Genomic DNA, 56,063 nt, shown 5'->3' on the forward strand with positions numbered 1-56,063 from the left:
GGAGGACGATCCGTACCGCGGCCGACGCCGTGCCCGACACGGCGGCACCCGACGGGGACCTCGCCGATCTGGGGGCCCGTGAGATCCCGTCGCCCTCACCGGCGCGCCGGCCCGGCCCGGCCTGGGCGCTGGACTCCGACACCCTCGCCCTCGGCATCCACGTCGACTTCGACCATGTGGAACGCCGTCCGGACGTCCGCCCGGGCCCCGGCACCCCGCCCGCCGGTACGCCGGTGCCCGTACTGGGCCTGCCGGTCGAGGAGCGGGAGCCCGGCGGTGAGGCCTCGCTGGGCCCGGCCGAGGCCGAGCTGCTGCGTGAGGCGGAGGCGGCGGGGGTCGACGCGCCGTTCACGGAGGAGGAGCTGGAGGCGTCCGTCGGGAGAATCGACTCCGTGGCGGAGACCGACGCGTCCCTCGCGCAGGAGGCCGTACCGGACGAACCCGTGCCCGGCGAACCGCCGGGCCCCGTGCCGCTCCGGCAGCGGCTGCTGCCCACCCGCACCGGTGTCGTCCTCGGCTGTCTGCTGTTCGCCGCGCTGCTGCTGTACTGGGTGCCCGCGCTGCGGCTCGGCGAGGCCGACCTGGACCGGATGGGCGGGCTCGGGCTGATCTCGGTGCTGCCGCTGCCGACGCTGGCCGGCGCGGCCCTGCTGGTGATCGTCTTCGCCGCGCTGCTCTGGCTGCGCCGCGAGCACCGGGCGCTGCTGCTGCTCACGCTGCTCGCGACGGTCGTCTCGCTGCACGCGCTGCCGGCGGTGATCGAGACCGAGCCGCGGTTCCCGACGGCCTGGCAGCACCTGGGCTTCATCGACTACATCGACCGCACCGGGTCCGCCGTACCGGACCTGGACGCCCGCTGGAGCTGGCCGGGCTTCTTCGCGGTGGCCGCGTTCGTGGGCCGGGCCTGCGGGGTCAGCGACTTCACCGAGGTGATCCGCTGGTGGCCGACCGCCATCCAGCTCGCCTATCTGGCCCCGATGTTCCTGCTCACCCGGTCCCTGCGGGCGAGCTGGCGGGCGAAGTGGACCGGCGTCTGGCTGTTCGTGCTGTGCGGCTGGGTCGGCCAGGACTACTTCTCGCCGCAGGGCTTCACCTATCTGCTGTACCTGATGTTCGTGGCGATCCTGCTGGTCTGGTTCCGCCCGCCGCGGGTGATCTGGACGAAGTTCCGCCCCGGCGAGGCCGAGGTGGAACCCGCCGACCGCCGCCGGCGAGCGGTGCTCCTGCTGGTGCTGATCGGCCTGTACGCGGCGAGCGTGCCCGCGCACCAGCTCACCCCGTTCGTCATGCTCGGCGTGCTCACCGCCCTCGTCCTGCTCGGCCGGTCCGAACTGCGCGGGCTGCCGTTGCTGTTCGCGGTGCTGGTCGCGGTCTGGGTGGGATTCATGGCCGAGCCGTACTGGTCGGGGCACTTCAACGACCTGTTCGGCGGGGTCGGCGGCGTCGGCAGCAATGTCTCGACCTCCGTCTCCGGCCGTATCCAGGGCGGGAACTCCACCCACAAGCTGGTGCTGTACACCCGGGTGCTGCTGGCCGGCTCGGTCATGGCGTTCGCCTGCTGGGGCTGGTGGCGCCGGCGCTTCCACCGCTACCGCGAACGCTCGCTGCTGGTGCTGACCTTCGTGCCGTTCCTGGGCTTCGGCATGCAGTCGTACGGCGGTGAGATGGCGCTGCGCGTCTTCATGTTCGCGGTGCCCGGCGCGGCCCTGCTCGGCGCCCTCGCCCTCTTCCCGCGCACCGGCGTCACCGCGCAGGAACGCGAGAAGGACCGGGTGAGCCTCGCCCCGCTGGCCGCGCTGCTCGCCGGACTGCTGCTGATGGGCGGCTTCCTGGTGGCCCGCTGGGGCAACGAGCCGTTCGAGCGCACCCGGCCCGGCGAGGTCGCGGCCATGAACTGGGTGTACGCCCACGACAAGCCGACACTGCGGCTGCTGTGGCTGACCCAGGACACGGTCAACGACGTGACCCCGGCGATGCCCTGGGGGTCGAAGGACATGGAGCGGGTGAACTATGTGCCGACGCTCGCACCGACCGACCCGGTGCTGGTGTCCGGCCTGGTCAAGGCGCTCAAGGACGCCGGCCCGAACTCATATCTGATGATCAACAAGAGTCAGGTGACCTATCTGCAGCTGGACGCGGGCTACTCGGCGACCTGGGAGCCCCGGCTGATCGAGAACCTGGACGACCGGCAGGAGCTGACGAAGGTCCTGGTCAACCACGATGTCACCGTGTTCGCGCTGCGCAGGCAGCCGGCCGGCGCGGTGCCGAGACCGCACCCGGGGCCGATCGGGCCACAGGTGACCTGGACCCCGTGGTCGGTGGTCGGCGCGCTGGCCGCCGTCATCCTGATCCTGCTGCTGGCCGCCCGGGAGGTCGTACGGGTCGCGGTGCGGCCCGGCGTGCGCCAACTGCGGCTGCTCCAGGGCATGTTCTGGTTCGCGCTGCCCCTGCTGGCAGTGGTGCTGGCCTCGCTGGTGCAGCGGTTCCTGACCATGAAGTGAGGGTGGCTCGGCCGATCAGCGGTCGAGCCACTTCACCTCGTACGGCCCCATGTCGAACCGCTTGCCGTCGATCTGTGCGCTGATGGTCCGGTTCTGCGTGTTGACCACGAGGACGGTCCTGTCGCTCGCCAGGACGCGGACATTGGGCACGTCGTCGGCCGCCACGGACACGTTCTCGTACCGCGTCCCCGGCGGGAACGCCTTGGCGAACCGGGACACCAGGCCGTACATGGGCAGGGCCGTGCCGCCGCCCGCGCTGTCGGTGGGCGTCCACAGACAGCCGGCGCAGTCGGTGCCCGTCCTCTCCTCCGGGTTCCAGTAGAAGCCGGACTCCGCGCCGCCCTTGACCATGGCGATCATCCCGGTGGCCTGCACGGCGACGCGGTGCGGCTCGGTCCAGCCCTTGCGGTCGTCGTTGCCGTCGCCGGGCTCCACGTAGTACTCGGCCCACCACAGCGGCAGGCCGTGGGTCTGCCGCCGTACCCACGCGCTGACCGCCGTCAGCTTGTCGGTGACGGCGAACTCGTTCGGCAGCATGTCGTCGTCACGGGTGTAGCTGGAGCCGTCGACCACGGTGAAGTCGGCGCCTGCCTTGTGCGCGTTCCAGTAGGAGAAGGCGTCGAGCACCCGCTGGTCCATGGCGCCCCAGGGCCCCTTCAGCGCGGTGGAGGCGTCCTGGTCACGCGGGTCGACGCTGTCCATCACCAGGTAGGGCCCGCCGACCATGATGTCCTTGTCGACCTTCTTCAGCGCCTGGTACACGAGGTTGTACATCTTCGTGTAGCCCTCGTAGTCCCAGCGGGACTTGGCGTCGTTCCAGAAGCCCTTGAACTCGTTCCAGACGATGAAGTGCTTCACGTCCGGGTACCGCCGGGCCACGGTGGCGGCGAGGTCGGCGAAGTCCTGGTAGTGGGCGGGGGTGGGCGCCGTCTCCAGGGCGGCCTGGCTCCAGTTCGTGTTGTCGACGCCGGCCTTGCCGCCCTTCATCCAGTCCGGGGAGCAGCACAGCGTGATCACCGGGGTACCGCCGGAGGCGCGCATGAAGTCGACCCGGCGGTCGAGGGCACCGAAGTCGTAGTGCCCCTCGACCGGTTCGGGATTGTCCGCGCCCCAGCCCATGATGTGCTGGTTCTGCGCCAGCCCGGCGTCCTGCGCGAGCAGCTTCTGCACACGCGCGGTGGCCGCCGCGGCGCCCTCGTCGGCGCTGTACTGGGTGTGGGTGAAGCCCCAGCCGACGTACGGCTCCGGTTTCGCGCCGGGGCTGGCGGGGCTGCCGTGCACCTTGTCGCCGTCACGCGTGGTGCCGGCCGTACTGGGCGTGCCGGACAGCGTGCTGAACAGGGTCACCGCCAGGGCCAGAGCGGCGACGCCCACACCGAGCAGGGCGGTGAGCCGCCACCGCCGAGTATCCGAATCCCACCCATGACGTCCCATCAAGGACAACAGTAACGGCGGAGGCAGCGCCTCGGGCAGGTCTTGGGAACACCCGGAACAGTCTTGGAACACCCGGAACAAGGGGAGGAAATGCCGTGCGCGGAGGGCACCGGTGGCGGATCATGGCCGCATGTCTGCGAACCCACACGACGCTCTGCCGATCCGGCTCCACGTCGACGACTCCGACTCGCCTGCCGACGTCGTCGACGCGCTGTTCCTCGGCCGCTTCGCGACGGGCGAGCAGCCGTACTCGCACGCGGCGAACATCGACCGCGTCCGCTCCGGTGCGACCCTGCTGCCCGACGGCGCCCGCGTGCTCCGGATCGCCCGCGACGACGACCGCAGCGCCACCCTCGCCGAGGGCGAAGGCTGGACCCTGCTGGTCTCCCGCTGGAACCGCGGCGCGGACGTCACGGTGACCGCGACCAGCGCCGAACTGGCCAAGAACGTCCTCGACCTGGCCACGGACGGCGCCGCCGACGAGCCCGAACCGCAGCCCGAGAACGTGACGATGGGCTTCTGGTACGTCTCCCCCAGGCGCGGGCCGTACCGCACCACCCGGCAGATCTCCGCGGGCACCTGGGACGAGGTCCGGGCCAACTACACGGCACCCGTGGCGGAGGCCATGGACCGCCTGATGAAGACGACCCCGGAGGACATCGCGGGCCGGCTGCTCCTCCTGCACGGTCCGCCGGGCACCGGCAAGACCTCCGCCCTGCGCACGCTGGCCCGCTCCTGGCGCGACTGGTGCCAGGTGGACTGCGTCCTGGACCCCGAGCGCCTCTTCTCCGACGTCGGCTATCTGATGGACATCGCGATCGGCGAGGAGGACGGCGCCGGCAAGGGCCGCTGGCGGCTCCTGCTGCTGGAGGACTGCGACGAACTGATCCGCGGCGAGGCCAAGCACACGGCGGGGCAGGCCCTGTCCCGGCTGCTGAACCTCACCGACGGCCTGCTCGGCCAGGGGCGCAACGTCCTGGTCGGCGTCACCACCAACGAGGACCTGGAGCGCCTGCACCCGGCCGTGGTCCGCCCGGGTCGCTGCCTGGCCCGTATCGAGGTGGGCAAGCTGACCCACCGGGAGGCGGTGAGCTGGCTCGGCAGCGAGGCCACCGGCCGGGAGGACGCCATCGGCCGGGACGGGGCGACGCTGGCCGAGCTGTTCGCGCTGCGCCGGGGCACGGCACCGACCTCGGTGCCGGGGGCGCGGGACGGCGCGGACGCGGGCCTGTACCTGTAGTGCTTTGATGGTGTTGTGACCTTGTTCGTCGGCACCTCCGGGTGGCAGTACAAGGACTGGCGGGACCTCGTCTATCCGGCCGGGGTCCCGGCGCGGCTGTGGCTGGAGGAGTACACGCGCCTGTTCGCCACGGTGGAGATCAACAACGCGTTCTACCGCCTCCCCTCCCGCGAGAACTTCGAGGCGTGGCGGGACCGGGTCCCGGAGGACTTCACGGTCGCGGTCAAGGCCAGCCGCTATCTGACCCACATCAAGCGTCTGAAGGACCCCGAGGAACCGGTCCACCGCCTGATGAGTCATGCCTCGGGCCTCGGCGACCGCCTGGGCCCGGTCCTGCTCCAGCTCCCCCCGACCCTGCGCGCCGACCCCGCGCTCCTGGACGCCTGCCTGGCCTGCTTCCCGTCCGGTACGCGGGTCGCGGTCGAGCCGCGTCACGACTCCTGGTGGACACGGGAGGTGCGGGAGGTCCTGTCGGCCCGGGGTGCGGCCCTGTGCTGGGCGGACGTCCTGGCCCGCCCAGTCACCCCGCTGTGGCGCACCACCGACTGGGGCTACGTCCGCTTCCACCAGGGCCGCGCCCGGCCCTGGCCCCGCTACGGCAAACGGTCCCTGGAGACGTGGGTCGACCGCATCGCGACGACGTGGCGGAAGGGGGATGACGTGTACGCGTACTTCAACAACGACCCGGGCGGTGCGGCGGTGCAGGACGCGGTGGCGTTCGGGAGAACGGCGGCACGGGCGGGGCTGCCGGTGACCCGGATCCCGGAGCTCACCAAGCGCTGATCCTCATCCGCGGCTGCCCCACGCCCTACCCGCCGTAAGCGGCCCGCAGGGCATCCCGCACGGCGGCCAACGCCTCGGGCTCCCCCAGCCTCAACCGCCGCACCCGCTCCGCGTACGCCTGAGCGGCGAAGGAGGCCTCACGTTCCGCGGCCGAGCCGGCGGCAGCCACGAACGTTCCGTTGCGCCCCCGTGTCTCGATCACCCCGTCGCTCTCCAGCGCCCGGTACGCCTTCGCCACCGTGTTCACCGCGAGGCCCAGGGACTCGGCCAGCCCCCGCACGGTCGGCAGCCGGTATCCCACCGGCAGTGCCCCGGACCGCGCCTGTTCGGAAATCTGCGCCCGTACCTGCTCGTACGGAGGCGCGCTGTCATCGATGCGGATCTTCAGGCTCACGGGCCGATTGTCCCGTACCCGGCGGAAAATGAGAGGCATCCCCGGCACGCCTGCGCCTACCGTGCCTGCCCATGACAGTGATCGTGCGCGACCTGCGCCCCGATGACCGATCCGATGTCGAGGCCTTCGCCCGGGTACGCCAGCTCGCCCTGCCCTACATCCTGTGGAGCCCGGACGCGATCCTCCACCACCTCAGCCGCACACCGCCCGAGGCCCGGTTCAGATCCCTGGTCGCGGAGGAGGACGGCGAGGTGATCGGTACCGCTCAGGTGGCCCTCGCGCATGACAGCCCAGAGCCGGGTCAGGGGCTGCTCAACATCTATGTGCACCCGGACCGTACGCGGCGCGGCGCGGGCGGGCTGCTGGTCCGCGCGGCCGAGGAGCACCTGGCCGCGCACGGGGCGACGAAGCTGTTCGCCTGGCTCCTGGACGAGCCGGCCAACCGGGCCTTCGCCGAACGGCGCGGCTATGGGCCGGGGCGGTCCGCCCATTTCCTGCGCCTGGATCTGACCCGGGCGGCGCTGCCGCCGCTGCCGGCTCCCCCGCCCGGCGTCGAACTGCGCACGGCCGCCGACTTCATGGCCGACCCGCGCCCGTTGTTCGAGCTGGACGCGGAGACGACGGCGGACGAACCGAGCGATGTGGACGCCGAGTTCACCGACTACCAGGCCTGGATCGAGAGCACCTGGGAACACCCGCTGCTCAACCGTGAGCTGACCACCGTGGTGCTGGCCGACGGCCGTCCCGCCGCCTTCAGCGTGGCCCACACCGACGGCGCTTCCCGGTACGCCACGGCCATGACCGGTACCGCGCGGGCGTACCGCGGGCGGGGGCTGGCCAAGCTCGCCAAGGCCCACGCACTGCACCGCGCCCACGCCGCCGGCTGCACGCAGGCGCTCACGGGCAACGACACCGGCAACGGTCCCATGCTCGCGATCAACAAGTGGCTCGGCTACGAGATCTGCGCCACGGAGGTGCGCTATGTCCGCGAACTCGGCTGAAGCGACCGCCCGGCTGGACGTCGTCCTGGTCAAGGCGGGCCGCACGAAGATCCGTTACCCGGCCGAGCTGCTCGGCGACGACGGCACCCGCATCGCCGTACGCGCGCCCTGGGCGGGCTCCGGGGTCCGCGACTTCGGCTTCGTGCGCTTCGAGCCGGGCGACGTCTTCACCGAGTACTACTGGCGTGACCGCTGGTACTCGGTGAAGGAGGTGCGCGCCGCCGACGGCACCGTGAAGGGCTGGTACTGCGACATCACCCGGCCGGCGGTCCGCACCGGCGATGAACTGGTCGTGGAGGACCTGGACCTGGACCTGTGGCGCTCCGCCGACGGCAGGGACGTACGACGGCTGGACGAGGACGAGTTCGCGGAGAGCGGCCTGACGGAGACGGATCCCGAGGCCGCGTCCGCCGCCGTGACGGCACTCGCCGAACTGGAGACACTGGCCCGCACCGGCGGCTTCGAGAAGCTGCTGGCGTGACACCCCGGTCGGGGAGGCACCACCCGCCTCAGACCACCGCCACCACCGCGTACCGCTCGTCCTCCACCGCCCTCCCCCACAACAGCGCGTCGTCGGACAGCCGCTCCACGCGTACGTCCGCAGTCAGCGGTGCCAGGAGCGCGGTGAGGCGGGCGGCGGGGATGCCCACGGGGTGCAGGGTGCCCCAGACGCCCTCGACCAGCACGAATCGGCCATCGGGGCGCAGGAGGTCCCGCCAGTGCCGCAGGACCCGGGCGGGCTCCGGGAGGGTCCACAGGACATGCCGTACGAGGACGACGTCGAAGCGCTGCTCCCCGACCGGCGGCGCCGCGGCCTCGCCGCGCAGGATCACGGTGTCGCGCCCGGCGAGCTTGGCGCGGGCCCGCTCGACCATGGCCGGGGACGCGTCGACGCCCGTCACCCGGTGTCCCTGTTCGGCCGCGAGGAGCGACAGGCTGCCGGTGCCGCAGCCGAGATCGAGGACGTCGGCGGGGCGCTCGGGCAGCCAGGAGCGGAGCCGGTCCGCCCAGGCCGCGCGGATCCCGGGGTCGCGCAGGCCGTGGTCCGGCTCGTCGTCGAAGGCGCCGGCCTCGGCGTCCCAGTCCACTTCCGGGGTACCTGCCGCAACCGTGCCGTCATTCACGTTCGTCATGCCCCAAGAGTGACAGCCGCCACTGACAATCCGGCTCCGATGAGGAACTCTCGCCAAAAGCGTCTACCACCGTGACAACACGGAAACCCGGTAGGCACTGAAGGAGGCAGCCATGCGCCGCGTAACCGTGCAGAAGCCCCTGAAGAAGACGGACAGCCGCCGGGTTCGCGAAGAGGCGGCGGAACACCCCCCGAAACGCCCCGAGGTGCGCAAGGACATCGCCCGCACCTGGTGGCCCGACGGTTGAGCCCGCCGGGGCCGTCAGTCCAGTCGCTTGCGGTAGTGGATGCGGTCGTAGGGCCCGTCGACACGGCGTTCCACGACCTCGTATCCGTACTTCGGATAGATCTTCCGGTTCTCCCACATCAACGCGTTCGTGTAGAGCCTGATCTCGCCGAGGCCCAGCTCACGCGCGCGTGCGTCGACGAAACGCAGCAGCCGCCGTCCCACTCCGGTGCCGTGGGCACCGGGACGGACGGCGATGCTGTCCAGGAAGAGATGGTCGGCGAACGCCTCGATCACGACCAGTCCGTCGACGGGTGTTCCGGTGACGAACACCTTGCCGGCGGCCACGTTCGCGGCGTGATCCGCCTCCATGGGCTGCGGCACCACTCCGATGCGTTCGATGTAGTGGTGGTAGGCCGCGTCCGTCACGGCCTTGACGGCCGGCACGTCCCCTGCGACGGCCGGCCGCACATGCTCCGCGTTCTGTTCGATCACGGACGCACGCTATCCGCCCGAGCGCGGTCCGAGCAGCCCCTGTCGCAAGGGGGAACGGGCCGCGGCCGTCAGGAGCCGGCGGCGGACACGTGGTGGGCCAACTCGGTGGCCAGGCGCCGCATGACCGTGCGGTTGGCGCGCCGCATGGTGGTCCGTACGACGGGGGACAGCAGCCGGTCGGCCAGCGGGGCGCGCGCCCAGGTGTACGTGAACGAGACGCGGCTGCCACCGTCGGGCAGGGGGGCGATGACGTAGGTGCCGTGGGCCTGGCGGCGGCCGGCCGCGCTGACATTGCGTTCGACGATCCGCCGGGGCGCCTCGGCCTCGACGACCTCGATGGTGACGTCGGTCCGCACGCCGCCCAGCGCGGCGGTGACCGTGGCGCACGATCCGACGCCCCGGCGGGGGCCGCTGTAGCGCCAGTCGGACAGGTAGTGGTCGGTGAATCGCTCGTGGTGGGCCATGACATCGAGGAAGTCGTAGACCTCGTCGGGTGCCTGCGGTACGTCGATCGACACGGTGACCGGCTTCATGTACCACACGGTACATGCGCCCTGTACCAATTGGTACACTCGCGTCGTGGCGAATACGGGCGACTCGCGTCCCGAGGGCGGGGCCGGGCACGGCGCGGACCAGGACCGGCGCGCACAACTGGTGGACGCGGCTGTCGACCATGTCGCGGAGCACGGCATCGCAGATCTGAGCCTGCGCCGCCTCGGGGCCGCGATCGGCGTCAGTCACCGCATGCTGATCCACTACTTCGGCTCCAAGGAACAACTGCTGGTCGAGATCGTCCGGACGTCGGAGCGGCGCCAGCGCGAGCTGCTGTCCCGGCTCCACCTGGAGCCCGGGCTCTCGCCCGCCGAGGTCGCGCGGCTGCTGTGGCGGCGACTGACGGACCCTCGGCTGGCCGGTCAGGAACGGCTCTTCTTCGAGATCTGCGGGCACGCGCTGCGCGGCCGCCCCGAGGCAGTCCCCGTCCTCGAAGGGCTGGTGACGGACTGGCTGGAGCCACTCGTCGCCGCCGAGACCGCAGCGGGGACGGACACCGCCACGGCCCGAAACCGCGCCAGGCTGGGCCTCGCCACCGTCCGCGGACTGCTGCTGGACCTGCTCGCCACCGGTGACCGCGCCGGCGTCGACGCGGCGATGGAGGAGTTCCTTCGGCTGTACTACGGCCCGGAGTGACTGGGCGCCGTACGCCGTCGACCCGGGCAGAGCCGAGCAGACGATGTCGGTGTGAGAGCGTCAGGTGTCGATCCCCTGTGGATAGCTGAAGAAGTCGGTCGGATCGTACTTCCGCTTCACCCTGACAAGCCGGTCGTAGTTCGCACCGTAGTAAGCCCGCCGCCAGTCCTTCAGCGTCGGATCCGGAAAGTTCTGATACGAATGGTCAGGAGGCATGTTGCCGAAAATGTCGTGATAGAACTCACGGAGCCAGTGCAGATTCGCGGTCTCGACGTGGTGCGGATCGTAGTCCGCCCAGGAGGTCTCCGCAGCGAAGATGAACACGGCGTTTCGGTGCACGAACGCGGTCGCATCCGGCGGCACCCGGTTGATCTCGCCGCCGAGGGCGAACATCGCGAACCCGGCCCCGTCCTCGTTGCTACTGCCCGGCCAGTCCAGCAGTTTCTCGGCGGCGGCACCAATCTGCTTGTCAGTCAGGAGCGTCCGGGAAGTGAGAACCGCCGACTTGGCGGCGAACTGTTCCACCGGCGTGGTGGCGCTCAGCAGCACGCTCGCCTGACCGGGAGTGACCTCGCGGACGGACGCGCTGTTGCGGGCGCGCTCCTCGGCCGTGCCGATGGCGAGCAGCGGAGCCAGGATGGCGCGCAACTCCTCAAGGGGGCCGTAGTACTGGCCGATGGCGTTGACGTTGGCGTTGGCACGGATCTGGTCCCTGGCAAGCCCATGGGTCCCGATGCCGACGCGAAGGTGGAACCGCTTGTTGTCCAGGGCGTTCACGGCGATCCGCTGCGCGGTGGCGATCACCGGCACCACGGAGTCCACGCTCCAGCGCAACTGGTAGACGCCCACGTCGCCCTGGAACTGCTCGTACTGGAACGTAAAGGAGGTGTTGACGCCAAAGTTGTTCCCCGCTCCGCCGCGGCAGGCCCAGAACAGGTCGGAATGCGAGTCCCGACCGGCCTCCACCACGCGACCGTCGGCGAGTACCACGGTCGTCGAGACCAGCCGATCACAGGTCAGACCGAACATTTTGTCGCTGAAGCCGATACCGCCGCCGAGCACCAGTCCGGCCACCCCGACCGTGGGACAGCGGCCGGTCGGCACGAAGATCCCCTGGTTCTCCAGCAGCGGGTGCAGGTCGCCATTGGTGACCCCGGCTCCCACGGTGACCGTACCCGCGTCATGGGTGACCTTGATCGGCCCGTAGTTCCGGGTACGGGAGCGGGCGCCCGGCAGCGGGGTGACGGCGATGCCTTGCATCCGGGCCATGTTGAGCAGCAGGCCGGTGGTGCTGGAGTACCCGGCGTAGTTGTGACCCAGCCCGGAGCGGGGCACGGCGGGCAGCCCCACCGCGCGGGCCCAGCGGACCGCAGTGCGGACATCCCTGGTGGTGGCGCACGCGACAATGCCGGCGGGATGGATCCCGGCGTAGCGGTGGTTGAACGGGAGCGCAAGCGGCGAGTAGTTGGAATCCCTTGGCCGGTAGAGGGTGGAGCGCGATGACAACGCGTCGGCCAGCCGCTTCCAGTCCCGAGGGCCGACCCGCTCCACCACCTCGGTCGGTGACGCAGCAACGGGTGGTGCCTGCAAACCCACCAGCCCCGTCCCCAAAGCCCCCAGTGTGCCTGCCCGCACCGCACCCCGCCTGTTGATCACAGTGGCTACCCCTCACGAGAAACGCCCCAAAGACGCGATCGCCTCCCGGTGAAGTCAATCGACTGCCGACTGGCACAGCGGTGCAACAGGGCCCCGCCCACAGGCCCGTGACCCTAAAGAGTGCCCGGTATACCGCCGTACGGGCCGCATCGCATCGAGCGGGGAACCACGGTCAAAGCGACTGTGCGGCGGGTGCGGATACTGCAACCCCCTTCCTGAGCCCCCGGTTAGTCCCGTCTTAACGGCACCGTAAGATCCCAAAGGCCCCTCAGAGCCGCGTTTCCGCACTTCAGAGACGGGGCCTTTGGGGCTCTTCTAGCCTTCGGGAGCAACGGGGAGCCACAGCTGCGAAATCAGGGACCGTCTGGGCAGTCACCCTCGACCGCCTCGTCATTGAACCCTTCTCATCCTGTGGTTCAAGGCTGATGAGGATGGGCTGGTGGGGGCGTGACCCGGCAGGGCTCCTGGTCGTTCGGTTGGTGATCTCGCTCATCAACGCCCGGACATAGGAGCCCTGTTGGTCCCGTATCGGTGTGACGCTTGTCCGGAAAGCGTCATGCCCCTGTCGATCCCGTGAACGATAGGCGGATGGCGTCTCAGGCCAGAAAGTGAAAAGGACTCGTAGCGCGCCCTGGAGCGGGAGCATCGCAGGGTCGCTCACAGGTCACCACCAAGATCCACCGGGTGCTCCCTATGGAGTGCGGCCTTGGCACCGCGGCCGGAGCTGACCAGGGCTGCTGTGGAAGCGGCAACGGTGACGGTGAGTATGGGCATCGTGATCAGCTGGGCCGCGTCATCGGTACTCATGGTCAACGCCGCGACGCAGGCGATGCCTGTCGTGGTCACGGCGAACGCCACCGCAACCCCGGACAGGGCAAGCAGCCGCAAGACCTTGGCAGATGGTCGGCACCGGGTGACGGCGACGGCCGGTGCCACCGCCATGGTGATGAGGAACGCTGCCGGCCCAAGCACCGCCAAGGCTCCGACCCAATAGGAGATCGGGTCGATGGAGGCGTACGCCAGGAGGAACGGCGCGATCAGCCACGTGGGCAGCGTCGGGGCAAGAGCCACCAGCGGGCGCCACGCGGCCCGGTTGCCGGTTCTGGAGGTTTCCGCGAGGAGGGCGAGGGCGCCAGCCAGCAGGATGAGCCCAGCGCCGTACATGGCGTACTGAGCAACGTCGAGCAGTCGGCGCACCAGGTCCGAAGTCAGCCCGGGTTCCTCGGAGAGGATGAAGTCCAGCATCGGCAGGGCATACAGTGCGGCGCACCAGGTGACCCAGGTGGTGGCGACGCTTGCCTGCATGCGGCGCCGGCGCCGTTCGGCGGACTCTTCGGGCATCACCGGGTGAAGCCACGCCCGCAGCGCGCCGACAAGAAGGTCCGCGACGATGCTCGGGCCGGCGCCGGTGTCCTCGACCAGTGCTTCAAGCTCGCAACCGTAGCGCTCCCGGAACGAGGGAGGGTATGACCGCAAGGCCACCCGGGCCGCCATGTTGATCACGCGTTTGCCACCCCCAGTCGGGTCAACCCGGTGCGTGCGAAGCGAGCCATCGCCCGGAGCCTGTCGTTGAGCACGGTCTGGCCTTCCGCGGTGATGCGGTAGGGCCGCCGGCGCTCGTCCTCGTCCAGCGGCGCGACCAGGCCGTTTTCCTCCAGCCGCGCGATGGCGGCATACAACGTGCCCGGCCCCAGCCTGATGGACGTCTGCTCCTCGACATCCTTGGTGATCGCGTAGCCGTGCTTGGGGCCGTCGGCCAGGCTGGCCAGGATCAGCAACGCGGGTTCCGCCCATCCGACACGGTCCCGTTGACGCGGCATCAGGCACCTCCTTCATCCTCCCGACTATTACGTTATACGATACTGTGCTGTACGTAGTACTAGTCGAGTCCGGCAGGACCCGGGCACGATGACTCTCGCAGCGCCCCGCCCGTCGTGGAGGCCACGCTGACCAGCGGCAGATCCACCTGGCCCCCGGCGTGCCGCTTCAGTGAAACCCTTCTCATCCTGAGGTTCGGGGCTGTTGGAGAACGGCTGGTGGGGGTTCGTGACGTGGCAGGGCTCCTGGTCGTTCCGCTGGTGAACTCACTCATCAACGCCCGGACAGAGGAGCCGTGTTGGTTCCGTATCGAGCCATGCTTGACGTCCCACATGAGGTCGTCGAGTACGTCTCGTGGCTCATCTACGCCCGAAGGCGGGAACTGCGCTCGCGCTGACGGCGGCTGAGCTGCTTCCAGCAAGCCGTCCTCGTGCTGGTGCACCTGCGCAAGAACGAGACACTGCAGCAGGTGGGAGTCGGGTTCGGCGTCTCCACCGCCACCCCGGCCGGTATGTGACCGAGGCCGTCGACGTCCTGGCCGATCACGCTCCCACCCTGCTGGACGCGCTGCACCACCATGACCCGAGCGAGCTCCTCATCCTGGACGGCACCCTGATCAGGACTGACCGCGTGGCCGTCGACGAGCCCTACTACTCGCAAAAGCACCGTCATCACGGGATGAACGTGCAGGTCCTGGCCCGCCCGGACGGCACTGCGCTGTGGTTCTCACGCGCTCTGCCCGGGCGGACCCACGACCTCACGGCCGCTCGCGCTCACGGAGTGATCCAAGCGTGCCTGACCAGGCAGATCCTGGTGCTCGCCGACCGCGCGTACCGCGGGGACGGCGCAACGGTCCGCACCCCCTACTACGGCCGCGACCTACCCGAGAAGTACGCCCAGTTCAACCGGGACCACGCTCAGCTGCGGGCACCCTGCGAGCGAGCCTTCGCCCGTCTAAAGCAATGGTGGATCTTCTGCAAGGCCCGCTGCAGCCCGAACCGGATCAGCCGGACCGTCGCCGCCGTTCACGCCATCGAGACCGCCTGGCGATCAGGATGAGAAAGCTTCATTGTCCCCAAAGATGTCGTCCATGGCCTCTGCTCCCTCGGAGATGACCGGGCGCAGTTGCTTGCGATAGACCCTCTCGGTCGTTCCACTGCCGTTGTGCCCAACGAGACGCGAGATGACTTCGATCGGGATCCCGTGGTCCGACAGCACGGACACAAAGCTTGTCCGCAGCTCGCGCGGAGTCCACTCCTTCGGGTTCGCGAAGCCGGCCTCCTTGAGCAGGGTCCTGAAGTTCCGGCGCACGTTCAGAGCACTGCGGAGTTCACCCGTCTCCGTCGGGAAGACCAGTCGTTCATCGGTCCACTCCTTGCTGGCTGCGACGCACGCAGCCTGCTCACGGCGCTTGTGAGCCCTCATGACGACGACGGTCTGCTGCGGCATGGCCAGCGAGCGTCTGCTCTTCCGGGTCTTCGTTTCACCATGCCGGCGTACCGAACGCCACACGTCCACGCGCGGCCTTTCCTTTCCTGACCGTGACAGGTGAACGTGCGACCAGGTCAGGGGCCGTGCTTCCTCCGGCCGGACACCTACAAGTAGGGACAGAACTACGTAAGCGTGAATCCAGGTTCCTTCCTTCGCACGGAGAACAGCAGCAGCCTGCTGGCCTCTGGGGCCCGACCCCTCTGCGCCTTCGGCGCCGGGGCCGGGACCCTGGGGCGGCAGCAAGCAACGGCCCGTGAGTAGAGACCTGGCCATGAAGTGCTCTGGTCAGAACATGCCTCCGGTGGGGGATCGGCCGGCACCGGGATGGAGGGGGCGCCGTCGCCGACCGCAGGCCCGTAGTGGCGTGCGCGGGGAGCTCCCATCCCGTCCACCGCCGCCCCAGGCGAAGCCGAGCAGACGCGGCCCATGGCGTCCAGGTCGTTCGTACAGTGGCGCGCTCCACCTGGACGCCATGGACCACGCCCGTTCCACATGCGTGTGGGTCGACGGCGGACGGGATGGGAGCTGGGGAGAGTGGTGGGTTGAGGAAGTGGGCGGCTAAGCCACCCTCACGATCGGGCGTCCCAAGCTCAATCTTTTTACCCCCGTCCGAGGCTGTGTGCCCGATGCCATCGCCGTCGCCCGCGTGCTGCGGACCGTCATCCGACACGCCGTCCGCGGCGCTCGAAGACCCTTGAGACTGTCGCGGACCGAGGCTCTGATCAGCACTGTACGCACCTCCAATGGTTTGCTAATGAACATGCCAATAGCTAACCAAGTCCGCTACTACGGCATGTAGTGTCCCGTCTCAGCACGGACCTGACATGACATCAACGGGGGGGAACGGCCGTGGCGGACCTTCGCACGCCCACGCAGGGCGACTTCCACGCGTACGCGGATCTCGTGAAGACGCAGGGCGACCATCTGGGCACGCTCGTGGCGTGGAGCAGCAACGAATGCGCCAAGGCTGACGGCTTCGACGGACTGCTCACCCCGCTGCGCCCGCTCGTCCCTCATGTCTCGGCCTTCCTCCACGGCAAGTTCGCGCAGTGCCAGCGGGGCATGGGCCTGATCGACGGAAAGATCCGCCGCACGAGTGCCGTCTACACCGAGACCGATCACAACGTTGCGATGCGGCTGCGCAATATATACCCGCAGGCTTCCTCTCACTTCCCGGACCTCGGAGCGATGCCCGGTCTTCATCGCGTCGGCGACTTCAAGGATGAAGATGTCGAGCTGAAGGAATTGGACAGCGCCGAAGAGGACACGGCTAAGAACATCCACCTTCAGCTCTGGACACTGCGCAACGGCAGTGAACTCAGGGGTGCAGACAGGGTGTTCAAGTTCTGTACGGGACAGAGCCTCGTCGAGCTCCTGATCACCCCGCCGTCCGGCCAGTACGGCCGACTGCTCTACCTGCACAAGGCGTACGACGAGTTGGCTGAAGCCGCTTACACCGTCACCGGTACCTTGCGCAAGGGCTCCTGGACGCTCGGGACCGAGTGGACGGGCGAGGCCGCGACAGCCTTCGACTCGTACCTGTTCAAGTGGACGATGGGCATGGGTGGGGTCGGTGACGCCGCCAAGGAGGCAGCCAAGTTCTACAAGGTGGGTTATGACGCCATCATGCTGCTCGTTCGCCAGGCCCTCGGAGAAATCAATAGGCTGGTGAACGACGAGATCGCGAAACTTGCCACGGAGGGGGAGGAAATGGTCGCAGGCGATGCGACGATCGAGGCAGTCGGCCTCGGGCCGGAGGATCCGTTGGCGGACGCCGTCGCGGGCATCTTCACGGCGGATAAGCTGTACAATATGTACAAATGGGTCAAGAGAATCATCACGGCGATCACGGTGATTCAAGAGACTTTTGCCAAGATCTCCGACGCTGTCGAAGCGATCAACAAGGGCGTCCGACAGGCCGTCGACTTCATCAACGACCCACCCAGTGTCAGCAGCCTTATCGACCAGGTCGAGCAGCGCGGCTTCGCGTTCGAAAAGAGCGACGCCTGGAACGCTACCCTCGGCGCTGCCCGTATTGCCCTGCTCCCGGCAGCCTGAGTAATCGGAGTGTGACGCATGTCCTCCAACTACGACTATCGCCCACAGGATCCCGAGCGCGGCCTCGCCGCGGAAGAGCGGGCAGCGCTGGCCGGCCGGCTCGGTGACGAACTGCTGGCAGGCCGAAGCTCGCAACAGGCGGAGATCGCCGACAGGATCTATCGGGAGTTGAAGGCCGGCGCCGACGTCGATGACGTCAAGGACCTCATCGCGCAGCTGAGCCGGACCGCCACCGAGGACGCCCGCCGTCGAGGCGTGGGACGGGACGGAGGCGTCCGACGGTGATCCAGTCGCTCAGCTCATTCAACATCACCGCCCATTATGGTCGCGCGCATACCACGTACAACGTCCACGTCGACAGCCAGAAGGCGCCGACGGCCCGCGTGCACAAGGACACCGTGTTCAGCAGCCTGAGTGAATACCAGGTGTACACCGGTCCCGGGCTCGATCAACTCGTCGGCTATGTGAACAGCGTCGGTGCCAAGTCGATCGACCGCACACCGCTAGGCAAGGTCGAAATGCGGAAGCGGGTAGGACTTGAGGACCAGTTGACCGTCATTCAGAACGGGCTGGGCGAGTTGACCGCCGAGCCGGTTGGTGTCAGCACAAAGCTCCGCCGCGACTCCAGACTGGTAAATCTCGTCGCGACGCCGGCGAGCGAGTTCGCCTTCACCACCCGCCTCCACTTCCGGTCAGCGGAATCCGCCGGCTTCGAACTGACACGTCGGCGTGGAGTCCGGGCCCGATACGCCGTCACTGTCCACGACGACCGCGTCGACAGGCTGCTCATCCTCGCCTGCGTCGTGCACTACGCCAGATTCCATGCCGAGGACATCCGCCAGCCGCTCGCAGAGTTCACCTCCAACCCTTTCAAACTTGGATGACGACGGCCGGTCAGGCAGGCTCGGTCGTGCCCTCCTATGCATCCGTTCCCACGGTGAACAGGTACTCCACCCGTGCGCCTGTGCCTGCCCGCTCGAGCCAGTCGTGGAGTAGAGCATGAGGAAGTACGTCTGCGGCGCGGCGCTCGCACTCGCGGTGGTGCCGGCGCTGGCCGGGTGCGGCGCTCTCGACAAGGGCGCACCCACGCCGGTCGCGACAGGCCCGGTGACGATGCCCGATCTGGTCGGGAAGAACGCCGAGGACGCCAAGGACCAGCTGGAGAAGCTCGGTGTGCCAAGGAGCCGTATCGAGCTGCAGCCAGATGACGGACACCATGTGGTGGTGTTGGTGGCATCGAACTGGAACGTGAACGCCCAGTCGGTGAAGGCGGGTGCGCGGCTCGGAGTAAAGCAGGTGCTCGTGCTCGGCGTGGACAAGCTGACGTGGCGTGAGCGCCATCACGGCCACCTGCTCTAGTAGTGCTTGGGCCAGATCGGGCCCCGGTCGGTCCAGACGACGCCTTTGTTGCGGCACAGGCAGAAGGGGTGGCCGATCGGGTCGGTGTAGACCTGCCAGCCGTAGCCGTTAGGGCCGATGAAGTCCTGCCTTAGCGTCGCGCCGAGGTCGAGGACGCGGCGCTGCTCGGACTCGATCTCGTCCACTTCGAAGTCGAGGTGGAACTGCTTGGGGTGCTCGCTGTCGGGCCACTGCGGAGCGCGGTAGTCGTCCACCCGGATGAATGCCAGCTCGATCTCGCCGAACTGGATGCCAGCCCAGTCCTCAGAGCTGCCTTCCTTGATCGGACGGCCCGTCACCTCGGAGTAGAAGGCTGCCAGCTTCATCGTGTCCGGGCAGTCGATAATGAAATCGGTGAGTCGCAGCATCCCGCGATCCTCTCAGAGACTCTGTACTGGGGAGTGCTGTACCGCAGAGAAGTACAGCAACCGTGCCGACCGCAGGCAGTCGTCTCAAACCGCTGACGGCCGAGTGGCCAGGCCGGATGACCTCAGCGACTGCACCGCCCGTAGTTCGCATCGAGGGGGCCAGGCAACGGGAACCACTAGCGGCCCCGGGGTATCCCTGGGGCCGTCTGTGGGCCGTCCGAGGGCGGCCGACGACGACAGATGACGACAGCCGAGGGCAGCCCTTCCCCTGGTGAGCGATGGTGGGCTGGGTACCGGCGCAGGCGCCCATCAGCGAAGCAGTGTTGAGGTGGTCCGGTAGTGGCGGACCGGACAGATGCTCTGCCATGGGGGCTGAACTCTCCGACTCGGACAGCCTCTGCGAGCATGCTGGAATGAGCATCGAGAGCCCAGCGGACTCCAACCGTTGCCATGTGGCACTCCAGGCTGGCATTGCCAGTTCCGGCAGGCCAGTGTTCGAGACGCTTCCTGCCCGGGCGGTCGGTCCTGGTAGCTATGAACTGTTGGGTAGCCCTGGCATGGTCGAGGGCTGCGCGGCGGGGGACCTGCTGAAGATCAATGCTGATGGCCTGTTCCAGGTCGAGCGGCGAGGCCCGAACCTCTGCATCCAAGCATTCGGCGAGCCTTCCTTTGCTGCTGAGTCGCTGGAGTCCCTGATCGGGGCCTTCCTCTCCCTGGGCGGCCTGGTGGAGGCGCCTGCCGACCGGCGGTTCATCGTGGTGACGGTGCCGGCCGCTTCCGGATTCCCTGCGGTCGAGGCCGTGATGGCAACGTGGGCAGCAGGCGTGAGCGTGCTGGTCGAGTGGGGCTTCAGTAATGTGTTCGGACCGGACGGAGAGCCGCTGAACTGGTGGCAAGAGTCTGAGGCGTGACCAGCGTGCCCTATGCGTGCCCGTTCGGTCGGGAAGCAATGGCGAACAGCGGGGAATATCAGCGGGCACCCCACAAACGCGCAGGTCACCGTCTCGCCAGGTGAACTCCCACGCGCGTACGCGATCTTCCAAACTGGGGCTCTAGCGGTCGCCTGTCGGCATCCTCGCCGCGGTTCGGGTACGGCGAGCCCCACCGCCGCGCAAGCGGCCTGACGCGGCCGCCCCAGTCGCTGAGAGTACCGGCCGACACCCGCGCCCAGTCAGCACGTGCTTCAACTGTCGGGCGCCGCTCAACCATCGCCCTCTCGGGTGGATCAGCACGGTCAAGTGGGAGCAAGCGCCCCCCAGTGGGGACCTATGGCCTCTCGGGCGAGGCCTGCGGTCCGCCACAAGGAAGTCGACGGACCGGTGCCTGATGAGGGACGAGGATGAAAGTTTCAGTGAGCAAGGTTGCCGTGAGCAAGTTGCCGCTGGTCGGCGCAATGTTCTGGGCGACCAAGATCGTGGCCACAACGCTGGGCGAGTCGGCATCGAACTTCGTCACGATGGCGCCATTGAATCTCGGCTACGCCGTCGGCGCGATCATCTTTCTGGTGGCCTTCGTGCTCACCCTGGTGATGCAGCTCAAGGCCGACCGCTTCCGCCCGATAGTGTTCTGGTCGGTCATTCTGACCACCAGCATCGTGGGCACCTCGATGTCCGACTACATCAACCGCACCGTTGGGCTCGGTTACGCCGGCGGCTCGATTCTGCTGACCAGCCTGCTGGCGATCGTGCTGATCGGGTGGCGGATGACCGGACAGACCATGGATGTGGAGCGGATCGCCACAACGGGGGGCGAGGCCTTGTACTGGACCGCGACACTGGTGTCCAACACGCTGGGCACCTCGAGTGGTGACTTCCTTTCCGGCGGTCTAGGTCTCGGCTTCCGCGACAGCTCTCTGTTGCTGTGCGGGGCCATGCTCGTGATCCTTGCCGCGCACTATCTGACCCCGATCTCGGGCACGGTGCTGTTCTGGGCGGCCTACGTGTTGACCCGCCCTCTGGGTGCGGTGGCGGAGAACGCGGTGGAAAAGCCCGTCGCGCAGGGCGGACTCGGAGTAGGAACCACGATCACCTCATCCGCTCTGCTCGCCGTCCTGGCAATTCTGGTGGGCTGGCAGATGCTCACCGACCGCCAACAAACCCACACGGTGGATACCGTCCTCGCATCCGATAGCCACTATCGCCAGCCCGCTGGTCAATCAACAGAAACTTCTGCGGATGACTACGCGGGCAAACCTGCCGACACGCCACGCGCACCAGAAGGAAGGCGACCGGGCCGATCATTCTGAGCTGAGGGGGTTGAGGCTGTCAACGGGAGGACTCCAGTCGAGGCGTTGTTCCTCGCCATCGGGGCCACGGGGCCCAAAGCCCCATCCGAGCCGGCTGCGGAGGCTGTACGGCAGCGGAGTACAGCAACCACCGCAACCACAGGTGACCGCCAACGGCTGTCGATGACCGCACGAACTGTGCCCTGGACCGGAATGACCTTTCAGCCGAGAGTTCGCATCGAGGGGGCCAGGCAACGGGAACCACGAGCGGCCCCGGGGGTATCCCTGGGGCCGTCTGTGGGCCGTCCGAAGGCAGCCGACGACGACAGATGACGGCAGCCGATGCCAGCCCTTTCCCTGCTCAGCGATGGCGCTTCGGGTACCGGCGCAGGCGCCCATCAGCGAAGCAGTGTTGAGGAACTCCTCTGATCCACAGCCATGTACGGATCAGTCCAGCCCGCTGAGGCCAAAGGAACGTAGATCCAAGCGCATAGCTTTGAGCACGGGCTCGGCCACTTCAGTAATGGCCGGGAAACTTGCCGTGTGATCGTAACTGCCGTCGAAGGCCTGGAGGGCAAATCGGTTAAACAACTGTCGTTGGTGAAGTATTGCTTCAATTGTATGTAGTGGCGCAATCAGCTTAACTACCTCACACACCTTATCGTATTCGTTCTGGGCAGTCTCGTAGGAATCCTGCTTGATCTCGTAAGCCTCATCGAAACGGGGCCCATTTGAGTGCGCAGCGCGTCTGGCGTCCGCGAGCTCTCGCACCGCGTTCTCCACTCGATCCGCTGCCAGCTGATAACTCGTATAGATCTCCAGCAACTCGTCCCGACGCCGCGCCATTTCGATATGATCTCGCTCTTTGGCCGTCGCCCTCTCGGTCCATTGACGGTCCTCGCGGCTCTTAGTCGTATCGAACTTATGCTGCCACCGCACTTGAACAAGGGCGATCATGCCAGCGAGGCTGCCGCCGACCACCGCTCCAGCGACCGCAACCCAGCCACTATCAGCCAAGGTCTATCTCCCCCCGGTTATGCTCCTACCAACAAGACGCTGACCGGAATGCTTGCGTCAACGAGGCGTCTTCTTGGTCTCAACAGCTGAGTTCAGTCGATACCAGTGCACCAGAATGACCGTCTCTCGACGTTGCGGCTAGAGCTACGGATCAGAAGGGGTGAGGAGGGCAACCGTCTGGGAGGCTACGGTGCGACGTATGTCCTCCGACTCCCCACTCACGTGGCCTGAGTGCGCCCAGCTGATGCGGTTCGACGGGTTCATCCTGTCCAAGTGTGACGAGGGCGATAAGCGGGTCTGTCGCAAGTCTGGCGGTGCTCACGCCAGCACGTCTGGTGGCAGTGAGCCGACGGGCCGGACAGGGGCAACACTGAACGACCGTCCAGAGCTTTGATGCCCAGCGGGGTCACGACAGTCGTGGCGGATCCATCGAACTCCTAAGGCAGTGGTCAGCGGGCCGTGGACTATCTGTGGACACGCCCAGCAGAGCCGTGCAGTTAAGAAGCCATGACCAGCTGTTTTTCCTGGGACCGAAGCGCCCTCCGGAGCCATGTGCCCAGGCTCAGCAAGGCAACACGTGCACGCGCTGCCGGGAGCCAATCGGGGAGCCAACTGAGGCGTCCGGCTGCGAACGAACCTGAACGGGCGCGGACAGTCGCGCTGCTTGGGCGCAGGTGGGCCACCGGGTTCCTCCCCCTCTTCCTGAGCCCTCGGTTAGTCCGGCCTTAACGGCACCATAAGGATCTCCTCCATCCGCCTCCGGCAGGCGATTTCGCGGTTTCTCGGGGCTAGCTTCGGATCAACCCCCACGGGTTCCCATGGGTCCCTCCCTCCGGGTTCCGCCCCGCCGAAGAACCGTCCGCCGAGGAGTTCCGCATGCCCGCTCGTGCCCGCCGCGCGGCCGCCGTCGTGGCCGTGCTCGGTCTGCCGGCCCTCGCCCTGACCGCGCTCGCCGCCGCTCCGGCGTCCGCGCACGGTTCGATGGGGAATCCGGTCAGCCGTGTCTCGCAGTGCTATGCGGAGGGTCCCGAGAGCCCGAAGTCGGCCGCGTGCAGGGCGGCCGTGGCGGCCGGCGGCACACAGGCGCTGTACGACTGGAACGGCATCCGGATCGGCGACGCCGCCGGACAGCACCAGAGGCTGATCCCGGACGGCAGGCTGTGCAGCGCGAACAACGAGGAGTTCAAGGGGCTGGACCTGGCTCGCGCCGACTGGCCGGCGACGAGGGTGCACAGCGGGTCGTACACCTTCGAGTACCGGGTGACGGCGCCGCACAAGGGCACCTTCAAGGTCTATATCACCAGGCCCGGTTACGACCCCGCCAGGCCGCTGGCCTGGTCCGAGCTGGATCTGGAGCACCCGGTGGCGACGGTCACGGACCCGGTCGCATCGGGCGGCTTCTACACGTTCTCCGGCGCGCTTCCCGCGCGGTCCGGCCGGCAGCTGCTGTATGCGATCTGGCAGCGCTCGGACAGCCCGGAGGCCTTCTACTCCTGCTCGGACGTGGACTTCGGCGGCGCCGGCGCGAGGAGCACCGGCGGCGGCCCCGTTCCGACGGCCTCCGCGCCCTCCGACCGGCAGATCGCGGCCGGTGCCGACAAGTCGACGATGCGGCACCACGGTCGGGGCGGTGACGAGACGACCGCCCCCGCACAGCAGCCCTCCGGCGCGCCCAACGCGCCCAAGGCCGCCGGTACTTCGAGCGACCTCGCGGAGACCGGCGCCTCCTCCGGCACCGCTTATGTCGCCATTGGCGGCGCGGCGGCGCTGGCGCTCGGTTCGGCGGCGCTGTTGCTGTCGGTGCGGCGGCGCGCGGCGGGTGGCGCCCACCGCCGGTGAGTTCCGGGGCCTGTCCGGCGGCTCAGGCCGGACAGGCCCCGGCGGCACGTCAGCTGAAGGCCGACGCGCAGGTGGTGGCGGTGGCGTGGGCCGGGTCGAGCGCGTTGGCCACCTCGTGGAAGGCGATGCGGTCGAACAGGCCGATGGCGACGTGCTCGGAGAGGTCGAGCGGGCACAGGTTCTGGAGCAGGACGTTGTGGACGTCGGAGCCGCTCAGGTACTGGCTCTGCCAGGGGGTGGCCACCTCGTCGTACTTGGTGGCGATGACCGTGTAGTGCACTCCGGGGACGGTGTCGCCGTCCGCGTTGAGCTTGGTGAGGAAGTCGGAGCCGGGGACCTGGTCGGCGAGGCCGGGGGTGGTGGCCTTGATCAGGTCCGAGGCACCGGGGAAGTACGGCAGCAGGTTGGTGAGGCCGCTCAGGGTGGCGCCGTGGTTGTCGGGGGCGAGGCCGACGAGGGCGTTCACCTTGGCGGATCCGCCGAGGAACCTCAGGTAGTAGCGGGGCATCAGGCCGCCCTGGGAGTGCCCGACGAGGTCGGCCTTGGCGGCTCCGGTCGCGGCGAGCACCTTGTCCACGAAGGCCGACAGCTGTTCGGCCGACTTGTCGATGGGGCCGAGGCCGTAGAAGAGGGGGACGCCGGTCAGTTGGCCGTAGTCGAGGGAGTAGACGCAGTATCCGCGGTCCTTCAGGTAGGGCGCGAGGGAGAGCCAGTTGTCGACCGAGTTGCCCAGGGTGCCGTGCACCAGGACGACCGGGCGGGGATGGTCGGCGGAGGGCTTGCAGGAGAAGTCGTTCCAGCCGCTGGAGGGGGCGGTGTCGGCGGCAGCGGCGGTGGCGGCGGGAACGGTGGCGACGGCGGCGGTGAGGAGCAGCGCGGCGAGGGGTCTGAGCACTCGCTTCCAGGGCAGCATCGTGTGATCTCCTTGCGGCTCAAGGGAGGTGGGGGCCTTGCCCTGTGATCCGGATCACGAGGATGCTGTTCATTCGTCAAGTTACGGGCGAGTAGCACTCGTGTGAAGTTACGCGTCAGTAAAAACTTCCAGTGATAACCAGAGCGCCGCCGAACGCTGACGGATCATCACCAGGCAGGCCTCACCGGACCATAGGGAGCGATCCGCGCCAAACGCTCCCCCAACACGCGCACTTCACCCTCGCCCCGCAGTTCGGCCCATCCCCCCACGACCTCGGCCGCCGCCTCCGCCGCCCGGGTGCAGGCCCAGCCCCGCTCGGTCAGCACGACCAGCCGGGCCCGCGCGTCCTGCGGATGTGGCCGCCGCTCCGCGTATCCCTTCCGCACGAGTCCGCTGCGCAACTCGGACGGTCAGGGGTGTCCGGGGTTGGGGAGTGGCCCACGCCGGCCACTCCCCAACCCACCGCAACGGCGCTGTACCCGGACGCCGTGGTCCGGCGGTGCCCGACAACGCAGCACCCGGGCGGTGCCGACAACACGGGCACCGCTTCTCGGGTACTTGCGATCAGTGCCGCTTCCGGCGCGTGGGGGCGCTCCCCCCGCAGTCGAGAAGGCCCTCAACCCCGCGCAACCCAGCGGAGCGGCTCCGCAGCAAGGAGCTGTGCGCCTGGCGCGGGGAGATTCCGGCCGGCACCAAGGCGCCCGCGCACACCGTCAACCGTGAGGAGATCTTTCATCTGCTCGTGGGCGAACTGCTGATCACCCTCGACGGCCGCACCGACCGCATCGGCGCGGGCGACACGGTGATCATCAATCCCGGCGCCACCCTGGCCGTGGAGAACCCGACCGATCACACCGCGCTCTCCTGGGTCACCACCTCCGTCGGCCTGCAGGCGGAGCTGGCCGACGGCACCCGCATCACGCCGCCCTGGGCCAACTGACCGACGAGGAGCCGCCGCCACGCCCCAGCGCCCCCGGCATCACCGCCCTGGGCCCGAACTTGGCCCGTGCGCGGTCCGCGACCTCCTCGATCCGGCGGACCCGCTCGTCCACGGGGTCGAAGGTGAGCTGGTGGGAGGCCTGGTCGGCCGGAGCCAGGCCCTCCGCGCGCAGGGCGAGCGCGCGGACCCGGGCGCGCTGCAGGCCGAGCGCCTCGTACATGCCGTAGGCCGACCTGGTCAGGGCCGCCGAGTGCGCGGTCGGCTCCTTCAGGGTGCGGCTGCGGGTGGTCGAGGAGCGGTCGGCGTAGCGCACGGTGAGGGTCAGGGTGCGGCAGACCTTCCGCACCGCGCGCAGCCGGGCGCCCAGCTCCTCGGCGGCGGACAGCAGCGCCCTGCGGTGCCGGTCGGGATCCAGCTCGTCGAGGTCGAAGGCGCGTTCCGTGGCCAGCGACCGCGAGACGGCGTTCGGCACGACCCGGTCCCGGTCGATGCCGCTCGCCTTCTCGCGCAGCTCACGGCCGGCCTTCGCGCCGATCAGCCGCTGGAGCGTGGACAGCGGCGCACCGGCGACCAGGCCCAGGGTGTCCAGGCCGTACTCGCTCAGGGTGCGGGCGGTCGCCGCGCCGACGCCGGGCAGCGCGGACACGGGCCGCTCGGCGAGGAACTCCGCGATGCCGTCCGGGTCCTCGGGCACCACACACGTCACCCCGGGCCGGGCGTCGCGCAGCGCCACACGGGCCAGCACCGGCCCGGGACCGGCGCCGATCACACAGTCGACGCCGTGCAGCGCGAGGGCCCGCACCCGGATCACCGAGGCCAGCTCCACCGCGCTGCGCCCGAAGTACCGCTCGGCACCGCGCAGATCGGCCAGCGCCCCGTCCGGCGGCAGCGCCTCCACGACCGGGGTGAAGTCCTCCAGCAACCCGAGCAGCCCCGGCAGGGCCGCCTCGTGCATCGGCGGCAGCTGGAAACGTACGCAGAGAATGGTCATCCCGCACTCCCCGGACTCTGGTGCCACAACTTCCGTACGGCAGCAGGCCCTTGTGCGGCCTCCTGCCCCGCGGGCCGCAGATCGGCCCACGGATGCATCTGGTATCCGGTCGACAGCTGGATCCGCCGTCCACCGGTCGGATCGTCGCCCGCGCCCTCGGCCACGGGCTCCGCGAGCCGCGCCGCCACCTCGTCGAGACCGCCCTCGGCACGCAGCTCGACCAGCTCGGCGAGGTTCCAGGCGGCGGACCCCACCACACTCAGACTGCGCGGACCGCGCCGCTGCACCACTCCCCGCACCAGCAGCAGCCACGAGTGGAAGACGGTGTGGGCGCACGCGTCGTGCGAGTCGTCGAAGAACGCCAGGTCGACCAGCCCCGTGCCGTCGTCCAGCGTGGAGAAGATGACCCGCTTGCCGGAGCGGATCGGCGGGGTCTGGGTGGCCGCCTTGGCGCCCGCGACCAGCACGGTCTCACCGTGCCGCGCCTCGCGCAGCTGCCGCGCGGAGACCACGCCCAGCTCCTTCAGGAACTCCCGGTGGTCGTCCATCAGGTTGCGCGAGGCGTCCATGGACAGCACACCCAGCTCGGCGCTGAGCCGTTCCGCCGACGTCAGATCCGGCAGCCCCGCCGGCGCGGTCTTCCGCCCGCCCGCCAGCGGCAGCTGCCCACCCCCACCGCCCCGGGCACCCCGGTGCAGCTCGGTCAGATGCAGTTGCAGATCGCGCCGGTTGGCACCGAAGGCGTCCAACGCCCCCACCTGGGCGAGCCGCTGTGCCAGCGGCCGGCTCGGCCGCGCCCGCTCCCAGAAGTCCACCAGGGAGGAGTACGGCTGCCCGTCCGCGATCCTCTTCGCCTCGGCCTCGCTGATGCCGTGCACATCGGAGAGGGCGAGCCGCAGCCCCCACACCCCCGACTCGGACTCCAGTTCGATCCGATGGGCGACCCCGGACACATTGACGTCCAACGGCAGGATCGGCACCCCGCGCCGCCGCGCGTCCGCCAGCAGCAGCCGCTTCGGATACATCCCGGGGTCATGCGTGAGCAGCCCGGCGTAGAAGGCGGCCGGGTGATGGGCCTTCAGCCAGGCCGACTGGTAGGTCGGTACGGCGAAGGCGACGGCGTGCGCCTTGCAGAACCCGTACGACCCGAAGGCCTCCACGATCTCCCAGGTCCGCCGAATCGTTTCCTCCCCATACCCCCGAGCCGCCGCCTGCTGCGCGAACCACACCTTGATCCGCCCCTGCGACTCCGGGTCGGACAACCCCCGCCGCACCCGGTCGGCCTCACCACGCCCGCACCCGGTCATGATCGCGACGATGTCGATGACCTGCTCGTGGAAGACGACGACGCCGTACGTCCCCCGCAACGGCTCCTCCAGGTCCGGATGCGGATAGCGCACCGGCGCCCGCCCGTGCCGCGCCTCGATGAAGGGCCGCACCATGTCGGCGGCGACGGGCCCGGGCCGGAACAGCGAAATGTCGACAACCAGATCGTGAAAGGTACTCGGCTGCAGCCGCCCCACCAGATCCCGCTGCCCGGGCGACTCGATCTGGAAGCACCCCAGCGTCTCGGTGGACCGAATCAGCCGATAGGTCTCCGGATCCCCCGCCGGCACCGCGTCAAGGTCGATCCGCTCCCCCGTCACCCGCTCCACCTCGGCGACCGCGTGCGCCATGGCCGACTGCATCCGCACGCCCAGCACATCGAGCTTGAGCAGCCCGAGGTCCTCCACGTCCTCCTTGTCGAACTGCGACATCGGCAGCCCCTCACCGCTGGTCGGCACCACCGGCGTACGGGCGAGAAGCGAGGCGTCGGACAGCAGCACCCCGCACGGATGCATGGCGACCCCGCGCGGCAGGGCATCGAGCGCCTCGACGAGCTCCCACAGCCTGCCGTACCGCTCCCCTTCCCGCTGAAGCTCCCTCGCGAGCTGCTTCAGCTCGGGCAGCTCCTCCAGCGCGGCGCGCGCGTCCCGGGCCCGGATGTGCGGAAAGGACTTGGCCATCCGGTCGATCTCACCCGGATCCATGGACAGGGCGGCACCCACATCCCGGATGGCATGCCGCACCCGATAGGTCTCCGGCATGGACACGGTCGCCACCCGCTCGGTACCGAACCGGTCGATGATCGCCCGGTAGACCTCCAGCCGCCGGGCGGACTCCACATCGATGTCGATATCGGGCAGCACCACACGCTCCTTGGAGAGGAAGCGCTCCATCAGCAACCCGTGCTCGACCGGATCGGCGTGCGCGATACCCAGCAGATGATTGACGAGGGAGCCCGCCCCGGAACCACGAGCGGCCACCCGGATCCCCATCTCCCGTACATCGTCGACCACCTGAGCAACCGTCAGAAAATAAGAGGCAAAGCCATGGTGGGCGATGATGTCCAGCTCATGGTGCATGCGATCCCAGTACGCGCGCCGGCCGCCGTACCCGAGCCGCACCATCCCGGCCACCGCCCGCGAGGCAAGGGCCCGCTGGGCGGAGCGCCGCCCGGCACCCACCAGATGCGCCTCGGGAAAGTGAACGGTCCCGATACCGAGATCCCCCTCGGGGTCGACCCGGCACTCGGCGGCCGTGGCCAGGGTCTGCTCCAGCAGCCGATGGGCGGTGTCCCGCCGATACCCGGCGGCCTCCACCACGCGCTCGGCGACATGCAGCATGGTCTGCGCGTCCTTCAGCCAGGCCTCGCCGGAGTCCAGTTCCCCGCGCGGGTCGATCGGCACCAGCCGCCGCGCGGCATCCAGCACATCGGCAACGGGCCCCGCGCCGGGATCGGCATACCGGACGGCGTTGCTGAGCACCGGCCGGACCCCCTGCTCGGCGGCGAACCCGACGGTACGGGCGGCCAGCCGCAGCGAGCCGGGCCCCGTACCAGTACGCCCATGCCACACAGCCTCCAGCCGCAGCGCATCGCCGTAGACCTCACGCCACGCCCCGAGAAGCTCCGCGGCCCGGTCGGGACGCCCCGCGGCGAGGGCGCGCCCCACGTCCGACCCCGCACCGAGCAGCACGGTCAGGCCGTCGCCATGGTTGTCCGGCCAGGGCAGCAGAGGCAGACCCTCTCCCCCGTGCGCCGCCGTGACGATCCGGCACAGATCGGCCCATCCCCGGGCCCCGTCCCGGGCAAGAAAGGTCACCCGAGGAGCCGACTCGTCCACGAAGGCCCCACCCCGCACCGGCACCTTCCGCCGCGCACACCGCACGGCCTCGGCCTCGCCCACCGCCAGATCCACCCCGAAGACCGGCCGCACCCCCACCCCGGCGCAGGCCTTGGCGAAGCGCACCGTCCCCGCGACGGTGTCACGATCGGTGAGCGCGAGCACGTCCATCCCCCGCTCCGAGGCACGCTCGGCCAGCCGCTCCGGATGGGATGCCCCGTACCTCAGGGAGAACCCGGAGACGGTGTGCAGATGCGCGAAGCCCGGCACACGCACCTCCCGCACTCGTGAGCCCCGAACAGCTCTCGAACATCAGTTCCCAACTTCCACCCCCACCATACCCCCATTCTCGAACGTGTGTACGACGTTCATCAGACAGCCTCCCACCTGCACAAACGCCACAAAAGAACGGTGAGGACATGACACACCACCCGCAGCCCACCCACCCGGCGCGGCGGGCATGACAAAGCCACAGAGGAGAGCGCACGCAAGAGGCCCCCGCACACCACAGGGCATGCGGGGGCCGACGGGAGCGGAGCGTCAGGGCAGCGTGACCCCGTAGTAGCTCAACGCCTCGGTCACCGGCTGGAAGAACGTCGTACCACCGGAGGTGCAGTCACCACTGCCCCCGGACGTCAGCCCGTACGCCACGGTCCCCGCGTACAGCGGACCACCGCTGTCGCCGCCCTCGGCGCACACCGTGGTCTGGATCAGCCCGTAGACGATGTCACCGCCGCCGTAGTTGACGGTGGCGTTCAGCGCGGTGACCCGCCCGCTGTGCGTACCGGTGGTGGAACCCCGCCGGTACACGGTCGTGCCCACGGACGGCGTGGCCGCGCTCGTGATGGACTGGCTGCCCACCGAACTCGGGTGCGAGATCGAGGAGTTGGTGTACCGCACCAGCGCGAAGTCATTGCCCGGGAAGCTGTAGCCGACATTGGTGCCGAGCACCGTGGTGTGGCTGGAGTTGCTGTACCAGGTGGAGGCCACCTGGCCGCAGTGACCGGCGGTGAGGAAGTAGTAGGTGCTGCCGCTGTGCACGTTGAAGCCGAGCGAGCAGCGGTACTGACCGCCGTAGATGGCGTCGCCGCCGGTGATCAGCTTGTTGAACTTGCCGGGGGTGTGCTTGATGGTGAGCGCGCCCGCGTCGGCGCCGGCCTGCCGCTTGATCTTGGCGATCCCGGCCTGGGACACCGTGCTGTCGACGGTGACGACGACACGGTTGGTCTTGCTGTCCACCGCCCAGGCCGTACCGGGTATGTCGGCCTTGAGGACGGCGGAGTCGGCCTTGGTGAGCTGGGCGGCGCTGAACGTGTGGGCGTCACTCGCGTTTGCCGTGGGGGCGGCGAACGCGGCCGCGGCCAGGAAACCGGTGGCCACGGCGATCAGCCGGGTCCGTCTAGCGGTGCCGCTGCCGGAAGTGGTGCGCTTGATCCTCACTTTTCGTTCCCTCCCAGGGGAAGTCGGGGGCCCGCGTGGGGTCGGGGCCCGTGAGGCGCAGCCAGGAGGGGCGCCGGATTCCGCACACGCGTGCCCCCCTGACAAGCGCTGAGGGGGAGTATTCGGCCGAACGACCGGTCGCCACAAGAGTGCCTTTCGGCCGTTGGCTTTTAAACCATCTTTACGCGAACGTCCCCTGACACCGGCTCAGCGCACCCTCACCGCCCGCTCCCCCGCCTCGACCGCCGCGTCCAGCGTGTTGCCGGGCGGCGGGAACGGGCAGATGAAGTGGTCGGCCAAGGCGCACGGCGGGAGTTGGACCCGGTTGAAGTCGACGGTCGTACGCCCCTCGGCGTCGGGCGCGGCCGGGTAGAGGAAGCGGAACCGGAAACTGGTGTCGCCGCTGGTGGCGTCGGCGAACACCGCCCACAGCAGCCCGTCGCCCTGCTGGGCGACCCGCAGCGTCAGCTCCTGCCCGCCCAGGGTGAAGGCGAGCTCACCGGCGAGGGCGAGCCCCCGCTCGCGCCCGTCCGCGTTGCCGACCCGCACGGTGCGGGTGTCGTCGTACGGCGTGAACCGCCCCGGCACCGACCAGCGGCCGTCGTACGGGGTGGCCTCGATACCCTCGAAGGCGCGGCGGGCGGCGGAACCGGGGTCGTAGACCCGCACCCCCCACACACCCTCGCGCACCAGCACGACCAGCCGCTTCTCCCCCAGCGCGACGCGCGCCTCCGCCACCGGCCCGAGGTCGGCGGCGAGCCGTACCTCACCCGCGAACGGCCGCCCCTCCACGCTCAGTCCGTCGGCCTCCACGGCGGTGAGCACCACGCCCTCCCCATCGGCCACCCAGGTCCCGGGAATGTCCGGAAGTCGCCCGTCCGGATGGTCCTCGACCCAGTGCGTGGCGGTCAGCGCGAGCGGCCCGTAGGGCGCGGAGACCTTCTCGACCCGCTGCTCGTGCCACTGCTTCCACGCATCGGCTGCGTCCGTCGTCATGCCGTCGTTCCTTTCATCTGCGATCAGCCTTCCCGTGCCGGGTGTGCCGGCCCGAGATGGGAGCGAAGGGTGGCGCCCTGGTATTCCGTGCGGAACACACCGCGTTCCTGGAGCAGCGGCACCACCCGGTCCACGAACTCCTCCAGCCCGTCGGCCGCGAGCAGGAAACCGTCGGCCGTTCCCTCGCGGACATGGGTTTCGAGGTCGGCGGCGACCGCGTCCGGCGTGCCGACGAAGGACTGCCTGCCGCTCGCCTCGATCACGGTCTCCCGGCTGGAGAGCCCCTTCTCCTCGGCCAGCGCCCGCCATCTCCCGACGCGTGCCAGGGTTTCGCGGTCCCTGCTCCGAGGGGCGATCGCGGGCAGTGGGCCGTCGGGGTCGTGGCCGGAGAGGTCCACGCCCCAGAGCCGCTCCAGCGCGAACCGCGCGTACTGCGGGGTGACCCGTTGCCGTCTGATCCCGGCGGCTCGCTCCTGCGCCTCGGCGGCGGTGTCCCCGAGGACGACGGTGACGGCGGGCATGACCTTCACATCCCGCGGCGCACGGCCGTACGCCGCGAGCCGCCGCCGGACATCGGCGCGGCGGGCGCGGGCCGCCTCCGGGGAGCCGTGCCGGGTGAGGAGCACATCGGCCGTGGCCGCGGCCAGCTCCCGTGCCTCCGCGGACTCGTCGCCCTGGATCACCACGGGCCGCCCCTGCGGTGAACGCGGCAGGCCGAACTCGCCGGCGAGGTCGAAGTGCCGGCCCTGGTGCGTGAACGGCCGGGGCGTCCCCTCGGGTGTCCAGGAGTCCCACAGCAGCTGCGCCACGGTGACGAACTCGGCGGTTCTCGTGGCGCGGGGGGCACGCTCCGGGTGGACGCCGGGGCGGAAGTTCTCCGCGGCGTCCGGCGTGGCCGCCACCCGCCAGGCCGCCCGGCCCCCGCTCAGGTGGTCCAACGTGCCGATCCTGCGGGCGAGTTCGTACGGCTCGCCGAAGGCGGTGTCCACCGTGGCGGCGAGTCCGAGCCGTGCGGTGCCCGCGGCGAGAGCGTTCAGTACGGCGACCGGCTCCGGCCATCCCACCGGGTCCAGGTCGTGCGGCCGCCCCCGGTGCTCGGGCAGCCGCAGACCCTCGTCGAGCAGCAGGAAGTCGAACCGCCCGCGTTCGGCGGTGCGGGCGAGGCGTTCGTAGGAGGGGAACGCGATCCGCGAGCCGGTGCCGGGATCGGACCACACCGCGGTGTCCTCGGCCGCCGGGCACCGGACCGCCAGATGCAGCTGCGGTCGTACGGTCATGGCGTTCCCCCGATCATGACGTTCCCCGCCGGCCCGGCGTCTCTCCCGGTCACCGCGTACTGGTTGGCGGGCCGGGCCAGACCCAGGTGCTCGCGCAGGGTGCCGCCCGCGTAGAAGGTGCGGAACAGGCCGCGGTGCTGGAGCAGTGCCACCGTGCCGTTGACCAGCCGCTCCAGGTCGCGGCCAGGCTCGACGGGCACGAGGTGGAAGCCGTCGGTGACACCGTCGGCGTGCCAGCCGGCGACCAGTTCGGCCAGGTCGACCGGGCCGCCCCGGTACAGCGGCCCCCGCCCGGTCGGCCGCGGGCCCCCGCCCCCGTGTCCGCGCGCGGCCGCGTGCTCGCCGTCGCCGAGGTCGACCAGCAGGCTCACCAGGACCCGCAGGGTGCCCGGGTCCCGCCCGGACTCGGCGGCACGCGCGCGCAGTTCGTCGCGTACGGCGGTGGCCTGCGCCGGGGTCACGGCGCGGACCAGGGCCACGTCGGCGTACCGGGCGGCGACGGCACGGGCCCGGCGCCCGGTGGCGTCGACCAGGCGGACGGGGTGGCCCTGCGGTGGCCGGGGCACGGTCGAGGGGCCGCGGACCGAGAAGGCGGTGCCGGTGAAGTCGACGCGGTGCAGCTTGTCCCGGTCCAGGAAACGGCCGCTGTGCAGGTCCCGGATCTCCGCGCCGTCCTCCCAGCTGTCCCACAACCTCGCCGCCACGTCGGCGACTTCGCCCGCCTCGTCCCACAAGTCCGGGCCGGGCGCCGCGGGTCGGCGGCCGAAGAGCCGGGCCTCGTCCTCACCGGCGGACACGTCGATCCGCCAGCCGGCCCGCCCACGGCTGACCCAGTCCAGCGTCGCCACGGCCGCCTGCACCACGAAGGGCTCGGTGTGGGTGGTGGTGACGGTCGGGACCAGACCGATGCGCCGGGTCGCGGGCGCCGCCCGGGACAGCACGGCGAGCGCATCGGGCCCGGGCCGGGCGAAGGAGTCGTCCAGCGTCACGAAGTCCAGCCCCCCGCGCTCGGCCAGCCGGACCAGCTCGACGTACGGTTCGGCACGGAAACAGTCCGGCAGATCGACGGCGGCGGCGAGATGCAGCGGCCCACGGCCGTACGAGGCGCCCATGTCTCACAGCACCTTCGCCAGAAACGCCCGCGTCCGCTCGTGCCGCGGCCGGTCCAGCACCTCGCCCGGCGGCCCCTGCTCGACGATCCTGCCATCGGCCATGAACACCACCGTGTCGGCGACCTCACGGGCGAACGCGATCTCGTGCGTGACGACGATCATCGTCGTGCCCCGAGCCGCCAGGTCCCGGATGACATCGAGGACTTCGCCGACCAGCTCGGGATCGAGCGCCGAGGTCGGCTCGTCGAACAGCAGCAGCCCGGGCTCCAGCGCGAGTGCCCGCGCGATGGCGACGCGCTGCTGCTGCCCGCCGGACAGTTGCCGTGGGTACGCGTCGGCCCTGTCGCCGAGCCCGACCCGCTCCAGCAGCCGGCGCGCGTCCTCCACCGCCTCCTTGCGGGGCCGTTTCAGCGCGGACACCGGGGCCTCGACGACGTTGTCGAGGACCGTGAGGTGGGGAAAGAGGTGGAAGTTCTGGAAGACGAACCCGATCCGGGTGCGCTGTCGCAGCACCTCGCGCTCGGGCAGTTCGTACAGCTTGTCCCCGGCGCGCCGGTACCCCATCAGCGAGCCGTCGACACTGATCTCGCCCCGGTCCGCCTTCTCCAGATGGTTGATGGTGCGCAGCAGCGTGGACTTGCCGGAGCCGGAGGGGCCGAGCACGACCGTCACCTCACCGGCGCGCACCTGGAGATCGATGCCCTTGAGGACGTCGAGCGGGCCGAAGCTCTTGTGCACCGACCTGATGTCGACCATGACGCTCATCGCGCGGGTTCCCTTTCGAGTGAGGTGCTCAGGAAGGCCAGCGCCGCCCGGGCGGTGGCGTCGTTCTGCCGGAACGCGGCCCCGCCGGTGCGCGGCCGGGTGAAGGCGCCGGGGGTACGGGCATCGGTGTAGGGGCCGAGCGCGAAGCGCCGGGGATGCGGACGCCCGGCGCCGTCGAGGATCCGGCCGTCGCCGGGGTCGACCCGGAGCAGTCCGTCGGGGGTCTCGGCGGCGCCGTCGGCGTGCAGTGCGCGCAGCAGGCGGTCGCGGGCCCGGCCGACGGTGGGCTCGGGCAGCCGGGCCTCGACCAGCGCCCGGGCCTCGACGACGAAGCCCGGCACGGTGGGACTCGTGGCCCGGAACACCCCGTCCGCGGCGGTGACCGTCATGTCGGCGCCGACGAACCTGAGCAGGCCGGCCCGGGACAGCGCGAGCATCTGCCGCAGCCGGGGTCCGGGCGGCCCGGACGCCAGGTAGCTGAAGAATCCATGCCACCACGGGCCGATGTTCCCGAGGCGGACGAGCTGCCCGTAGACGGAGAGCAGCCCGAGGAAGACGCCGAGGTCCGCGCTGTAGGAGGGATCGTGCCGGCGTCTCAGGTCCGCCTCGACATACCCCCGCAGGCCCTCCTGGAAGTCCTCGTGCGAGGCATGGCGCACCCCGTCCAGCGGATGATCGAGCGCGGTGAGGTCGAGCCGGTCGGCCGGATCGGGCACGGCGGCGGCGACCAGCGCCTGCACCTCGGCGGCGTCGCTCGCGGCCGCGTACTTCTCCTCGAAGTCGGCCCAGGCCATCGCGGTACGCTCGGCGTGGGCGGTGAAGAGGCGGTGGTAGTGGGCGAAGCCCAGCTCCTTCTCCACCAGCGGCCACACATCGCGGCGGAAGTCGAGGCCGCCGGGACGGGCCCGCAGGGCCTCGACCTGGGCCGGGCCGAGGAAGCGGGGCAGCGGGGGCCGGTCGCCGGTCCAGTCGTAGCCGATCTTCGCGTGGTACGGCACTCCGCGCCGCGAGCCGACGTGGAGCACCGGCTCCTGCCCCGAGGGAACGTAGGTGTCGCCCTGGTACCGCCCGCCGCGCCCCTCGGTGAGCAGCACCATCAGGTCGACGAAGGCCAGCCCGAAGCCGCGCACGAGAACGGGTTCGCCGGGCCTCAGCGGGGACAGGTCGCTGTCGGCGGTGAAGTCGGGCGGCAGGTGCACCAGGTCGTGCTCGCGGGCGTAGGCGGCCAACTCCGCCTGGTCGCCGTCGAGTTGGGCGTCCAGATGGCCGATGGCGAGGATCACCAGGTCGGCGGGGAGGGGACGCGGGCGGCCCTCCAGCCACACCTGCTGACGGCCCTCGCACGGACCACTGATCCGCAGGGCGCGCCGGGGATGGTGGTGGACGGTGATGCCCTCGGGCAGCTCGGCCCGCGCGCGCTCGTACACCCAGCGCAGGTAGCGGCCCTGGAGCTGCCGGTCGGCGAAGGTGCCGCCGTCGAGGCCTGCCCACTCGTGCAGGGTGGGGCCCTCGCGCACCGGCCCTTCCATGGTCACCGTCTCGTCGGTGAACATGGTGACGTCCTCGGCGTGCGAGTTCATCCACAGCAGCGGGGACTGCTCCTGCCGCCAGATGCGGCCGCCGCCCGGCGGATGCGGGTCGACCAGATGGATGTCGAGGCCCCGGCCGGCGTACAGCTCGGGGGCGTTGGCGGCGATGCGCTCCAGCAGTCCGGTCCCCCGCGGCCCGGCTCCCACGATCACCAGCTGCGGCCTCATCGGGTGTGCTCCGTGCCACGCGCGTAGTGCTTCTCGATGTAGTGCTGTCCGAGGCCGAGAGCCGAGGTGACGACCGCGTACCAGAGGGTCGCGACCATCAGCAGCGGGATGACCTGGTAGGTCCGGTGGTAGATCAACTGGGCGGAGAACAGCAGGTCGTCGACGGCGATGACGCTGACGATCGAGGTGCCCTTGAGGGTGCCGACGAGCATGTTGCCGGCGGGCGGCACGATGGCGCGCATGGCCTGCGGCAGCACGATCCGCCACCAGCGCCGCGACCGGCTCAGGCCCAGCGCCTGGGCGGCCTCGATCTGCCCGCGGTCGACGGAGAGGATGCCGGCCCGGACGACCTCGGCGGCGAAGGCGGCCTCGTGCAGGGTGAGTCCGACGATCGCGACGGCGACCGGGGTGAGCAGGTTGACGGTCCTCACGCCGAACACCTGCGGGTACAGCGCCCCGATGTTGAACCACAGCAGCAGCTGCACCAGGATCGGGATCGAGCGGAACAGCCACACATAGCCCCAACCGACCGCGCGCAGCACGGGGTTGGCGGAGAGCCGGAAGGCGGCGAGCAGGGTGCCCAGGGCGAAGCCGAGAACCATCACGACCGCGGTCAGCCACAGCGTGAGCCAGAGCCCGCGCAGGATGGAGCCGGTGGTGAAGTAGTCGGCGACGACGTCCCACTGGAACGCCTTGTTGCGCAGGACGGAGTTGACGGCGAGGCCGAGCAGCACGAGGACGACGACGGCTGCCGCCCACTGGCCGTACCGGCGCCGCGGGACGATCCGCGGGGCGTTCGCGGGCTCGGGAATGCCCGAGGCGGCGGGGGATGTGGCGAGGGTGTCGGATGACATGCGAAGGCTCCGTGACGCGAAGAGACGTCAGAACACGGGTGGTGCCTTCACACGGACGCGCCGTGCGGCGCGGGTGCGGCCGAGCCCCTCAGCAGGGCCGCCCACCGAGAGTACGTGGGCATTTCCCTTCGCTGTCAAGGCTGTCCGAACTGTGAGCCGTACGTCTCAAGTGAGTTGACGCGGAACCGGATGCCTGTTCCACTTGGCCCATGCATCCACAGCAGTGGCTGGTCACCCGCTCCCACATCGACTTCGGTCGCGTGTGGTCCTCTTCCTGTTGAGCTGACCCCCTGCATGCGCCTGCCCTCCGGGCGGGCGCCCTCGCGTTCTCCCTCTTTCTCCTTTTCCTCGCCTTCACACGCGCACCCCTCCCCTCGCGCTCTGCACCCTTTCCGCTCCCAGGAGACCGCAACCGATGCGCACGCGTCATTTTGTACCTTCTATCTGCATTACGTCGGCCGCCCTGCTCCTCACCGCCTGCGGCTCGGGCGGGGCGGGCACAGCCCCGGTGGCGGCCAAGTCCGACGACGTACCCACCGCCGACGTCGTCTCCGCCGAGAAGAAGGACGAGGCGGCGGCCGGGCTGCTGCCCGCCGGCACCACCCGCCTCACCGTCGCCATCAGCGTCGGCGGCACCCCGCCCGGCACCACGTACCTCTCCGACGGCAAGACGCTGACCGGCCAGGACGTCGACTTCACCAAGGCGGTCGCCAAGGTGCTCGGCCTCAGGCTGAAGGTGGAGCAGGCGAGCTTCGAGGCGATCCTGCCCGCGCTGGACAGCGGCAAGTACGACTTCGGCGCCTCCAACTTCGGCGTCACCGACGAGCGCCGCAGAACCATCGACTTCGTCACCTACATCAACGACGGCCAGGGCTTCGCCACCCGCAAGGACAGCAAACTGACGCGGATCACCGACCTGAAGCAGCTCTGCGGGCTGAACGTGGCGACCGGCGCCGGCACGACCTTCGAGGCCACGTTGGAGGAGAACGAGCACGTGTGCACCGACGCGGGCAGGAAGCCGTACCAGGTGCAGACCTACTCCGAGCCGAGCGCGATCTGGTCCTCGGTCCAACAGGGCCGCAGCGACGTGGTGATGTCCACCATCAACGGCCTGCACTACGCCGTGGCCCACCAGCCGGGCCTGAAGTTCCTGAACGAGTACCACCGCCTGGACGTGGGCTTCGCCTTCAAGAAGGGCAGCAGGCTCACCCCCGCCTTCCGGGCGGCGGTGAACAGGCTGCTGGCCGACGGCACGTACGAGAAGATCCTCAGGAAGTGGGGCACGACGGGCTCGGCCATCGCCAGGTCGCGGATCAGCCCGCCGGAACTGAAGAACTGAGCGGGACGGTCACAGGGGCACCGTCACAGGCCGCAGTCACAGCACGAGCAGCACTCACAGCACTCGCAGCACTGGCAGGCCTCGCAGCACGACAGGTCGCAGTCGCAGTCGCAGTTGGCACAGCACCCCTCGCGCTTCTTGCGCGACCAGGGCCCCTCGAACTCGTCGGCGCAGCACACCTTGCAGGTGCAGCACAGGCCGAGGGCGGCCGCGCAGCCGGCCCAGAAGCCGCGCTTGTCCGGGTGCGGCGGCTGCCCGCCGAAGGGATTGCCGTACGGGTGGCCCGGCGTTTTCGGCGCGTGGTGGCCGGGCGGCGGTCCGAAGGAGGCCTCGGGCGCGTGTCCGCACGCGCGCGTGCCGAACGCGCGGTCCACCGAGCGCTCCAGTTCGTGCACGAGCAGCAGGTGGACCAGCCTGCCGTGGGCGAACTCGGCCTCCCGCAGGGCGAGCCGGATGCCGTGCACGGCGTCGTCGGCGAGCCGGCGGGCCTCGGCCCGGGAGGTGCCGGTGGCGGTGAGGGGGTTCCAGGCGCCCGACGCGGCGTCGGCCTCCTGGTCCTCCACGGCGTCCAGTAGATGCGCGAGCCGCCCGAAGAGCCGGCCGGCCTCCGCGAGCGGCTGTGCGTTGCCCGGCCGTCCGGCCAGCACCGCGGTGTGGGCGAAGGCGGCGGCGGTCGCGCTCTCGGTCGGCTCGGTGACCGTCAGGATCGGGGTGCCGTACCCGGCGAGGGTCTCCAGGCCGAGCTGCCGGCCCGCGGCCTCGACGAGGACGCCGGTGTCGAAGCCGACCGCGGCGCCGCTGTGGGCGCCGGCCCTGCCCCAGCCCGCGGCGACGCGGCGCGCGGCGGCGGCCACGGGCCGGCGGGCCAGCAGCCCGTCCCGGTCGGCGACATGGTCGCGCACCTTCACCGCGGCGAGCACCAGCGAGACGGCGGCGGCGAGCCGGGCGCCCTCGCCCTGGGCGACGGAGGCGGTGCGCATCCCGCGCAGCGCGCACGGCCCGGCCGTACGGCGGCCGTCGGCGGTCCGTCCGGTCTGAGCCTCCGTCAGGACCGATATGAGAAGGCCGTCATAGTTCGTCACGATACGCGCGAGCTGCCCGTGATCGCGGCGCAGGGCGAGGCAGAGCCCGCACAAGTGCGCCATCCACTCGGCCTTGAGGCTTTCGCCGAGTCGATGAGAGCACGGTCTGACGATTCCGAACACGACGATCCCCCGTGGTGTGGTACGACGTTGACGTTCACCCGTACGCACCGATCATCACCCATCCGCCGCCGACAATCATATTTCACTCTCAGTCAGCAGCCGTATGAGTCGCGACCCTTGGGGCACAAGGGCTCTCGACGGATCGGCTGTGCACCAGTACCGTCACAAACCCCCCGCGCGGCGTCTATCCACTTGGCGCGCCGTCCGCATCATGGATGACCATAGGGACGCGGAAAGCAGAAAAAGACCGCTGTGAGAGGAGGCGTCCATGGGATCGGTACGCAAGGCGAGTGCGTGGCTCGGCCTCGTCGACGACAACGATGACGAGCGTTACTACGACGACGAGTACTCCGAGGGCTCCGAATCCGGGGACGCCTGGGTCACCGACCCGCGGGTGAAGGTGGCCTCGGACACGGCCGAGGAGAAGGGCCGCCGGATCGGCACGGTCACCCCGGACAGCTTCCGGGACGCCCGCGCCATCGGCGAGCTGTTCCGGGACGGGGTCCCGGTCATCATGAACCTCACCAACATGGAGCCCGGCGACGCCAAGCGCGTGGTGGACTTCGCGGCGGGGCTCATCTTCGGTCTGCGCGGCTCGATCGACCGGGTGTCCAACCGGGTGTTCCTGCTCACCCCGGCCGACACCCAGATCATCAGCGGTGAGGCGTCCGCCCACCGCGAGGACGGCTTCTTCAACCAGAGCTGAGGCAGGGCCGCTCACCGGCCCTGCCCGCCCCGGTACTCACCGGAAGGCGTCGAGCCCGGTGAGCGCCTTGCCCAGCACGAGCTGGTGCATCTCGACGGTGCCCTCGTAGGTGAGCACCGACTCGAGGTTGGTCGCGTGCCGCATCACGGGGTATTCGAGCGAGATCCCGTTGGCACCGAGGATGGTCCGCGCCGTACGGCAGATCTCGATGGCCTCGCGGACGTTGTTGAGCTTGCCGAAGCTGACCTGCTCGGGACGCAGGCGGCCGGCGTCCATCCGCCGCCCCAGATGGTGGGCGAGCAGGATCCCCTTGTGCAGTTCCACCGCCATGTCGGCGAGCTTGGCCTGGGTGAGCTGGAAGCCGCCGATGGGCCGCCCGAACTGCTCCCGCGTCCTCGCGTAGTCGAGCGCCGCCTGGAAGCTGCTGCGCGCCGCGCCCATCGCCCCCCAGACGATGCCGTAGCGGGCGTGGGACAGACAACTGAGCGGTCCGCGCAGTCCGGCGCCCTCCGGGAGCACGGCGTCCGCGGGCAGTCGTACGTCGTCCATCACCAGTTCGCTGGTGACGGAGGCGCGCAGGGACCACTTGTGCTTGATCTCGGGCGCCGAGAAGCCGGGGGTGTCGGTGGGGACGACGAAGCCGCGAATGCCGTCCTCGGTCTGCGCCCAGACGACGGCCACGCCGGCGACCGACCCGTTGGTGATCCACATCTTGCGGCCGCTGAGCACCCAGTCGTCGCCGTCGCGCTTGGCGTGGGTGCGCATGGAGGCGGGGTCGGAGCCGTGGTCGGGCTCGGTCAGCCCGAAGCAGCCGATCACCTCGCCGGCCGCCATGCGGGGCAGCCACCGAAGCTTCTGCTCCTCGCTGCCGAACCGGTGGATCGCGTACATGGCGAGGGAGCCCTGCACGGAGACGAGGGACCGGATGCCCGAGTCCGCCGCCTCCAGCTCCAGGCAGGCCAGGCCGTACTGCACGGCCGTCGCCCCCGCACAGCCGTATCCGGTCAGGGACATGCCGAGGGCGCCGATGGAGCCGAGTTCGCGCGCGAGTTCACGGATGCCGGGCAACTCGCCCTTCTCGTACCACTCGGCGACGTACGGCAGCACCCGGTCCGCCGCCCAGGACCGCACGGTGTCCCGCACGGCCAGGTCCTCCGGTTCCAGCAGGTCGTCGATCCCGAGCGGGTCGGCGGGATCGAAAGGGGGCAACTTCGCGGACGCGGACATGGGACACCCTCCGGCACACAGAAAACTAGCACCGCTAATCACTTATGTGCCGCCGACGTTACGGTGCGGTGTCCTGCACGTCCAGTACGTCGGGCACGTCAGGCCGAGACGCGGGCCTCCACCACTTCCCGCTGCGCGGGCAGCTCCAGCGCCTCCACCGCCGCCTCGGGTTCCGCGCACTGCACGACCCGCGGCAGCCGCAGCGCCATCACCGCGCCCAGCAGCAACAGCCCCGCGCTCACCAGCAGCGTCACATGCAAGCCGTACACGAAGGAGTCCCGGGCGACCCGCCGCAGCGCGGCACCGGTGGATCCGCCCAGCCGTCCGGCGACGGCGTAAGCCTCGCCGAGCGAGTGACCGGCCGCGTCCGAGGCGTGCCGCGGAACGCCCGGCACCGCTCGCAGATGCGGGGCGTAGGCCGCGTTCATCACGCTGCCCAGCAGCGCGATGCCGATGCCGGCGCCCAGCTGGTACGAGGTCTCGCCGATCGCCGCCGCGCCGCCGGCCTGCTCCGCCGGAGCCTCGCTGAGCATCGACTCGTACGCCCCGAAGAGCGTGGTCTCCAGACCGAAGCCGAGAAGCACGAAACCGGAGAGCAGCAGCGGTGCGTTGTCGGTGCCGCCCATCGCGGTGAGCGTCAGGACCGCGGCGGCGGTGAGACAGAAGCCGAAGCAGACCATCCGGCGCGGCCCGAACCGGCGCAGCATCCGCGCGCCCGCCAGGCCCGCCGCCATCGCAGCGACGGTCAGGGGCAGCAGCCGCAGGCCGGTCTGCAGCGGGGAGAGCCCGAGCACCAGTTGCAGGTACTGGGCGGCGATCAGCTCCAGGCCGACGAGCGCGAGCATCGCCAGCACGATGCAGCCGACCGAGGTGCTGAACGCGGGCCGGCGGAACATGCGCAGATCCACCAGCGGATGCGCAAGCCTGCGTTGCCGCCGTACGAAGAAGAAGAGGAGGGCCGCGCCGGCCAGCAGCGGCAGCACGGTGAAGGGGCTCGCCGGTGCCTCGCCGCCGCCCAGCCGTTTCACGCCGAGGACCACACCGAACAGTCCTCCGGCCGCCATCAGGGCGCCGACGACGTCCCAGGGACCGCGCCGGTCACCGCGCGACTCGGGCAGCAGGATCCGGCCCACCGGGAGGCTGATCAGCATCAGCGGGATGTTGACGAGGAAGACCGCGCCCCACCAGTAGTGCTCCAGCAGGAAGCCGCCGAGCAGCGGGCCGACGGCCGCGCCGACGGCGGCCACCGCGCTCCAGACGCCGATGGCGAGCGCGCGTTCGCGCCGGTCGGGGAAGACCTGACGGAGGATCGACAGGGTCGCCGGCATGATCATGGCGCCGCCGACGCCGAGCAGCGCGCGGGCGAGGATGAGCGTCTCGGCGGTCTGCGCCAAGGCGGCCAGGGCGGAGGCGACGCCGAAGAGGCCGTAGCCGAGCAGCAGGACGCGTCTGCGGCCGACCCGGTCGCCGAGGGTGCCGAAGAGGATCAGCAGCGAGGCGCAGGCCAGCGGATAGACGTCGACGATCCAGAGCAGTTCTATGGCACTGGGCTTGAGGTCCTCGGTGACGGCGGGGACCGCCACGTGCAGCACGGTCGCGTCGAGGGCGACGAGCAGCAGGCTGGTGCAGAGGACGACGAGGACGACCCAGCGGTTCGCACCGGGCCCGGCCGTCCTACGGCGCGGCCGTACGGCAGCCGTGGTCGTCCCGGACATGTACGTACCTCCCAGATGTGCCGCGCGTGGGGCGGACCGACGGGGTGGGGACTCCCTGTCGTACGGCCGGAGAGGAGCGGGGTCTCCGGCCCGCGCACAACCCACGCGGGTGACTCGTCAGCGTACGCGAGTTCGCCACGGGGGCACGTGGCGGACCTCTCACACGCGGGACGGAACCCGTGTGGCGTACGCCACGTCGTTCCCCCTTGACCACGCCCCGGGAGCCGGTGTGGTTCCACCGCCCGTCGATAATCGAGTCCGTGACCGATCTTGACACGCGTGTGGCCCCACCCCACGCCCCACTTCTCCGCCGGGCGATCCCGGCCCTCCTGGGCTATGCGGCAGTCCGCGCCCTGGGGCTGGTCGTGCTGGCGTTGTGGAGCGCCGCGCGCGGCAAGAGCGCGTACACCCTGCTGACCGCGCGCTGGGACTCGCTCTGGTACACGCGGGTCGCCGAGCTGGGGTACGGCTACGAGGTGCGGCTGCCGAACGGCGATGTGCACTCCAATCTGGCGTTCTTTCCGCTGCTGCCGTGGCTGGAGCGGCTGGGGCACGCGGCCCTGCCGCTGTCGTACGCGGACGCCGGTTTCGTGGTCAGCGTGCTCGCCTCGCTCGCCGCGGCCTGCGGGATCTTCGCCGTCGCCGAGCGCGTGTACGGGCCCCGGGTGGGGATCTGCGCCGTGCTGCTGTGGGCGGTGCTACCGGTCGGGATCGTGCAGTCGATGGCGTACAGCGAGTCGCTGTTCACGGCGCTGGCGGCCTGGTCGCTGTACGCGTTGCTGACCGGCCGGTGGATCACCGCGGGCACGCTGGCGGCGCTGGCGGGGCTGACCCGGCCGGTGGGGGCGGCCGTGGTCGCGGCGGTGTGGGTGGCGGGCATGCTCTCGTTCGTGCGGGATCGGAGCACGATGCACACACACGGCGCACACAACGCCGAACGCGCCCCGGCGCCCACACCCAGCGCATCCGATAGCACGCGCGCCCCGGCGCACACGCCCGGCGCGGAGGCCGCTTCGTACAACCCTCATATCCCTGAGGCCCCGACAGACACCCATGCCCCCAGCGCCCCACCCGCCCCCGCATGGCGCCGGGCCCTCGGCATGGTGATCGCGCCGCTCGGGGCCGCCGGTTATGTGCTCTGGGTCGGACAGCGGACCGGTAGGGGATTGCTCGGGTACCTGGACGTCCAGGCCGGATGGCGCAATGGGTTCGACGGCGGCTATGCGTTCGCGCGCTTCGTGGCCGACAAGTTCACGTCATTTCCGTCCGCGTTCGCCGGCGCCGGTCTGATCATCGGGGTCGCCCTGCTGCTGTGGCTGTACGTGATCGGTCTCCGCCGGCGTCAGCCGCTCGAACTGCTGGTGTACACGGGTGTCGTCCTCGCCCTCGCCCTGTGCGCGTCGAGCTACTTCGGCTCCAAGCCGCGGCTGCTGATGCCGGCGTTCCCCGTGCTGCTGCCGCTCGCCTGCGCCCTCGCCCGGCTGCGCACGTCCCGATCCGTGCTGGTCACGGGCGGGTTGGCGGTCGCCACGGCGGTCTACGGGGCCTTCTGGCTGAACGGCTCCGGGCCCCCATGATCGACTTCAGCGGCCGATGACACCCCGGAAAATTCCGCGCCAGGACCGGGTTAACGCATTCATAAGCGCGATATAAACAACGCCCGGCATGATCAAAGGAATTGAAGGGAACGGCCTCACAGGATTGCGGAATGCCTGGAATTCGGGCCGCTCTTGAGAGGTTTCCCACATCACATCGTCATCACAAAGCCGCTGTTTCGACCGGGAACACAGCTCACTCGCTGTAACGTCGATTGGGTGCGTACCGAACGAAACCTCACCCGGCGTCTGGACCGGGTGTTCGCCAGACTCGACCGTGAGCCGGAACGACCGGCTCACATCGATGTGCCGAGGATGAGCCGGCACCGGGTCGTTCTGTTCACGGCGACCCTGGCTTTCTACCTGGCGATCGTGTGGGCCGTGGTGATCACGTCCTGGCTGGTCCGGCTCGACTGGCAGGTCATGTTCTTCCGGCCGTACCAGCAGTGGCCGCAGATCCACGCCTTCCTCGACTACTACGTGGTGCTCGGCCAGCGCGGCCCCACCGCGGTGATGGTCGCGGCCTGGCTCGGCTGGCGCTCGTGGCGGCAGCACACCCTGCGCCCGCTGCTCACCCTGGCCACCTCTCTGCTCCTGCTGAACATCACGGTCGGCGCCGCCAAGCTCGGCATGGGGCGCCTCGGTCCGCACTACGCGACCGTGATCGGCTCGAACGAGATGGGCCTGGGCGGCGATATATTCCCCAGCGGCCACACCGCCAACGCGGTCGTGACCTGGGGCATCCTGGCCTATCTGGCCTCCACCCCGAGAGCGCGCCGCTGGCTGTCGGCGCTGTCCGCGATCACGGCGCTGGGCGTCGGCCTCACCACCGTCTACCTCGGTACGCACTGGCTGAGCGACGTGCTGCTGGGCTGGGCCGCCGGCCTGCTGATCCTGCTCGCCCTGCCGTGGTTCGAGCCGCTGATCGCCAGGGCCGAGACCGCGCTGTTCGACCTGCGCGACCGCTGGCGCGCCCGCCGCAGCCGGCCCGTGCCCGAACCGGCCGTCCCGGTCACGCCGGTGGTGCTCAGGCCGGCTCGCGCCCCGGCCGGGCAGCCGGCCCCGGCGCGCGAGCCCGCCGCCTCGACCCGTGCCTCCAGAGGGCTGGCGCATCTGGCCCCGGGACCGCACACGACCCGCTCGGAACGCACCCCGGTCACCCCGGCGGGCAGCCGGCGCCCGCCACACGCCGACCACCGCGTGCCGCGCGGCACGACCCAGCCGGCCCGGCCGCTGACGGGCGGCTGACGCCGGGGCCCGGTACGCACAACGGCCCCGCGCATACGACGAAGGCCCCGCTTCCCGAAGGAGGGAAACGGGGCCTTCGCCCTGTACGCGTCCACAAGGCGCGGCCCTCAGCCTTTCCAGGCGCGAGCCACCACGCCCTCCCGCACCTCGAAGTTCAGCCGGCCCACCCGGTACTCCATGGTGATGATCGCGCCCGGCGGCAGCGACCGTACGGTCGACCACCCCCGCTCCCGAGCGAGCCGCTCGGCGTGCGCGGCGTCGAGGCCGACGTACCCGTCCGGACTGTCCTGGGGCTCCGCTGGCGGAGTGGGAATCGGTGCCATGCCGCCACGCTACCGTGCAGCGCAAGGTAAGAGTCGTATCCGGCTCCCGTCACACTTCTGTCACAGCTGCCCGACCGCGTTTCCCTCGAACTCCATCACACGTACGGGCGTTTCCACAGGGTGCACCGGGGTAATCGAACAGAATTCACGCGCCCCTGAGCAACCCGCCGAATTACCCGCCGGAAAGTTCCGCCGCCGGGATCCGGACGAGGCCCGGGGATGTGAATCCCCGCGCAATCCGGCAGCGCGGCCAGGTCATCTGACGCCGCATGGGAATTTTCACGGATTCAGCACATCAGCGCCCACGCCCCCTGTCGGAACGGGTGACCCCGCGAGCATCATGGCGCCGGTCCGCGGGTACGCGGGTCGGCAGGCCCGGGCGCGACGATGCGAAGGGGCGGGCGAGCGATGGGGACCGAGACCGTAGGGGCGGCGGCAGGGCCGGCGCACGGCAGGAACCGGGCCGGCCGGATGGTGGTCGACTGGCTCACCACCACCGACCACAAGAAGATCGGGCATCTGTACCTGATCACGGCGTTCGGCTTCTTCCTGGCCGGCGGGGCCATGGCGCTGCTCATGCGCGCGGAACTGGCCCGGCCGGGGCTGCAGATCATGAGCAACGAGGAGTACAACCAGCTGTTCACGCTGCACGGCACGATCATGCTGCTGCTCTTCGCGACCCCGAGCTTCGCGGGCTTCGCCAACGAGCTGATGCCGCTGCAGATAGGCGCGCCGGACGTGGCCTTCCCGCGCCTGAACATGCTGTCGTACTGGCTGTTCGCCTTCGGCGGGCTGATCGTGCTCGGCTCGCTGCTCACCCCGGACGGGCCCGCGGCCTTCGGCTGGTTCGCCTACGCGCCGCTCAACGACTCCCTGCACTCCCCCGGCGTCGGCCCGGACCTGTGGATCATGGGGCTGGCGCTGTCCGGCTTCGGGACGATCCTCGGCGCGGTCAACTTCATCACCACGATCGTCGGGATGCGCGCGCCGGGCATGACGATGTTCCGGATGCCGATCTTCACCTGGAACACGCTGTTCACGTCGATCCTGATCCTGCTGGCGTTCCCGGTGCTGGCGGCGGCACTGCTGGTGCTGGAGGCGGACCGGCGGTTCGGCTCCCAGGTGTTCGAGGCTGGCAACGGCGGGGCGCTGCTGTGGCAGCACCTGTTCTGGTTCTTCGGGCATCCCGAGGTGTACATCATCGCGCTGCCGTTCTTCGGGATCATCACCGAGATCATCCCGGTGTTCAGCCGGAAGCCGATCTTCGGCTATCTGACGCTGGTCGCCGCGACCATGGCGATCACCGGGCTGTCGATCGTGGTGTGGGCGCACCACATGTTCGCCACCGGCGCGGTGCTGCTGCCGTTCTTCTCCTTCATGTCGTTCCTGATCGCGGTGCCCACGGGCGTGAAGTTCTTCAACTGGACCGGCACGATGCTGGGCGGCTCGCTGTCCTTCGAGACGCCGATGCTGTGGGCGACGGGCTTCCTGGTGACGTTCCTGTTCGGCGGTCTGACCGGGGTGATCCTGGCGTCCCCGCCGCTGGACTTCCATGTCACGGACTCGTACTTCGTCGTGGCGCACTTCCACTACGTCGTGTTCGGCACGGTCGTCTTCGCGGTCTTCGGCGGCTTCTCCTTCTGGTGGCCGAAGTTCACCGGGAAGATGCTGGACGAGCGGCTGGGGAAGATCCAGTTCTGGACCTTGTTCACCGGCTTCCACACCACGTTCCTGGTGCAGCACTGGCTGGGCGCCGAGGGCATGCCCCGCCGGTACGCCGACTATCTGGCGGCCGACGGCTTCACCGCGCTCAACACGGTCTCGTCGATCGGCTCCTTCCTGCTGGGCCTGTCGACGCTGCCGTTCCTCTACAACGTCTGGAAGACCGCCAGGTACGGCGCGCAGGTCGAGACCGACGACCCCTGGGGCTACGGCCGCTCGCTGGAGTGGGCGACCTCCTGCCCGCCGCCCCGGCACAACTTCAACGCGCTGCCCCGGATCCGCTCGGAGTCCCCGGCGTTCGACCTGCATCACCCGGAGTACGCGGCGAAGGAGCGGGCGCCGGGCCCCGCGCCAGCGCCGCGTCGAGCCGGTCCCGGATCCTCCTGATCTCCTCGGTCAGCCCGGCGGGCTCGATCACCTCGAAGGGGAAGCCGGTCATCATGATGTGAATGACCATCACCTCCAGGTTCGCCGCTCCGCTGTGCAGGACGCAGGCGTCCTCCCCGTCCGCCTCCAGCGTCCCGGCGGACGGCGAGATGCGCTCGGCGGCCTCGTGCAGCGGCACCAGCAGCCGTACGGCGGAGTGCGTGGCGTACGCGCGCGTGGAGACGCCCTTCGAGACGTAGGCGGCCAGGTCCTCCGCGGGCGGCTCGCGAGGGGTGAAGCGGGGCCCGTGCGGGGGCTTGGGAGTGATGCGGTCGACGCGGAAGGTCCGCCAGTCCGCCCGGTCGACGTCCCAGGCGACCAGGTACCAGCGCCGCTCGGTGCACACCAGCCGGTGCGGCTCGACGGTACGGCGGCTGTCCGCGCCGTCGTGCGTGCGGTACTCGAAGCGCAGCCGCTCGGCGTCCCGGCACAGGTTGGCCAGTTCGGTGAGAAGCGCCGGGTCGACGTCCGCGGCCGGCGGGCCGCCGCGCAGCATCGGCACGGTGTAGGCGCCCAGGGCGCTCACCCGGCGGCGCAGCCGGCCCGGCAGCACCTGTTCGAGCTTGGCAAGGGCGCGTACGGAGGTCTCGCCGATCCCCTCGATGCCCTGCCCGGCGGCGGTGCGCAGGCCGACGGCCACGGCCACGGCCTCGTCGTCGTCCAGCAGCAGCGGCGGGAGTTCGGCGCCCGCGCCCAATTGGTAGCCGCCGCCGGTGCCGGGGCTGGCGTTGACCGGGTAGCCCAGCTCGCGCAGCCGGTCCACGTCCCGGCGGACCGTGCGCGTCGTGACGCCGAGCCGGCCGGCGAGTTCGGCGCCGGACCACTCGCGGTGGGCCTGGAGCAGCGAGAGCAGGCGCAGCAGACGTGCCGAGGTCTCCAGCATGGGGCCGAGTCTGTCAGGGAACGCGGACAGCCGCTGTCCTCGACGGACAGCGGCTGTTCTGCGCGGGTGCCCGGTGTTCAGAGCGCGAGGCGCTGGCCGGGCACGATCAGGTTCGGGTCGTCGCCGATGACCTTCTTGTTGGCGGCGTAGATCCGCTGCCAGGTGGTGCCGTGCCGCTCGGCGATGGCGCTCAGGGTGTCGCCCTCGTGGACGGTGTAGTCACCCGTGCCGCGGGACTCGCTGCGGTTGATGTGGCCGGCCGGGCGTTCCGGCGCCTTCGCCGGGGCGGACTTTGTCGTCACGCTGCCCTTGTCGACGCTCGTGCCGGTGGTCGCGGCCGCCGGGGCCGCGCCGAAGGCTCCGGCGCGGGCCGAGCAGACCGGCCAGGCGCCCCAGCCCTGGGCCTGCTGGACCTTGGTGGCGACGGCGATCTGGGCGCTCCTGGAGGCCTGGTCGGCCGTCGGGGCGTAGGCGGTGCCGCCGTACGCGCGCCAGGTGCCGGCGGAGAACTGGAGCCCGCCGTAGTAGCCGTTGCCGGTGTTGATGTGCCAGTTGCCGCCGCTCTCGCACTGGGCGATGCGGTCCCACACTCCGTTGTCCGCCGCGGCGGCGTTGCCGGTGGCGGCCAGCAGTCCCAGCGGGGCCAGCAGTGCGGCTCCGGCCAGCGCGGCCGTCGTACGGCCCTTGCGGGCGCCGTCGGGACGGGCGGTGTTGCGGGTGGTATCGGCACACTCGGACATGTAATTCCCTCTCCACGAACCCGGGCTCCCCCGGGCGGAGCACGCCTCGCCGCGCAGGACCGCGGTCGTGCGTGCCCGCCCCGTCCGTGTGACCGGTGCCGGCGGTGGTGCTGTGCCGGTGCCGGGCGTCGGACGTACCCGAGCGGTGCTCGTTGCACACGGCGGAGGAATGTAAGGAGGGCGAGCGGTCGGAATCAACCAACTCACTGTCATTCCAGGCCAGTTGCCCGTTACCGCGAGTATCGGCGATTTTCGGCCACCCACTACATCCGCTGATTTCCTGATTTTTCGACCAACGGCTGAAGCGATCTGTGACCCACTTCACCACTCCAAGTTCCTTGACGAAGCGCGGAGTTGACCATGAGTAGCGAATTCCGGACCGTTGGTGACCGTGTGCGCCGCTTGGTTCGAACCGGTTGCCCTCGGGGCGTGACTCCCACCACAGGACGTCCGTTGTCTTCTTCATGAGCCCGGAACCCCGGGACTCAGCGGCCGGGAGCCACCCGGCCGACCCAGCACCGCATCCCGAGGAGCCACCGTGCCGCGCATGCTCGACGTCAGTGACGCCGTACGCGCCGAGATCGGCGACGAAGAAGCCGACCGGCTGCTCGCCGGAGAGAACGCCCCGGGCAGTTACGACTGCACGTCCTGCCGCACCCCGGGCGACTCCGAGCAGGAGCGCACCAGCACCGTTCTGTTCGTCGGCGACGAGACCGCCGTCCTCGCCTTCGCCCACGCCAGCTGCCTGCCCTCGCAGGTCGTCCAGGTCACCGAGGAGCAGTTGCAGGGCGCCGTCCGGTCCATCGGCGGCGGCGCACCGGACTCCGGGGCCGCGGGCTCCGCCGCCGCGGGTGAGCCGCAGAAGGCCGTGCCCGAGCAGGCCGTGCTCGGCGTGACCAGCGGACTCGTCCTGATCGAGGGAGAGTTGCACCCCGCGCTCGTCGTCGAGCCGACCTCGCCGATCGTGCGCCCGGGCTCCACCGGGACGGGTGACGACTTCCTGCCGCTGCTCATCGAACAGGGGTTCATGCCGCTGACCGAGCTGGCGTCCGTGCCGCCGGTGCTGCACGGCTGGTCGGTGCTGCTCGCCGTGGGCCAGCTGCACGCGGTGCTGCAGCCCTCGGCGAGCGGCGGGCAGCCGGTGGCCTGGTGGCAGGCGCATCAGCCGCTGCAGGTGACGGACAGCTGGCGGGCCGCCGCGAACAAGCACCAGCAGGTGCTGATGTTCGCTGCACCGGTGGGTTCCATCGGCCGGCAGCCGCGGGAGGACCTGCTGCGGGAGTCTCTCGACAAGGCGGCGGCGAGTGGGAAGCTGGTCGCGGCGGCGCTTCCTCTTGCGGGTACGTGATCTTTCGCCCGCATATGGGCACAGCCCGGCGCCCCTGATTCCGTGACCGCATCCCTTTGGGGCCCCGGTCGTTTGGACATACGTGCACGCATACGACGCTCCCCCTCCCCGCCGGTCCGCCTTCGTCTCTGTTCCCTCTGCGCGGTTGGCGCAGGACGGGGGCGGTGGGGGCTCGGCCACGCCGATCTACGACTCGCTCTACGCGGAGTGGGTCAAGACCTTCCGTACGCTGCCGGGTGACCGCAGCGGGGAGGAGGGGCTGACGTTCAGCCCCTTCGGGCAGCTGCCGGACCGCACGGGGGGCTACGGGGGCCACCGGGCGGGGTCGTTCAGCAGCACGTACAGCGCCTACAGCGCGGGCGCGTACAGCGCGCGGCAGCAGTCGCAGTGGCAGCGGGTGGGCACGCTGGGGCGGCAGCATCAGGACAGCGGGATGCAGCACGTGCCGGCGGCGCTGCCGCCGGGGCCGCGCCGCGGTGTGTGACCGGCCTACGACGTGAAGGGCGACTCCTGGAGGACCAGGTGCCGCCCTTCACGTCGTACCACCGTTACTTCTTCTTCGCGCCGCGCTTCTCGCGCACCCGCACGGAGATGTGGATCGGGGTGCCCTCGAAGCCGAACTCCTCGCGCAGGCGTCGCTCGATGAAGCGCCGGTAGCCGGCCTCGATGAAGCCGGAGGCGAAGAGGACGAAGCGCGGGGGCTTGGTGCCGGCCTGGGTGCCGAACAGGATGCGCGGCTGCTTGCCGCCCCGGATCGGGTGTGGGTGGGCCGAGACCAGCTCGCCGAGGAAGGCGTTGAGGCGGCCGGTGGGGACGCGGGTCTCCCAGCCGGCGAGGGCGGTCTCGATCGCCGGGACCAGCTTCTCCATGTGGCGGCCGGTGCGCGCCGAGACGTTCACGCGCGGGGCCCAGGCGACCTGGCCCAGCTCGGTCTCGATCTCGCGTTCCAGGTAGTAGCGGCGCTCCTCGTCGAGGGTGTCCCACTTGTTGTAGGCGAGGACGATCGCGCGGCCCGCCTCGACGGCCATGGTGACGATCCGCTGGTCCTGCACGGAGATGTTCTCGGAGGCGTCGATCAGGATGACGGCGAGCTCCGCCTTCTCCACCGCGGCCGCGGTGCGCAGGGAGGCGTAGTAGTCGGCGCCCTGCTGGAGGTGGACGCGCTTGCGGATGCCCGCGGTGTCCACGAACTTCCAGGTCACGCCGCCCAGTTCGATCAGTTCGTCGACCGGGTCACGGGTGGTGCCCGCCAGCTCGTTGACGACGACGCGCTCCTCACCGGCCACCTTGTTCAGCAGGGAGGACTTGCCGACGTTCGGGCGGCCGATCAGGGCGATCCGGCGCGGGCCGCCGATGCCGGTGCCGCCGAAGGTCTCGCGCGGCGCGTCCGGCAGTACCTCCAGCACCGCGTCGAGCATGTCGCCGGTGCCGCGGCCGTGCAGCGCCGAGACGGGGTGCGGCTCACCGAGGCCGAGGCTCCACAGGTAGGCCGCGTCGGCCTCGCCGCTCGGGCCGTCGACCTTGTTGGCGCACAGCACCACCGGCTTGCCGGCCTTGCGCAGCAGCCGTACGACCGCCTCGTCGGTGTCCGTCGCGCCGACCTTGGCGTCCACGACGAAGACGACCGCGTCGGCCGCCTCGATGGCGTACTCGGCCTGGGCGGCCACGGAGGCGTCGATGCCGAGGACGTCCTGCTCCCAGCCGCCGGTGTCGACGACCTTGAAGCGGCGGCCGGCCCATTCGGCCTCGTAGGTGACGCGGTCGCGGGTGACGCCCGGCTTGTCCTCGACAACGGCCTCGCGGCGGCCGATGATCCGGTTCACCAGGGTCGACTTGCCGACATTGGGGCGGCCGACGACGGCGAGCACGGGCAGCGGACCGTGGCCCGCCGCCTCGATGGCGCCCTCGACGTCCTCGATGTCGAAGCCCTCTTCCGCGGCGAGCTCCATGAACTCCGCGTACTCGGCGTCGCCGAGAGCCCCGTGGTCGTACTCGTGCTCAGCCGAGTCGCCGGGCTGGATGTCGTCGTTCATGTAGTCCGTACCTCGTCGTTCTTCGTGGTGATCGGTGGAACAGGCCCCTGACGGGATGACCCCTGGTGGGCTGATCCACTACTCAAGTGTCGCCTAGCGCCCGGTCAGGCGCCTGGCGTTTTCCAGGTGGCTGGTGAGCTGCTTCTGGATGCGCTCGGTCGCCTCGTCCAGCGCCCTGCGGGTGCGCCGGCCGCTGCCGTCGCCCGCCTCGAAGGGGTCGCCGAAGACGACGTCTATGCGCGAACGCAGGGGCGGGAGCCCCTTTATCAACCGCCCGCGCCGGTCGGAACTTCCCAGTACGGCTATGGGCACGATCGGTGCCCCGCTGCGTACGGCGAAGTAGGCGAGCCCGGCGCGCAGCGAGGCGAAGTCGCCCTCGCCCCGGGTGCCCTCCGGGAAGATGCCCAGCACTCCCCCGGCCTCCAGCACGCCGAGAGCCCGGGTGATCGCGGCGCGGTCGGCGGTGGCGCGGTCCACCTTCACCTGGCCGATGCCGGTCAGGAAGGGGTCCAGCGGGCCGACGAACGCCTCCTGCTTGATCAGGAAGTGCGTGGGCCGGGGTGCCACGCCCATGACCATCGGGCCGTCGATGTTGTGGGAGTGGTTCACGGCGAAGATCACCGGACCGCTCCTGGGCACCTTCCAGGCGCCGAGCACGCGCGGCCTGAACAGCCCGTGCATCAGGCCGACGCCGATGCGCCGCCCGACCTCGGCGCCCCGCTCCGAGGGCAGCTTCTCCGCGGGAGCTGACGGAAGGCTCACTTCCCGGCCCGCTTCTCCTCGACCAGGGTGACGACGCACTCGATGACCTGGGCGAGGGTGAGCTCGGTGGTGTCCACCTCGACCGCGTCGCCGGCCTTGGCGAGCGGCGAGGTCTTGCGGGAGGAGTCGGCCGCGTCCCGCTTGATCAGCGCCTCGCGGGTGGCGTGGATGTCGGCGCCCTTCAGCTCACCGCTGCGGCGGGCCGCACGGGCCTCCGGGGAGGCGGTGAGGAAGATCTTCAGGTCGGCGTCCGGGAGGACGGTCGTACCGATGTCACGGCCCTCGACCACGATGCCGTTCCCGGCGCCGACGGCAAGCG

Annotated in this window: 51 protein-coding genes and 3 pseudogenes (2 of these 54 only partly in view); 23 read left to right on the plus strand and 31 right to left on the minus strand. The window is 70.1% G+C overall.

Annotation, left to right across the window (positions count from 1 at the left end):
- Positions 1–2,501, plus strand: partial view of a lipopolysaccharide biosynthesis protein gene (locus ACWCQS_RS28200; protein ID WP_451007047.1) — the 3' portion only. The gene continues 1,318 nt to the left of window position 1, outside the view; the window shows 2,501 of its 3,819 coding nt (coding positions 1,319–3,819); its start codon lies off the left edge, out of view; its stop codon occupies positions 2,499–2,501.
- Positions 2,502–2,516: 15 nt separating this feature from the next.
- Here the strand turns inward: ACWCQS_RS28200 and ACWCQS_RS28205 are convergent, their stop codons facing one another.
- Positions 2,517–3,935 (minus strand): GH39 family glycosyl hydrolase, encoded by a 1,419-nt coding sequence (locus ACWCQS_RS28205; RefSeq protein ID WP_451007048.1) that lies wholly within the window; start codon positions 3,933–3,935, stop codon positions 2,517–2,519.
- Positions 3,936–4,065: 130 nt separating this feature from the next.
- Here ACWCQS_RS28205 and ACWCQS_RS28210 point away from each other — a divergent pair, with 130 nt between their 5' ends.
- Both ACWCQS_RS28210 and ACWCQS_RS28215 read left to right on the plus strand, forming a co-directional pair.
- A complete protein-coding gene (locus ACWCQS_RS28210; protein WP_451007049.1) occupies positions 4,066–5,175 on the plus strand; it encodes a DUF5925 domain-containing protein in 1,110 nt (369 codons plus the stop codon).
- A gap of 15 nt (positions 5,176–5,190) precedes the next feature.
- Positions 5,191–5,958 (plus strand): DUF72 domain-containing protein, encoded by a 768-nt coding sequence (locus ACWCQS_RS28215; RefSeq protein ID WP_451007050.1) that lies wholly within the window; start codon positions 5,191–5,193, stop codon positions 5,956–5,958.
- Between the two features lie 25 nt (positions 5,959–5,983).
- Here the strand turns inward: ACWCQS_RS28215 and ACWCQS_RS28220 are convergent, their stop codons facing one another.
- Complete coding sequence (locus tag ACWCQS_RS28220) at positions 5,984–6,352, minus strand: GntR family transcriptional regulator (protein WP_451007051.1); 369 nt, start codon at positions 6,350–6,352, stop codon at positions 5,984–5,986.
- Positions 6,353–6,423: 71 nt separating this feature from the next.
- Between ACWCQS_RS28220 and ACWCQS_RS28225 the strand changes: the two genes are divergently transcribed.
- Both ACWCQS_RS28225 and ACWCQS_RS28230 read left to right on the plus strand, forming a co-directional pair.
- The gene (locus ACWCQS_RS28225; RefSeq protein WP_451007052.1) at positions 6,424–7,353 is read left to right on the plus strand and encodes a GNAT family N-acetyltransferase; all 930 of its coding nucleotides are present in this window, start codon (positions 6,424–6,426) and stop codon (positions 7,351–7,353) included.
- Positions 7,334–7,834, plus strand: a complete 501-nt coding sequence (locus ACWCQS_RS28230; RefSeq protein ID WP_451007053.1) for a DUF402 domain-containing protein — start codon at positions 7,334–7,336, stop codon at positions 7,832–7,834. The genes ACWCQS_RS28225 and ACWCQS_RS28230 overlap by 20 nt, the downstream gene beginning before the upstream one ends.
- Positions 7,835–7,862: 28 nt before the next feature.
- Here the strand turns inward: ACWCQS_RS28230 and ACWCQS_RS28235 are convergent, their stop codons facing one another.
- Complete coding sequence (locus ACWCQS_RS28235) at positions 7,863–8,486, minus strand: class I SAM-dependent methyltransferase (RefSeq protein WP_451007054.1); 624 nt, start codon at positions 8,484–8,486, stop codon at positions 7,863–7,865.
- Positions 8,487–8,598: 112 nt separating this feature from the next.
- On the opposite strand from ACWCQS_RS28235, the gene ACWCQS_RS28240 reads away from it, so the two are divergent.
- Positions 8,599–8,733, plus strand: a complete 135-nt coding sequence (locus ACWCQS_RS28240) for a hypothetical protein (RefSeq protein WP_451007055.1) — start codon at positions 8,599–8,601, stop codon at positions 8,731–8,733.
- Positions 8,734–8,747: 14 nt separating this feature from the next.
- Here the strand turns inward: ACWCQS_RS28240 and ACWCQS_RS28245 are convergent, their stop codons facing one another.
- Positions 8,748–9,206 (minus strand): GNAT family N-acetyltransferase, encoded by a 459-nt coding sequence (locus ACWCQS_RS28245; protein ID WP_451007056.1) that lies wholly within the window; start codon positions 9,204–9,206, stop codon positions 8,748–8,750.
- 68 nt (positions 9,207–9,274) lie between these two features.
- Positions 9,275–9,739: an SRPBCC family protein gene (locus tag ACWCQS_RS28250; protein ID WP_451007057.1), complete on the minus strand. Its 465-nt coding sequence runs from the start codon at positions 9,737–9,739 to the stop codon at positions 9,275–9,277.
- A 46-nt stretch (positions 9,740–9,785) separates the two neighbouring features.
- Between ACWCQS_RS28250 and ACWCQS_RS28255 the strand changes: the two genes are divergently transcribed.
- Entirely contained in the window at positions 9,786–10,394 is a 609-nt protein-coding gene (locus tag ACWCQS_RS28255) for a TetR/AcrR family transcriptional regulator (protein WP_451007058.1), read from the plus strand.
- Positions 10,395–10,454: 60 nt separating this feature from the next.
- Here the strand turns inward: ACWCQS_RS28255 and ACWCQS_RS28260 are convergent, their stop codons facing one another.
- The 3 genes from ACWCQS_RS28260 to ACWCQS_RS28270 all read right to left on the minus strand — a co-directional run bounded on the left by ACWCQS_RS28260 (position 10,455) and on the right by ACWCQS_RS28270 (position 13,870).
- Positions 10,455–12,005, minus strand: a complete 1,551-nt coding sequence (locus ACWCQS_RS28260) for an FAD-binding oxidoreductase (RefSeq protein ID WP_451007059.1) — start codon at positions 12,003–12,005, stop codon at positions 10,455–10,457.
- A gap of 702 nt (positions 12,006–12,707) precedes the next feature.
- On the minus strand, positions 12,708–13,553 hold the full coding sequence (locus ACWCQS_RS28265) for a hypothetical protein (RefSeq protein WP_451007060.1): 846 nt from the start codon (positions 13,551–13,553) through the stop codon (positions 12,708–12,710).
- Positions 13,550–13,870 (minus strand): PadR family transcriptional regulator, encoded by a 321-nt coding sequence (locus ACWCQS_RS28270; protein ID WP_451007061.1) that lies wholly within the window; start codon positions 13,868–13,870, stop codon positions 13,550–13,552. Before ACWCQS_RS28270 ends, ACWCQS_RS28265 begins: the two co-directional genes overlap by 4 nt.
- Before the next feature lie 314 nt (positions 13,871–14,184).
- Between ACWCQS_RS28270 and ACWCQS_RS28275 the strand changes: the two are divergent.
- Positions 14,185–14,927, plus strand: a pseudogene (locus ACWCQS_RS28275) (transposase family protein).
- On the opposite strand, the gene ACWCQS_RS28280 reads toward ACWCQS_RS28275, so the two are convergent.
- Positions 14,919–15,632 carry a site-specific integrase gene (locus ACWCQS_RS28280; RefSeq protein WP_451007062.1) on the minus strand — a complete coding sequence of 238 codons (714 nt, stop codon included), beginning with the start codon at positions 15,630–15,632 and terminating at the stop codon, positions 14,919–14,921. The pseudogene ACWCQS_RS28275 and the gene ACWCQS_RS28280 overlap by 9 nt on opposite strands.
- A 576-nt stretch (positions 15,633–16,208) precedes the next feature.
- Here ACWCQS_RS28280 and ACWCQS_RS28285 point away from each other — a divergent pair.
- The 4 genes from ACWCQS_RS28285 to ACWCQS_RS28300 all read left to right on the plus strand — a co-directional run bounded on the left by ACWCQS_RS28285 (position 16,209) and on the right by ACWCQS_RS28300 (position 18,776).
- Entirely contained in the window at positions 16,209–17,417 is a 1,209-nt protein-coding gene (locus ACWCQS_RS28285; protein WP_451007063.1) for a hypothetical protein, read from the plus strand.
- 18 nt (positions 17,418–17,435) lie between these two features.
- Entirely contained in the window at positions 17,436–17,702 is a 267-nt protein-coding gene (locus tag ACWCQS_RS28290) for a hypothetical protein (protein ID WP_451007064.1), read from the plus strand.
- The gene (locus tag ACWCQS_RS28295) at positions 17,699–18,301 is read left to right on the plus strand and encodes a hypothetical protein (RefSeq protein ID WP_451007065.1); all 603 of its coding nucleotides are present in this window, start codon (positions 17,699–17,701) and stop codon (positions 18,299–18,301) included. The genes ACWCQS_RS28290 and ACWCQS_RS28295 overlap by 4 nt, the downstream gene beginning before the upstream one ends.
- Positions 18,302–18,416: 115 nt before the next feature.
- Entirely contained in the window at positions 18,417–18,776 is a 360-nt protein-coding gene (locus ACWCQS_RS28300; protein WP_451007066.1) for a PASTA domain-containing protein, read from the plus strand.
- Here the strand turns inward: ACWCQS_RS28300 and ACWCQS_RS28305 are convergent.
- The gene (locus tag ACWCQS_RS28305) at positions 18,773–19,183 is read right to left on the minus strand and encodes a VOC family protein (protein WP_451007067.1); all 411 of its coding nucleotides are present in this window, start codon (positions 19,181–19,183) and stop codon (positions 18,773–18,775) included. The genes ACWCQS_RS28300 and ACWCQS_RS28305 overlap by 4 nt on opposite strands.
- Positions 19,184–19,596: 413 nt before the next feature.
- Between ACWCQS_RS28305 and ACWCQS_RS28310 the strand changes: the two genes are divergently transcribed.
- Together ACWCQS_RS28310 and ACWCQS_RS28315 are read left to right on the plus strand one after the other, a co-directional pair.
- On the plus strand, positions 19,597–20,094 hold the full coding sequence (locus tag ACWCQS_RS28310; RefSeq protein WP_451007068.1) for a DUF4265 domain-containing protein: 498 nt from the start codon (positions 19,597–19,599) through the stop codon (positions 20,092–20,094).
- A 440-nt stretch (positions 20,095–20,534) separates the two neighbouring features.
- Complete coding sequence (locus ACWCQS_RS28315) at positions 20,535–21,428, plus strand: COG4705 family protein (protein ID WP_451007069.1); 894 nt, start codon at positions 20,535–20,537, stop codon at positions 21,426–21,428.
- 426 nt (positions 21,429–21,854) lie between these two features.
- On the opposite strand, the gene ACWCQS_RS28320 is transcribed toward ACWCQS_RS28315, so the two are convergent.
- On the minus strand, positions 21,855–22,364 hold the full coding sequence (locus ACWCQS_RS28320) for a hypothetical protein (protein ID WP_451007070.1): 510 nt from the start codon (positions 22,362–22,364) through the stop codon (positions 21,855–21,857).
- Between the two features lie 936 nt (positions 22,365–23,300).
- Between ACWCQS_RS28320 and ACWCQS_RS28325 the strand changes: the two genes are divergently transcribed.
- On the plus strand, positions 23,301–24,263 hold the full coding sequence (locus ACWCQS_RS28325) for a lytic polysaccharide monooxygenase auxiliary activity family 9 protein (RefSeq protein WP_451007071.1): 963 nt from the start codon (positions 23,301–23,303) through the stop codon (positions 24,261–24,263).
- 49 nt (positions 24,264–24,312) lie between these two features.
- Here ACWCQS_RS28325 and ACWCQS_RS28330 read toward each other — a convergent pair whose 3' ends face one another.
- Entirely contained in the window at positions 24,313–25,176 is an 864-nt protein-coding gene (locus tag ACWCQS_RS28330; protein ID WP_451007072.1) for an esterase/lipase family protein, read from the minus strand.
- A 167-nt stretch (positions 25,177–25,343) separates the two neighbouring features.
- Positions 25,344–25,568 (minus strand): annotated as a pseudogene (locus ACWCQS_RS28335) (MarR family transcriptional regulator); the annotation flags it as partial.
- Positions 25,569–25,759: 191 nt separating this feature from the next.
- Between ACWCQS_RS28335 and ACWCQS_RS28340 the strand changes: the two are divergent.
- Positions 25,760–26,116 carry a cupin domain-containing protein gene (locus ACWCQS_RS28340; protein ID WP_451007073.1) on the plus strand — a complete coding sequence of 119 codons (357 nt, stop codon included), beginning with the start codon at positions 25,760–25,762 and terminating at the stop codon, positions 26,114–26,116.
- Here the strand turns inward: ACWCQS_RS28340 and ACWCQS_RS28345 are convergent.
- From ACWCQS_RS28345 to ACWCQS_RS28385, 9 genes are all read right to left on the minus strand, one after another.
- Positions 26,094–27,107, minus strand: a complete 1,014-nt coding sequence (locus ACWCQS_RS28345; RefSeq protein ID WP_451007074.1) for a DNA polymerase Y family protein — start codon at positions 27,105–27,107, stop codon at positions 26,094–26,096. The two genes, ACWCQS_RS28340 and ACWCQS_RS28345, sit on opposite strands and share 23 nt — an antisense overlap.
- Complete coding sequence (locus ACWCQS_RS28350; protein ID WP_451007075.1) at positions 27,104–30,541, minus strand: DNA polymerase III subunit alpha; 3,438 nt, start codon at positions 30,539–30,541, stop codon at positions 27,104–27,106. Before ACWCQS_RS28350 ends, ACWCQS_RS28345 begins: the two co-directional genes overlap by 4 nt.
- Before the next feature lie 270 nt (positions 30,542–30,811).
- Positions 30,812–31,711: a S1 family peptidase gene (locus ACWCQS_RS28355; RefSeq protein WP_451007076.1), complete on the minus strand. Its 900-nt coding sequence runs from the start codon at positions 31,709–31,711 to the stop codon at positions 30,812–30,814.
- A 207-nt stretch (positions 31,712–31,918) separates the two neighbouring features.
- The gene (locus ACWCQS_RS28360; protein ID WP_451007077.1) at positions 31,919–32,707 is read right to left on the minus strand and encodes a DUF1684 domain-containing protein; all 789 of its coding nucleotides are present in this window, start codon (positions 32,705–32,707) and stop codon (positions 31,919–31,921) included.
- A gap of 23 nt (positions 32,708–32,730) precedes the next feature.
- Positions 32,731–33,984 carry an NtaA/DmoA family FMN-dependent monooxygenase gene (locus ACWCQS_RS28365; RefSeq protein WP_451007078.1) on the minus strand — a complete coding sequence of 418 codons (1,254 nt, stop codon included), beginning with the start codon at positions 33,982–33,984 and terminating at the stop codon, positions 32,731–32,733.
- Entirely contained in the window at positions 33,981–35,096 is a 1,116-nt protein-coding gene (locus ACWCQS_RS28370; protein ID WP_451007079.1) for an LLM class flavin-dependent oxidoreductase, read from the minus strand. Before ACWCQS_RS28370 ends, ACWCQS_RS28365 begins: the two co-directional genes overlap by 4 nt.
- Before the next feature lie 3 nt (positions 35,097–35,099).
- Positions 35,100–35,861: an amino acid ABC transporter ATP-binding protein gene (locus tag ACWCQS_RS28375; protein ID WP_451007080.1), complete on the minus strand. Its 762-nt coding sequence runs from the start codon at positions 35,859–35,861 to the stop codon at positions 35,100–35,102.
- Entirely contained in the window at positions 35,858–37,618 is a 1,761-nt protein-coding gene (locus tag ACWCQS_RS28380) for an FAD/NAD(P)-binding protein (RefSeq protein WP_451007081.1), read from the minus strand. Before ACWCQS_RS28380 ends, ACWCQS_RS28375 begins: the two co-directional genes overlap by 4 nt.
- Entirely contained in the window at positions 37,615–38,472 is an 858-nt protein-coding gene (locus ACWCQS_RS28385; RefSeq protein ID WP_451007082.1) for an amino acid ABC transporter permease, read from the minus strand. Before ACWCQS_RS28385 ends, ACWCQS_RS28380 begins: the two co-directional genes overlap by 4 nt.
- Before the next feature lie 415 nt (positions 38,473–38,887).
- Between ACWCQS_RS28385 and ACWCQS_RS28390 the strand changes: the two genes are divergently transcribed.
- Positions 38,888–39,811: an ABC transporter substrate-binding protein gene (locus ACWCQS_RS28390; protein WP_451007083.1), complete on the plus strand. Its 924-nt coding sequence runs from the start codon at positions 38,888–38,890 to the stop codon at positions 39,809–39,811.
- Between the two features lie 23 nt (positions 39,812–39,834).
- On the opposite strand, the gene ACWCQS_RS28395 is transcribed toward ACWCQS_RS28390, so the two are convergent.
- A complete protein-coding gene (locus ACWCQS_RS28395) occupies positions 39,835–41,016 on the minus strand; it encodes a DUF5685 family protein (protein ID WP_451007084.1) in 1,182 nt (393 codons plus the stop codon).
- 268 nt (positions 41,017–41,284) lie between these two features.
- On the opposite strand from ACWCQS_RS28395, the gene ACWCQS_RS28400 reads away from it, so the two are divergent.
- Positions 41,285–41,722, plus strand: coding sequence for a cell division protein SepF (locus ACWCQS_RS28400; RefSeq protein ID WP_388626574.1), 438 nt, complete (start codon positions 41,285–41,287; stop codon positions 41,720–41,722).
- Positions 41,723–41,758: 36 nt separating this feature from the next.
- Here ACWCQS_RS28400 and ACWCQS_RS28405 read toward each other — a convergent pair whose 3' ends face one another.
- Together ACWCQS_RS28405 and ACWCQS_RS28410 are read right to left on the minus strand one after the other, a co-directional pair.
- Positions 41,759–42,949, minus strand: a complete 1,191-nt coding sequence (locus tag ACWCQS_RS28405; protein WP_451007085.1) for an acyl-CoA dehydrogenase family protein — start codon at positions 42,947–42,949, stop codon at positions 41,759–41,761.
- A 98-nt stretch (positions 42,950–43,047) separates the two neighbouring features.
- Positions 43,048–44,664 (minus strand): MFS transporter, encoded by a 1,617-nt coding sequence (locus ACWCQS_RS28410; protein WP_451007086.1) that lies wholly within the window; start codon positions 44,662–44,664, stop codon positions 43,048–43,050.
- Positions 44,665–44,924: 260 nt separating this feature from the next.
- On the opposite strand from ACWCQS_RS28410, the gene ACWCQS_RS28415 reads away from it, so the two are divergent.
- Together ACWCQS_RS28415 and ACWCQS_RS28420 are read left to right on the plus strand one after the other, a co-directional pair.
- On the plus strand, positions 44,925–46,241 hold the full coding sequence (locus ACWCQS_RS28415) for a glycosyltransferase family 39 protein (protein ID WP_451007087.1): 1,317 nt from the start codon (positions 44,925–44,927) through the stop codon (positions 46,239–46,241).
- Positions 46,242–46,478: 237 nt separating this feature from the next.
- Entirely contained in the window at positions 46,479–47,507 is a 1,029-nt protein-coding gene (locus ACWCQS_RS28420; protein WP_451007088.1) for a phosphatase PAP2 family protein, read from the plus strand.
- A 107-nt stretch (positions 47,508–47,614) separates the two neighbouring features.
- Here the strand turns inward: ACWCQS_RS28420 and ACWCQS_RS28425 are convergent, their stop codons facing one another.
- Positions 47,615–47,830, minus strand: a complete 216-nt coding sequence (locus ACWCQS_RS28425; RefSeq protein WP_153544274.1) for an I78 family peptidase inhibitor — start codon at positions 47,828–47,830, stop codon at positions 47,615–47,617.
- A 471-nt stretch (positions 47,831–48,301) separates the two neighbouring features.
- Between ACWCQS_RS28425 and ctaD the strand changes: the two are divergent.
- A pseudogene (ctaD, locus tag ACWCQS_RS28430) lies at positions 48,302–49,813 on the plus strand (aa3-type cytochrome oxidase subunit I); the annotation flags it as partial.
- Here ctaD and ACWCQS_RS28435 read toward each other — a convergent pair.
- Entirely contained in the window at positions 49,812–50,861 is a 1,050-nt protein-coding gene (locus ACWCQS_RS28435; RefSeq protein ID WP_451007089.1) for a helix-turn-helix transcriptional regulator, read from the minus strand. The pseudogene ctaD and the gene ACWCQS_RS28435 overlap by 2 nt on opposite strands.
- A gap of 77 nt (positions 50,862–50,938) precedes the next feature.
- Positions 50,939–51,601 (minus strand): transglycosylase family protein, encoded by a 663-nt coding sequence (locus ACWCQS_RS28440; RefSeq protein WP_451007090.1) that lies wholly within the window; start codon positions 51,599–51,601, stop codon positions 50,939–50,941.
- A 538-nt stretch (positions 51,602–52,139) separates the two neighbouring features.
- On the opposite strand from ACWCQS_RS28440, the gene ACWCQS_RS28445 reads away from it, so the two are divergent.
- Positions 52,140–52,949 carry a hypothetical protein gene (locus ACWCQS_RS28445; RefSeq protein ID WP_451007091.1) on the plus strand — a complete coding sequence of 270 codons (810 nt, stop codon included), beginning with the start codon at positions 52,140–52,142 and terminating at the stop codon, positions 52,947–52,949.
- 82 nt (positions 52,950–53,031) lie between these two features.
- Entirely contained in the window at positions 53,032–53,433 is a 402-nt protein-coding gene (locus tag ACWCQS_RS28450) for a hypothetical protein (protein WP_388626587.1), read from the plus strand.
- 64 nt (positions 53,434–53,497) lie between these two features.
- On the opposite strand, the gene der is transcribed toward ACWCQS_RS28450, so the two are convergent.
- From der to cmk, 3 genes are all read right to left on the minus strand, one after another.
- Positions 53,498–54,982: a ribosome biogenesis GTPase Der gene (gene der / locus ACWCQS_RS28455; protein WP_451007092.1), complete on the minus strand. Its 1,485-nt coding sequence runs from the start codon at positions 54,980–54,982 to the stop codon at positions 53,498–53,500.
- Positions 54,983–55,075: 93 nt separating this feature from the next.
- The gene (locus ACWCQS_RS28460) at positions 55,076–55,783 is read right to left on the minus strand and encodes a lysophospholipid acyltransferase family protein (RefSeq protein WP_451007093.1); all 708 of its coding nucleotides are present in this window, start codon (positions 55,781–55,783) and stop codon (positions 55,076–55,078) included.
- On the minus strand, positions 55,741–56,063 hold the 3' portion of the coding sequence (gene cmk, locus ACWCQS_RS28465) for a (d)CMP kinase (protein WP_451007094.1). The gene runs 373 nt beyond the window's last position; the window shows 323 of its 696 coding nt (coding positions 374–696); the start codon falls outside the window, past its right edge — the gene reads right to left on this strand; it ends in the stop codon at positions 55,741–55,743. The genes ACWCQS_RS28460 and cmk overlap by 43 nt, the downstream gene beginning before the upstream one ends.

The sequence above is a fragment of the Streptomyces sp. NPDC002076 genome (assembly GCF_053593835.1).

What these genes read in the sequence shown, in the direction of transcription:
- ACWCQS_RS28385 (WP_451007082.1), bottom strand. Translation starts at nt 38,472, where the DNA reads ATGTCATCCGACACCCTCGCCACATCCCCCGCCGCCTCGGGCATTCCC.
- ACWCQS_RS28250 (WP_451007057.1), bottom strand. Translation starts at nt 9,739, where the DNA reads ATGAAGCCGGTCACCGTGTCGATCGACGTACCGCAGGCACCCGACGAG.
- ACWCQS_RS28425 (WP_153544274.1), bottom strand. Translation starts at nt 47,830, where the DNA reads ATGGCACCGATTCCCACTCCGCCAGCGGAGCCCCAGGACAGTCCGGAC.
- ACWCQS_RS28405 (WP_451007085.1), bottom strand. Translation starts at nt 42,949, where the DNA reads ATGTCCGCGTCCGCGAAGTTGCCCCCTTTCGATCCCGCCGACCCGCTC.
- ACWCQS_RS28375 (WP_451007080.1), bottom strand. Translation starts at nt 35,861, where the DNA reads ATGAGCGTCATGGTCGACATCAGGTCGGTGCACAAGAGCTTCGGCCCG.
- ACWCQS_RS28290 (WP_451007064.1), top strand. Translation starts at nt 17,436, where the DNA reads ATGTCCTCCAACTACGACTATCGCCCACAGGATCCCGAGCGCGGCCTC.
- ACWCQS_RS28400 (WP_388626574.1), top strand. Translation starts at nt 41,285, where the DNA reads ATGGGATCGGTACGCAAGGCGAGTGCGTGGCTCGGCCTCGTCGACGAC.
- der (WP_451007092.1), bottom strand. Translation starts at nt 54,982, where the DNA reads ATGAACGACGACATCCAGCCCGGCGACTCGGCTGAGCACGAGTACGAC.
- ACWCQS_RS28345 (WP_451007074.1), bottom strand. Translation starts at nt 27,107, where the DNA reads ATGACCATTCTCTGCGTACGTTTCCAGCTGCCGCCGATGCACGAGGCG.
- ACWCQS_RS28300 (WP_451007066.1), top strand. Translation starts at nt 18,417, where the DNA reads ATGAGGAAGTACGTCTGCGGCGCGGCGCTCGCACTCGCGGTGGTGCCG.
- ACWCQS_RS28380 (WP_451007081.1), bottom strand. Translation starts at nt 37,618, where the DNA reads ATGAGGCCGCAGCTGGTGATCGTGGGAGCCGGGCCGCGGGGGACCGGA.
- ACWCQS_RS28325 (WP_451007071.1), top strand. Translation starts at nt 23,301, where the DNA reads ATGCCCGCTCGTGCCCGCCGCGCGGCCGCCGTCGTGGCCGTGCTCGGT.
- ACWCQS_RS28310 (WP_451007068.1), top strand. Translation starts at nt 19,597, where the DNA reads ATGAGCATCGAGAGCCCAGCGGACTCCAACCGTTGCCATGTGGCACTC.
- ACWCQS_RS28330 (WP_451007072.1), bottom strand. Translation starts at nt 25,176, where the DNA reads ATGCTGCCCTGGAAGCGAGTGCTCAGACCCCTCGCCGCGCTGCTCCTC.
- ACWCQS_RS28230 (WP_451007053.1), top strand. Translation starts at nt 7,334, where the DNA reads ATGTCCGCGAACTCGGCTGAAGCGACCGCCCGGCTGGACGTCGTCCTG.
- ACWCQS_RS28320 (WP_451007070.1), bottom strand. Translation starts at nt 22,364, where the DNA reads ATGATCGCCCTTGTTCAAGTGCGGTGGCAGCATAAGTTCGATACGACT.
- ACWCQS_RS28280 (WP_451007062.1), bottom strand. Translation starts at nt 15,632, where the DNA reads ATGGCCAGGTCTCTACTCACGGGCCGTTGCTTGCTGCCGCCCCAGGGT.
- ACWCQS_RS28235 (WP_451007054.1), bottom strand. Translation starts at nt 8,486, where the DNA reads ATGACGAACGTGAATGACGGCACGGTTGCGGCAGGTACCCCGGAAGTG.
- ACWCQS_RS28410 (WP_451007086.1), bottom strand. Translation starts at nt 44,664, where the DNA reads ATGTCCGGGACGACCACGGCTGCCGTACGGCCGCGCCGTAGGACGGCC.
- ACWCQS_RS28360 (WP_451007077.1), bottom strand. Translation starts at nt 32,707, where the DNA reads ATGACGACGGACGCAGCCGATGCGTGGAAGCAGTGGCACGAGCAGCGG.
- ACWCQS_RS28365 (WP_451007078.1), bottom strand. Translation starts at nt 33,984, where the DNA reads ATGACCGTACGACCGCAGCTGCATCTGGCGGTCCGGTGCCCGGCGGCC.
- ACWCQS_RS28435 (WP_451007089.1), bottom strand. Translation starts at nt 50,861, where the DNA reads ATGCTGGAGACCTCGGCACGTCTGCTGCGCCTGCTCTCGCTGCTCCAG.
- ACWCQS_RS28390 (WP_451007083.1), top strand. Translation starts at nt 38,888, where the DNA reads ATGCGCACGCGTCATTTTGTACCTTCTATCTGCATTACGTCGGCCGCC.
- ACWCQS_RS28205 (WP_451007048.1), bottom strand. Translation starts at nt 3,935, where the DNA reads ATGGGACGTCATGGGTGGGATTCGGATACTCGGCGGTGGCGGCTCACC.
- ACWCQS_RS28370 (WP_451007079.1), bottom strand. Translation starts at nt 35,096, where the DNA reads ATGGGCGCCTCGTACGGCCGTGGGCCGCTGCATCTCGCCGCCGCCGTC.
- ACWCQS_RS28270 (WP_451007061.1), bottom strand. Translation starts at nt 13,870, where the DNA reads ATGCCGCGTCAACGGGACCGTGTCGGATGGGCGGAACCCGCGTTGCTG.
- ACWCQS_RS28305 (WP_451007067.1), bottom strand. Translation starts at nt 19,183, where the DNA reads ATGCTGCGACTCACCGATTTCATTATCGACTGCCCGGACACGATGAAG.
- ACWCQS_RS28440 (WP_451007090.1), bottom strand. Translation starts at nt 51,601, where the DNA reads ATGTCCGAGTGTGCCGATACCACCCGCAACACCGCCCGTCCCGACGGC.
- ACWCQS_RS28225 (WP_451007052.1), top strand. Translation starts at nt 6,424, where the DNA reads ATGACAGTGATCGTGCGCGACCTGCGCCCCGATGACCGATCCGATGTC.
- ACWCQS_RS28210 (WP_451007049.1), top strand. Translation starts at nt 4,066, where the DNA reads ATGTCTGCGAACCCACACGACGCTCTGCCGATCCGGCTCCACGTCGAC.
- ACWCQS_RS28240 (WP_451007055.1), top strand. Translation starts at nt 8,599, where the DNA reads ATGCGCCGCGTAACCGTGCAGAAGCCCCTGAAGAAGACGGACAGCCGC.